Source organism: [Clostridium] aminophilum DSM 10710 (genome assembly GCF_000711825.1).
Classification (GTDB): domain Bacteria; phylum Bacillota; class Clostridia; order Lachnospirales; family Lachnospiraceae; genus Clostridium_R; species Clostridium_R aminophilum.
Genome location: NZ_JONJ01000013.1, coordinates 57,672 through 103,271 on the forward strand (window position 1 = coordinate 57,672; position 45,600 = coordinate 103,271).

Below are 45,600 nucleotides of genomic sequence, written 5' to 3' on the forward strand. Positions count from 1 at the left end.
GAAGGATGTCGGCACTCTTCAGTCGTACTGGGAGGCCAATATGGAGCTGATTGACATCATCCCGGAATTCAATCTCTACGAGGAATACTGGAAGATCTATACCAAGAGCGATATTGTCCCGCCGCAGTACATTGCGCCGGATGCACACGTGGAGCGCTCGATTATCGGTGAGGGCTGTGAGATTCACGGCGAGGTTCTGAATTCGGTCATCGGTGCCGGAGTCTATCTTGCGCCGGGATCCGTGGTTCGGGATTCCATCGTCATGAAGGGAAGCTCGATCGGAGAGGGAAGCGTTCTGGAGAAGGCGATCATCGCAGAGGATGTCGAGGTCGGAAAGAATGCCAAAGTCGGCGTCGGCGAGTTCGCGGCGAGCTCCTATGATAAGAGAGTATACAATTCGGATCTTGCGGTTATCGCGGAGAAGAGTGTGATCCCGGACGGCGTTTCCATCGGACGGAATACGGCGATTTCCGGAAGTACAGTACAGGCAGATTATCATAAGGGATCCCTCGAGAGCGGCGGATCGATCATAAAGGCAGGTGGCGGCAGATGAGAGCGATCGGAATTATTTTAGCGGGCGGAAACAGTAAGCGCATGCGGGAACTCTCGGATCGAAGAGCGATCGCGGCCATGCCGATGGCAGGAAACTACCGCAGCGTTGATTTCGCGCTGAGCAGCATGAGCAACTCACATATTCAGAGCGTGGCAGTCCTGATCCAGTACAATTCACGTTCTCTTCACGAGCATCTGAGTTCCTCCAAATGGTGGGATTTCGGCCGTAAACAGGGCGGAATGTTCGTGTTTACCCCGACGATTACGGCAGAGAGCAGTGAGTGGTACCGCGGAACGGCGGATGCACTGTATCAGAATCTGGATTTCCTGAAGAAGAGCCATGAGCCGTATGTCGTGATTGCAAGCGGCGACTGCATTTACAAGATGGACTTCAACAGGGTTCTGGAATACCACGTGGAAAAGAAAGCGGACATCACGGTTGTGTGCAAGGATATGGCACCGGAACAGGATATCACCCGCTACGGTATCGTGAAGGTCAATGAAAACGGCCGCATTATCGACTTTGAGCAGAAACCGATGGTGGCGACATCCAACACGATTTCCTGCGGAATCTATGTCATCCGCAGACGCCAGCTCATCGAACTGATCGAGCGCTGCGCAGCGGAGGACCGGTATGATTTTGTCACGGACATTCTCGTTCGTTACAAGAATCTGAAGCGGATCTTTGCTTACAAGATGGAAGAATACTGGAGCAATATGGCTTCCGTGACGGATTACTACCACACGAATATGGATTTTCTGAAGCCGGATGTCAGAAAGTATTTCTTCCGGGATTATCCGGAAGTGTACACGAAGGTGGAGGATCTTCCGCCGGCAAAGTACAATCCGGGAGCGGCCGTCCGGAACAGTCTGATTGCAAGCGGCTGCATCATCAACGGACAGGTTGAGAATTCGATTCTGTTCAAGAAAGTCTATGTCGGCAATAACTGTGTGATCCGCAATTCCATCATTCTGAATGACGTCTATATCGGCGACAACACGGTGATTGAGAATTGCATTGTGGAGAGCAAGGGAACCATCCGGGCAAACACGTCGCATATCGGCGATAAGGATGATCCGGAGGTTATCGTGGAGAAGAGTGAGCGATTCACACTGTAACATACGCGGTTCATTCGCCGGGGCCCGTGCCTGCATGAGGCTCCGGCGAGTGCTGCGATACCGCGTGAACGCGAAAAGCAGTTTCACGTGTTTTCAGGACAGACCAACACAGAACTGGAAAGGGGCGACAGAAATGCAGATCACTGATGTTCGTGTCCGGAAGATCGATAAAGAAGGGAAAATGAGGGCGATCGTTTCCATAACCTTTGATAATGAGTTTGTGGTTCATGATATCAAGGTGATTGAGGGCGATAAGGGCCTGTTTATTGCGATGCCGAGCCGCAAGGCGGCAGACGGGGAGTATCGTGATATCGCGCATCCGATTAATTCCGATACGCGGGATATGATCCAGAAGGTTGTGCTGGCAAAATATGAGGCAACTTCCATGGAAGATGCCCCGGATTTGGCGGCTGACAAGTGATTCTGTACAATATGTGTTTTTTTGGGCTCCGGCTGATGGACAAATCGGCCGGGGCGTTTTATTATGTCATAGGAAAGTGCTTCGCACTTCCCTATGACATAATAAACGCTCCGCGAGGATGCGCACGCCGCTGAGCGGAAGCGCATCTGCGAGAAACGGACAGGATGCCTGCGCCGCAGGCGTTTGATGCAGAGTTCGCAAGTGAAGCTGTGTGAACATAGACCGGTATCGCATGGAAGCGTAAAAGGATTGTTTTTTTAAAATGAAGGGGGAGAAAAATGAGCGCAACCGTTTTTTCGTTGCTTCCGCCTGTGGTGGCAATTGCTCTGGCATTATTCACCAAGGAAGTGTATATGTCCCTGACCATCGGTATTCTGGTCGGTGCGTTTTTATTTGTCGGAGCACAGCCCGTGATCGCGGTGCAGACAGTGCTCAACATTATGGGAGCGAAGATCGGCGGCAACGTCAATATTCTGGTATTCCTGGTATTTCTCGGAATTGTGGTAGCCCTGATTACCAAATCCGGTGCATCCAAGGCGTACGGTGACTGGGCGGCCAAGGCGATCCACACCAAACGCGGCGCGTTGTTTGCAACGATTTTCCTCGGCGTATTCATCTTTGTCGATGATTACTTCAACTGTCTGACGGTCGGAACGGTTATGCGGCCGGTGACCGACAAGTTTAAGATTACAAGAGCGAAGCTGGCATACATCATCGATGCCACCGCAGCGCCGGTCTGCATCATTGCCCCGGTATCCAGCTGGGCGGCGGCAGTTGGCTCTTCGCTTCCGGAAGACAGCGGAATTGATGGGTTCAACCTGTTTCTTCACACCATTCCGTTTAACCTTTATGCGATTCTGACGCTGCTCTTTATGATCTTTATTGTTGTCCGCAACGATGATTTTTCATCCATGAAGAAGTATGAGCAGCGCGTGGCGCAGTGCGGCAGTGAGGAGATCGTCGGCGGTGAGACAATGGATATCGCCGGAAGAGGAAAAGTCATTGATCTGATCGCGCCGATTCTTGTTCTGATTGTGTTCTGCGTGGCAGGAATGATGTACACGGGTGGAATTCTCGACGGTGTCGGTGTTGTAGAAGCTTTTGCGAACTGTGACGCATCGCTCAGCCTTGCGCTCGGCTCATTCTTTACACTGGTATTTATCTTTGTTTTTTATCTCTCCAGACGTGTCCTTCATTACAGTGAGTTTTGTGAGTCTCTGACCATCGGCGCAAAGTCCATGGTTCCGGCGATCATGATCCTCAGCCTTGCATGGACACTCTCCGGTATCTGCAGCGAGGATTACCTCAACATCGGCGGTTTTGTCAGCAGTCTTGTGCAGGGAAGCGCAATGGTAGGCGTTCTGATGCCGGCAGTCATGTTCGCTGTGGCAGCGGGACTGGCCTTTGCAACCGGCACCTCCTGGGGAACTTTCGGAATCCTGATTCCGATCGCTCTGGCGGTCATCGGAAGCGGTGACGTGGATACACTGACCATCACCACATCGGCGATTCTGGCCGGTGCGGTCTGCGGCGATCATGTGTCCCCGATCTCTGATACGACCATTCTGGCCTCTGCCGGAGCACAGTGTAACCACATTTACCATGTATCGACCCAGATTCCTTATGTGGCCTGTGTAGCATGCTGCTGTATTGCAGGTTATCTTGCGGACGGCATTACCGGTAACGGATATATCGGAACGGCACTGTCCATCGGACTTTTGATCGTTCTGGTTACGGTTCTCAACTGCAGACAGAAAGCGGAGAATAGAGCTCCGGAAAGTGCGGACGGAACGAGTACCCAAAACCCTTAAAACCCTTGAAAAACCTTGACAAATCGGGCTTTTCCCGCTATATATATTAGGTAGTGCGATACAGTTGTCGCGCAGGAGTTCGAAAATAGAAATCAGGAGGAAATTGATCTATGAATAAGGCAGAATTTGTTGCAGCTGTAGCTGAGAAGGCCGGAGTTTCCAAGAAGGAAGCGGAGAAGGCTGTTAAGGCTTTCACAGAGACAGTAGCTGAGGAGCTTGCTAAGGGCGAGAAGATCCAGCTTGTTGGTTTTGGTACCTTCGAGGTAGCTGAGAGAGCTGCAAGAGAGGGAAGAAATCCGAGAACCGGCGAAAACATGCCGATCGCTGCTTCCAAGTCCCCGAAGTTCAAGCCGGGTAAGGCTCTTAAGGACACTGTAAACGCATAATCTGCGATTCAGAGGATAATTCGAGGCCGGGTGATAAAAATCACCCGGCCTCTTTGCGCAGAGCACTTGGCGACGCATATTTCACTTGGCAGCTTGCTGCCTTAGTGAAATAGCGAGCTGAGGATGGTATTTTCGAGCCTAGTGCGAGCCATGCAGCGACCCTTAACGAGGCTGTTGCAGCCGAGTTTAGTGGAGCTGCGGCGCAGAGCACTTAGCGACGCATATTTCACTTGGCAGCTTTGCTGCCTTAGTGAAATAGCGAGCTGGGATGGTATTTTCGAGCTTAGGATGTTTTTCAGAATTCGAGCCGCGATATACGAGAGATATGTCTGCTCCGTATATCGCGGCTCCATCTGTTATATTGTCTGTTTAAGAAGAAATACCGAACGTCCGGGAGAATTACTGCCGGGCGATCTCGTTCAGCTTGTCGGCGATGGCACTGTAGCCGGAGAAGAAACTGCAGAGTACCGGTGTCTTAAAGCCCTTCAGCTCCGGAAGAAGAGTGCGCATGGATACCTGCGACATCACGATGGCATCGTACCCCATCTCATCCAGCTTGCGGAGATTCTCAAGGAGAATGCGGTTCTGCTCCTCCGGATGCCCCGCCACAAGAGCGTCCCATGCTTCATTCTGGACATAGAGCTTTGTGGTCGCGGTCTTTCCCTGCTCGCTGAGGAGACGCTCAATGATGCGGGCTACCGGACCCATGGACGTCTCTACCGTGCCGAAGATGGCAAAATTGGTTCCGTAGGTGATGGCCTCCCGGCACATCGGATCCTCGATCTTCATGACAGGGATGGATACTTCTTTGCGGTACTCGTCGGCCACTTCGCCGACAGTGGAACAGGAGTTGACGATCAGATCTGCTCCGGAGATCTCGGCAGCCTTCGCATAAAGCTTCATGCGGTCGTAGACTTCTCTGGTCGGGCCGCCGGCCGCTCTGACGTCCTTCAGGATGGTACTGTCGGTGATGAACTCCACCTGTACGCCCGGTACCTTCTCTTCCAGGAATTTGACGGTATCTTCCCGTTTGGCGAAACTTGTCTGCAGAATCGTAACGTGCGGTTTTTTCATACAAACCTCCCATATGAGATCACATGTTGTCTGATTTTGAATCGTAAATGCTCTGTCGGCAGTGTCCGGCTCACTTTGCTTTTCTTGCCACTAACTTTTCCGCCTCTGCCACGATGGAATCCGTATCCATATGGCAGACCTTGTAGAGAATCTCCGGGTCACCGGACTCACCGAAGCGATCCGGAATGCCGATGATCTTTACCGGAACCGGGCAGTTCTCTGCGGTTACGGATGCAACGGCAGCCCCGAGACCATTGATCACGTTGTGATCTTCTACGGTCAGAACAGCACCGGTCTCCGCAGCAGCGCGGATGATCGCCTCCTCATCCAGCGGCTTCAGCGTTGCCATATCAAGAACTCTGGCATTGATGCCTCTATTTTTCAGAATCTTTGCGGCTTCCGCGGCCTTGGCCAGAAGGATGCCGGAGGAGATGATGGTGAGATCGGTTCCGTAGTCGCGAACGGTATTGGCCTTGCCGAATTCGAACCGGTAGGTCGCTTCATCGTAGAAATCCGGAACGGGATTCCGGTGAAGGCGCACATAGAGAGGTCCCTTAAAATCCACAGCTGCGTGTGCCATTGCCTTTGCGGCAACACCGTCCGCCGGCTGGATGATCGTCATATTCGGGAAGGTGCGCAGGATACCCACATCTTCCACGGCTGCGTGGGTTGCGCCGTCTCCGCCGACCTGAAGACCGGTGTGAGTTCCGAGAATCGTGACATTCAGATTGGTATGACAGATAAAAGTTCTTACCTGCTCGCAGGCACGCATGGTGGCGAATACGGCGAAGGTCGAGAGGAATACCTTGTTGCCGCAGGTGGCAAGGCCGGCTGCGATGTCGACCATATCCTGTTCGGCGATGCCGACGGTAAATGCTCTCTCCGGGAACAGCTCCCCGAATTTTTCAAGGTTGCATGCTTTGGTATCCGCGTTCAGTACAACGAAGTCGTCTCTGGTCTTTCCGATCTCACAAAGCTCGTTTCCAAATATATGTCTGTCTGCCATCTTTCCCATTATACAACGCCTCCTTTGCTGATCTGAGCGAGAGCCTCCGCCATCTGAGCTTCATCCGGTGCCTTGCCGTGCCATGCGGAATCATCCTCCATGAAGGATACGCCGCGGCCTTTTACGGTACGCATCAGAATGACGGTGGGGTGGCGCATGGTCCTGGCGGTGTGAAGCGCTGTGAGAATATCTTTCATATTATGGCCGTTTACCTCTACGACATTCCAGCCGAAAGCCCGCCACTTGTCGCCGATCGGTTCGACGGTCATGATTTCGTTGACCCAGCCGTTGATCTGCACACCGTTGCAGTCCACGATGGCTACGAGGTTTTTCAGATCGTGGTGCGAGGCTGCCATGGCAGCTTCCCAGTTCAGGCCCTCCTGAAGCTCTCCGTCGCCCAGAAGAACATAGGTCATGTAATCCTGATGGTGGATTCGGCCGGAGAGTGCCATGCCGACACCGACGGCGAGACCATTTCCCAGAGAACCGGTACTGATATCGATTCCCGGGGTGTCATGCATATCCGGGTGTCCCTGCAGCATGGCACCGTATTCACGGAGATGGTCAAGCTCGGCCGGATCGAAGAAGCCGCGTCTGGCGAGAGCGGAGTAGAGCGCCGGACAGGAGTGCCCTTTGGAGAGAACAAAGCGGTCGCGGTCTGCCCATTGCGGGTTTTTCGGATCGATATTCATTACATGAAAATATAATGCGGTAATCATGTCGGAAGAGGAGAGGGAACCGCCCGGGTGTCCGGCTCCGGCCCTGCCGACCATGCGGATGATGTCCGTTCTGGTCTGAATTGCCTGTGCTTCCAGACGTTTTACATCTTCGTCTGTAAAGTAATTATGGTTCATATAGACCTCCTTGAAATGTTTGCTGACACAATTCATTCTGACCACAATATAGCACTGATTATATGTAGAAAACAGTAAATAGTGTGAATTTTCGTATGAAAAGTATTGATAGACCCATGAGGATTTCGAAATAGATAGTTAGGTTGTTTTAGTGTAAAATGTGAACAGCGAGAAATAAAAATTGTCGGATTTGCATAAAACAAAAACGCCTCGTGGCAGCATCTTGCGTCGAACTGTCAAGAGTATATTAGGAGGACAATGATGGCACGTAAATATTCACTCGCTTACTTAACTATTCCGGGAACCAACCCGATGGATCAGATCCGCATTGCAAAAGAGGCCGGATATGATTATGTCAGTCTTCGTACCATTCCGATGCATCTTCCCGGTGAACCGGAGTTCCTTCTGGATAAGGATCCGGAGCTTTTTGAGGCGACGAAGAAAGCTCTGAAAGAGTACGATATGCCTCTGATGGATATTGAGCTTGCCCGTGTTCGTCCGGACCTTGATATCGAAGAGTATGAGCCGGCTTTCGAGAAAGCGGCAGAGCTCGGCGGAACTGACGTACTCGGTAGCATTTGGACCAGAGACAAGGCATTCTATGTGGAGAAGGTCGGACGTATCTGTGAGATGGCGAAGAAGTACGGACTTAACTACAATGTGGAGTTTCTTCCCTGGGCAGGCGTGAGAAACCTTCAGGAGGACATTACATTAGTGGATACGGTGGGGGCCGATAACCTCTATGTAATGGTAGATACCCTTCATGCAGGCCGCGCGGGAGTCACTCCGGATGAACTGAAGAGAACACCGAAGAAATACTTCCATTTTATGCATCTTTGCGACGGACCGGCAGGACCGGACGGCGACGTTGTTCTGGACAATATCAAAGATGACCTGATGCTCTATACTGCCCGTGAGGCAAGATATTATGTGGGCGAGGGCGATATCAATATTGCCGGTTTGGTCGAAGCGCTTCCGGATCTTCCGCTCTCCATTGAACTTCCGAATCTGGAGGCCATCCGTAAGTACGGAGTGGAGGGACATGCAAAGAACTGCATTGACAAGGCAAAGGCATATTTTGCGGAACGCGGCATCGAGTAAAACCTTTGCAGCAGGTGCAGAGGGGCAGAAAGCTTCGCCCGGAGAATAATAGGTATGAATTATTCCAATGGGAAGTTATGGAAAAAAGAAGGTAAACTTAAAAGGGGCGAATTTTTAGGAGGAAGTTAAATGAATATCAATATTGATACAAAGTTTATTACACTTCTGGGTGATCCGCTGAAACAGTCTTTTGCTGCGAGAATGCAGAATGCGGGCTATGAGGCGGCAGGTCTTAACATGCAGTATTTTTATACTGTCGTGGACAACGAGCATCTGGGCGATGTGGTGAACGGTCTCCGGTACATGAACTTTGCCGGCTTTGCCGTAACAAAGCCGAATAAGGTAAAAGTTCTGGAGTATCTCGATGAACTCGACCCGCTTTGCCGGAAGATGGGGGCCTCGAATACCGTTGTTAAGACACCGGAAGGAAAGCTTGTCGGATACAATACGGACGGTATCGGTTTCTACACGAGCCTTGTGGAGGAAGGCAAGGTTGATGTGGAGAATTCCGTATTCTTCTGCTTCGGTGCAGGCGGTGCGGGACGCGCGATGTGCTCTGTTCTTGCATACAAGGGCGCGAAAAAGATCTATATCACGGACTATTATGATGAGGCTTCCGAGTCTCTCGTGAAAGATATCAATGAAAACTTTGCTCCGGTGGCAGAGCAGGTAAAAAAAGGTGATTTCTCCAAACTGGAAGAGAGTACGGTAATCCTGAACGCTTCCGGAATCGGAATGGGAAGTCATATCGGTGAGACCCCGATGCCGGAAGAATACATTAAGGAAGGAATGTTCTTCTTTGATGCATGCTATAACCCGGATAAGACACAGTTTCTCTTAAATGCGGAGAAGAAAGGCTGCAGGATCCTGAACGGACTGGGAATGTCCCTGTATCAGGGCGCAGCGCAGATCGAGTTGTGGACGGGCGGAAAAGCTCCGGTCGAGGCAATGAGAAAAGAACTTCTCGACATTATCGCAGGAAAGTAATTCACATAAGTGATTTTTGACAGCGACAGCCTGCTGCGAGAATGATCAGAAGAAGGGCAGCCGGTTGTCAGACAAAATGACAGGAGGTAGACATGGCATTTATAAAATGGTTGGACGATCACCTGGAGGAAGCATTCCTCGTGATCTGTCTGGTCCTGATTTCCGTGGTCATGATGGCGCAGGTTATCGTCAGAAAGATTCCGGGAATTCAGCCGCTGACATGGGCGGAGGAGTTCAGTAGATTTCTCTGGATCATGAGCGTATTTGTTTCACTGGCATACACCATCCGCAAGGAGAGTATGCTTCGCGTCGGCGTTGTGCTGGATCTCTTTCCGGCTATCATCCGCAAGGTCGTTGGTATCTGTGTTGATGTTGTTGTGATCGCCATGATGGGCATCTGTGCGGTGAATTCCATCGGCGTGTACAACAAGATTGTAGCCAGCGGTGAGTTATCTCCGGCGATGCAGTGGCCGATGGCAAGTGTTTATGTCTTCATGCTGCTCGGATTCTTTCTGGCAACAGCAAGAGGCGTACAGATGCTGATTATCCACATCCGGCATTTCGGTGATAAGGTTGCCACCACTCTGGAGCAGACGATGGAAGATGCAAAGAGTGAGGCGGCTGCAGGACAGCACGCAGAAGGAGGAAATGAATAATGGCTGCTATAATGGTATTTGCGGTATTTCTGGTAGCGATCTTCGTTTCCGTACCGATCGGTATGTCCATGGTACTCGGATCTGTAGCTCCTATCATGTTACTTGGTAAAGGCGGAACCATCGAGCAGGTTCTGAACAACTGCTTCTCGGGTGCGAACTCGACACCGATCCTCGCAGTTCCGCTGTTTATCCTTGGCGGTGTTATCATGGCCGAGGGTGGTATTTCCAGAAAACTCTTCAACTTTTTCTCTTATTTTGTAGGGAAACTTCCGGGCGGCGTTCCGTGTGCGGTTATTCTTACCTGTCTGTTCTACGGCGCGATCTCCGGTTCCGGTCCTGCTACTACTGCAGCGGTTGGTGCGATGTGCATCCCGTTCATGGTAAACCTTGGCTATGACAGAACCTGGTCTGCAGGTCTGATTGCCGTTGCCGGCGGTCTCGGCGTTATCATCCCGCCGTCTATCCCGTTCGTTCTGTATTCTCTGGCGACCGGCGTATCCACCGGTGATCTGTTCCTGGGCGGTGTATTCCCGGGTATCCTGATCGGTGGTTCCATGATGGTTTACGCGATTGCATACTGCCTGAAACACAATGAGAACCAGTCGGTTATCAACGAGAGAATGAATGAACTTCATGCGCAGGGTCTCGGCAAGATTTTCCGTGAGTCCTTCTGGGCACTGCTCTGCCCGATCATCGTTCTCGGCGGTATCTACACCGGTTTTGTCACTCCGACAGAGGCTGCGGTAGTTTCCGTATTCTATGCGCTGATCGTCTCCCTGTTCATTTACCGGTCCATCACTGTAAAGCAGCTGATCCCGTTCCTGTGCAATTCGGTTAAGACATACGGCGGTCTTGCATTCGTACTTGCATTCGCAACCGCTTTCGGCCGTGTACTTTCCCTGACAAAGGCGACCAAGGTTGTTCAGGACTTCATCATCGCAAACTTCACGACAAGCTTCAGCGTACTGACGGTCTGCATGGTATTCTTCCTGATTCTCGGAATGGTTATGGATACGGGTCCTGCAATCATTATTCTTGCACCGGTACTTCTTCCGGCGGTACAGGAGCTCGGTGTCGATCCGGTACACTTCGGTGTTATCCTGGTTTGCTGCCTGTCGATCGGACTTGCAACACCGCCGTTCGGACTTGACCTTTTCGTTGCGGGAAATCTGGCGGAAGAGCAGCCGATGGATGTTGCCAAGAAGGCAATTCCGTTCATGCTGGCATTCTTCATCGCGATGCTGCTGATTACCTACATTCCGGGTATCTCGACAACCCTCGTGAGCATTATGAAGAAATAATGATTCCGGTACATTTGCTTCTTTGAACAGTCCTCTGCAGGCTCTATTTGCAGCCTGCAGAGTCAGAAGACAGCAGAATGTACAAAACAAGAATAAAATATAAAAATAATTGATAATACTTATGCATTTTCTGATTTATGGTATACAATAGAAGATGCTTGGTATAGTGGCAATCAAAAACAAGAGGAGGAGAAAATTATGAAACTGAGAAAAGTAACAGCGCTCGCACTCACAGGTGCAATGGTAGCAGGTCTTGCAGCATGCGGCGGCGGTGGTTCTGCAGCGGCTACAACAAAGGCAGCAGAAGAGACAAAAGCGGCTGCAGAGTCTAAGGCTGCAGAGTCCAAGGCAGATGAAAAAGCTGCGGATGCGGATTACTCCAAGCTGGACAAGGTTGAGCTCATCGGTGCGGATTCCACCGGTAAGGGCGCAGCAGGTCAGATCTTCGGAGAGCTCGTTGCATCCAAGGTTGACAAGATCACCGGCGGACAGCTCACCATTGATTATCATCCGAACGGCGAGCTCGGCGGCGATGCTGATCTTCTTCGTCAGGAGCAGTCCGGCGATATCGATATCGTAGTTTGCCAGACCGCACCGACCGTATCCTTCATCCCGGAGATGGCGGTATTCGATCTTCCGATGGTATTCGCAAAGTACGACGGTGACAAGATCGACCAGGTACTGAACGGCCAGGATTCCAAGTTCAACGAGCAGCTCTCCGCAGCATATGAGACTGCAGGTTTCCACAAGCTCGGTATTCTTCAGAATGCGACCTATCGTCTTACCACCTCAAACAAAGAGGTTAAGACCAAGGCTGACTTCAAGGAGCTGAAGATCAGAACCATGGAGAATGCAAACCACATGGCATTCTGGACAGCAATCGGCGCAGCTCCGACTCCGCTGGCATGGGCAGAGGTTTACATCTCTCTTCAGAACGGAACCATCGATGCAGAGGAGAATGCAGCAGATACCTGCGTAGGTGCAAACTTCCAGGAAGTTCAGAAGTACCTTGCATGCACAAACCACATCCTCTATGCAAACCAGATCTCCATCAACAAGGACAAGTATGAGAGCCTTGACCCGGCTTACCAGGCAGCTCTTGATCAGGCTGTAAGCGAGGCGATTGCTGAGATGAGACCGCAGCTTGAGAAGATTGATAAGGATTCCAAGAAGACTCTTACCGACGGCGGCATGACTCTGATCGAGTATGACAACGCATTCTATGATGAGATCCTTGCTCTTGACGGCGTTAAGGACCTCTACAAGAAGATCGACGGCGATGTAAAGGGCCTTGGAACAACTCTTCAGGAGTCTCTTGCAAAGTAATTTGATCTGACATTCTGATACAGAATTTCCGGCGGGGCCGGCGCAGTGATGCGCCGGTCCCGCTCTTTTTGGTGCGGCTAACCCGCCGAAGCCCGCTTGCGGACTTTGTTTTGCGTTAAATCCGGTGTTTGCGCAGAATTCGAATACTGACGAATATGAAAAAAAATGACATAATAATGTATACATTGCATAATTCCGTAAAATGATAGATAATATTTAAGATATTTTAAGTGGAAGATAAATGGAGTGAAGAATTACGGAAACGCAGGAACCGGCATACTGTTATGCCGGGAAAACCAGACAGAAAATGTGGAAATGTGATCCGGAACCCGGGCAGTGACAGTAATAAAGGAGGACGCCATCAATGAATCTTCGTCAGCTGCAGTATTTTAAGACGATCGCGGAATTGGAGCATTATACCAGAGCTGCGGAACAGCTCTTTGTCAGTCAGTCCAATCTCAGTCATTCCATCAAGGAATTGGAAGATGAACTGAATGTTCAGCTCTTTGTCCGCAAAGGAAGAAATGTTCAGCTGACCAAATACGGGGAAATTTTCCTTCCGTATGTCTCCCAGGCGCTGGATCTTTTGGATAACGGTGTACAGTGTGTAAACAATTATGTCAATCCGGACACCGGTTCCGTGATTGTGTCCGGTTTTCCGTCCCTGTCCGAGTTTATTCCGGAAGTGGTGGTTCGCTATATTTCCGAGACCAATCGCGTCGGAGTTCATGTACAGTTTAATCAGGCGGCAGATTATGAGACATTAAAGAAACAGCTGAAGGCGGGAGATATTGATCTGGCGTTCTGTACCAAAATTGACGATGAGGCGATCGGATGCGCCCCCATCGGTGAGCACCAGCTAGTGCTTCTGGCTCCGGAAGACAGTCCCTATGATGAAGGGGAGGCGGTTGACCTCTCGGAACTGGACGGCCAGCCGTTTGTGGCGTTTAATCACAGCTGCGAGCTGAGATTTTTTACCGACAGTCTCTTTGAGAAACTGGATATTCATCCGAAAATCACCATGGAAACCGCTCAGGATGTCCTGATTTATGGTATGGTCGCCGCAAAACAGGGGCTTGCCATTGCGCCGAAGCCCATCGGAGGAACTCCGTACCGTCTGAAGGAGCTGAAGATAGCGAATGAGATACCGAACCGTAAGGTCTATGTGGCGTGGAACAAGGTGCGGTATATGCCGCCGGCCGCCGCGTATCTGAGAGATTTTATCCTGAAGAAAGGGATGATCTTTGACCAGTTCTTTGAGAGAAGGGATAAGAGACGTAGACAGAAGCTCGAAGAGTACTGAGCCGGATCACCGGATATTTCCGATGCGTTCCTTCCGGCGATGAAGGGGAGAGCGGGCAGAACAGATAACAGAAGAGAGCATTGAGGACAACAGAGCGTAAGAGAGAAGAACAGACAAAAACAGAGAAAACAGAACCGGGGTCCGGGGGCCGTGCGCCTTCGGCTCCCGGTTTTTCCATATTATAGAAAGGTGCTTTGCACTTCCTGTTTCCTGTGACATAAAACGCTCCGTGAGGGTGTGCACGCCGCTGAGCGGAGGATGTCTTCTTTCGGTGACCAGCGGAGGATTTTCAGGCAAAAACATGAATAATTCCAATGGTTGGATGAAAGCAAGATATTAGACTTTATGTTGTCAATAAGGTACTATTCAGATAGTTGATATGAACAAAAAACTGCCGATAAACAGTACGTATCCATCATAAATTCACAAAACCGAAAACAGTGCTGAATACAATTCAAACTGTGAATTGACGGATATGTACAAACAGGGGTTTTCTGTAAGACGGAACGTCTTCCGGATGATTGGGATGAAGAGCATCATTTTTCCTAATGCGCGGAAGTGTTTCTGAAAGCGAAATGAGCTGTTTAAGAGAAATGAAGGAGGAATCAAATGGCTAAGAAGCTTGTTTCTGATCTCATGGTTGACTATCTGGTTCGCCGTGGTGAGAAGTACGTATTTGGTCTCTGCGGACATACCGTAATCGGTATGCTCGACGCACTTTCCCGCAGAGAGAAGGACATCACTTATATTTCCAACCGTCACGAGTCTGTTGCATCCACCGCGGCAGATGGATACGCTCGTCTGACACATAAGGCATCCGTTGTTATGTGTCACCTTGGTCCGGGTCTCACAAACGTTCTGACCGGTGTTGCCAATGCTTCTTTTGATTCGATTCCGATGGTTGTCATCGCAGGCGATGTGCCGAGCTACTATTACGGCCGTGATCCGCATCAGGAAGTTAACATGCATGAGGACGGATCCCAGTACAAGATTCTTGAGCCGGTTGTAAAGAGAGCATGGAGAATCGATGATCCGGAAGCTCTTCCGTACATCATGGATAAGGCATTCCGTCTGGCGGAGTCCGGCAGACCGGGCCCGGTTCTCATCGATATGCCGATGGATATGTTCTCCCGCGAGGTTGAAGAAGAACTCTGGTCCAGGACCTACAAGGACAGCCAGTTCACCTACAGACCGGCGATCGATCCGACCGCAGCAAAGACCATTGCGGAGAAGCTGGTAAATGCGAAGGCTCCGGTTCTTCACGCAGGCGGCGGAATCCTTCTTTCTCAGGCGTCCGAAGAGCTTGCAGCTCTGGCCGAGTTTATGGATTTCCCGGTAAGCCGTACACTGGCAGGACAGGGATGTATCTCCGATCAGCATCCGCTGATGATCGGTCAGACCGGTTTCTGGGGACTGGAATTCACCCACAAGCTGACAAACAATGCGGATGTAATCCTTGGTCTTGGTACAAGATTTGCAGAGGCTGATTCCTCTTCCTGGTATCAGGGTGTAACCTTCAATCCGGATACCACGGAGTTTATGCAGGTTGACATCGATCCGTACCAGATCGGTAAGAACTATCCGGTATCGGTAGGCGCTGTCGGTGATCTCAAGATTGCGCTCACACAGATTCTGGATGAAATTAAGAAGATCTGCCCGGAGGGCAGAAAGAACCCGGCTCTTCGCGACGAGATTGCGAAGGCAAAGGCGGACTTCAAGAAGTCCAACGAGGCGATTTCCAACGACAGCAGATTCCCGATGACTCCGCAGAGAATTCTTCGCGATGTCAAGGAAGCTCTTCCGGAAGATGCGGTAATCTTCACCGATGTAGGCTGGAACAAGAACGGTGTTGCTCAGGAGTACGACATCACTATCCCGGGCACAATTCATCACTCATCCGGTCTGGCTACCATGGGCTTCGGTTCTTCCGCAGTTCTCGGCGGTAAGCTGGCTGCTCCGGATAAGATCTGCGTAACACTGACCGGTGACGGCGGCTTCGGCGTTAACCCGACCTGCCTTGCCACTGCGGTAGAGCAGGGCATCGCCTGCACATGGGTTGTTATGAACAACTCCGCATTCGGCACCATCGCAGGACTGGAAAATGGTTCCTACGGCACATTCTTTGGAACAAAGTTCAAGACACCGAGCGGCGAGAGCTATTCTCCGAGCTGGGCAGGCGTAGCGAAAGCTTACGGCGTAGATTCTGTCTGCGTACAGAGCGCAGAAGAGTTCCTTCCGGCAATGAAGAAGGCGATTGAGGCCAACAAGGCCGGCAAACCGTTCCTGGTAGAGGCTCCGATGGAGAACATTGTCGTTCCGACTCCGGGATGCTGGAACATCAACGATATCTACAAACCGAATGAGTTCGTTAAGGAAGGTAAACTTGTAGAGAAGAAGGATGGCCAGTGGGTTGCTCCGAGCCACTCCAAGTCCCACAAGGGCTGATTGACATCCGACATTCATCTAAAAGAGACGAATATCATAGCACGGGGCTGCGCGGGTATCCGCGCAGCCCTATCTAAGCTGGAAAGCGAGGTAATTATTATGGGAAGTGCAAGTGCAGCAAGAAAGAGACTGCGTAAGCTGCTCTGGGAGAGAAAGTATCTTGTGGCCCCGTGCGGATATGACGCACTGAGCGCGAAGGCGATTCAGGCAGCAGGTTTTGACATCATGGGAACAACCGGTTACGGAATGCACGGCGTAATCCTCGGCACACCGGACACCGGCCTTCTCGCGATCAACGAGGAAGTTACCATGCTGAAGAATATGTGCGCAGCGGTGGACATTCCGATTCTGGCAGACGCCGAGGGCGGATACGGAAATGCGCTGAATGTAATCCGGACCATTCGTGAGTATGAGAATGCGGGAGTTGCCGGTCTGTTTATCGAGGATCAGAAACAGCCGCCGAACTGCCCGTTCATCAAAAAGGCAGAGGTCATCTCCAAGGAGGAGATGATCGGCAAGATCCATGCGGCAGTGGATACCAGAACCGATGAGGACATGCTGATCATCGCCCGCACCGATGCGCCGTTCGAGGAAGGCGTTGAGCGATGCAATGCATATCTTGAGGCGGGAGCGGATATGGTCAAGATTCTTCCGAAGTCCAAGGAAGAGCTTCTCAAGGCGCCGAAGCTGATTAACGGCCCGATCCACCTGGGACTTTACGTCAACAAGGGAATCAATGACGGGATGACCGCGAAAGACTGCGGTGAACTCGGGTATAAGATCATGACCTATCCGGTCAGTTCCCTGTTTGCCCAGACCTATGCTCTTCAGCACTATTTCAAGTACCTGAAGGAAAATGAGACCGATGAGGGCTACGACGGCAACATGATCTCCTTCGATGAGTATCTGAAATTCATCGGAGTGGATGAGATCAAGGCAATGGGCGAGAAGTACGGTCTGAATGATTGAGAAGAGACAGGGGAGGAAGTTTGGAAGTCACCTTTCAAACTTTGATGGAGGCCCCGGTAGGGATCCGGAATCATCCGGTTTGTATCCGGGCCTGGAGGATAGAACATGAAGAATACAAGAATACAGCTCCGCAGGCTCCTCTCATCTAAGAAGTATGTTTTTGCGCCGGGTGCCTATGACTGTCTCAGCGCAAAAGTGATCGAGTCCACCGGATTTGAAGCCATTACCATGTCTCATACCGGCAAACACGGTGTGATTCTGGGACAGCCGGATACCGGACTGCTGGATATCAATGAGGTGACGACAAATCTGAAGAATGTCTGCAACGCGGTGAACATCCCGGTCATCGGGGATGCCGAGGGCGGATTCGGAAACGCCCTGAATGTGGTTCGTACCATCCGGCAGTTTGAACAGGCGGGCTGCGCCGGCGTCTTTCTGAAGGATCAGCAGCAGCCAACCACCTGTGCCTATGTGCGCAGTCCGGAAGTGATCACGGCCAGAGAGATGGTCGGCAAGATTCATGCTGCCCTGGATTCCCGTACCGATGAGGATATGATCCTCATCGCCCGCACCGATGCTCCTTACGAGGAGGCGCTGGAACGTGTGGAAATGTATCTGGAAGCCGGTGCGGATATGGTTAAGATCACGCCGAAGACGCATGAGCAGCTGATAGAGATTCCGAAAAAGGTCAACGGACAGCTTCATCTCGGCATGCTGCCCCATACCGGAATTGCGGATGGTTTAAATGCAAAGGATTTCGGTGAACTCGGCTACAAGATCGTCTCCTATCCGGTCAGCTGTCTTTTGGCGCATACCGCGGCGATCATGGATTATTTCCGTTATCTGAAAGAGCACGATACGGATGAGGGATTCCCGGGCAACTTTATCGAATTCAATGATTACCTCGACTTTATCGGAGTGGAGGATATCAAGAAAGCCAGTCTGAAGTATGGACTGGACAAAGTATGATCAATACGATAGTAAGGAGAAATATATGTTAAATTTACCGAGCAAAGTCCGTATCTGTGAAGTCGGTCTGCGTGACGGACTGCAGAATGAGCAGCAGATCATTTCCACGGAGGATAAGATTTCTCTGATGGAGGATCTGGTAGAAGCAGGATTCCCGGTCATCGAGGTCGGATCGTTCATGCATCCGAAGAGAATGCCCCAGATGGCGGATACGGATGAGGTGTTCAAGGCGATTGCCGCGAAGTATCCGAACGTGGAGCTTCGCGCTCTGATTCCGAATCTTCGCGGGGTACAGCGTGCGGTGGACTGCGGATGCAAGAAGGTCAAACTGAATGTATCTGCCAGCCGTATGCATAATCTGAAGAACCTGAACAGAACTCCGGAAGAGACCGTGTCGGGTTTTGCGGACTGCGTGGCAGCGGCAAAAGAGAACAATATTGAGATTTCCGGATCGATCTCCATGCCGTTCGGATCTCCGTGGGAAGGTGAGATTCCGCAGGACCAGATTGATGCGATCATCGATGCGTATATCGCAGTCGGTATCACGGAGATTTCTTTGAGCGATACCTCCGGTATGGGAACGCCGAAGATGGTCAATACCATGTGTGAGCATGTTCTGAAAAAGTATCCGCAGGTATCCTGGTGGCTCCATTTCCATAACACCAGAGGCACTGCCATAGCCAATATTTTTGCGGCAATGCAGGCCGGCATGACACAGTTCGATTCCTCCATCGGCGGACTTGGCGGCTGCCCGTTTGTTCCGAATGCGGCAGGCAACATTTCCACCGAGGATGTCCTGAACATGCTGAATGAGTGCGGTGTGGAGACCGGCATTGACATCCGGAAGGCGATCGCGGCATCCAGAAAGCTTCTGGAGATCCTGTCCAAGGGCGGCGACAGCTACATCCTGAAGGCGGGAACCAATGAGGACCTGATCGCGAACATGGCGGAGAAGGAAGCGTAATACGGCAAGGAAAGCCACGGAATGTGATGCGGCATTCATCCTTTTGACGGAAGGCGGGACTCGGAACGAGTCCGATCCATGAATTCTATAGCGGATGAGCGGGGAACCGGTATCGGGATCATTTATCAATGAATCCGATACCGGTTTTGCTCGTTTGCCGGCGGTAGAACCCCCGGAATCTGACGTGCGGAATGTCTGCTTGCGCATACATAAATCTCTATGATAAAATAAGCCGACGATAGAGAAAAATCTATGAATAATCTCGATGGATAACAGGATATCTATCGATTCCAATCAACATATACGCAGCATGACAGAGGTGGACCGGGAATGACATTATTACAGCTTCAGTATTTTCAGACTCTTGCGCATACGCTTCATTATACAAAGACCGCAGAGGAACTTCATATCTCTCAGCCGAGTCTCAGCTATGCCATCAGCGGGCTGGAAAGCGAGTTGGGAGTAAAACTGTTTGAGAAGAGGAATAAGAAGACGGAACTGACACTGTTCGGCCAGCAGTTTCTTCCCTATGTGGAGAATGCCCTGAGCTCTCTGGAGGACGGAAAGGTCGTGCTGGAAAAACTGAACAAGAATGCCAGTCAGATTGTCCATATGGGGTATTTTCAGAGTATCTCGTCCTCTCTGATTCCGGCGATTATGGAGAGATTTTACGAGAATCCGGAGAACCGGGAGATCCGGTTTGATTTTGTGGAGGAACCGGGTTTTGATATCTTCACCAAGATCCGGAAGGGAGAACTGGACCTTGGTTTCTGCCTTCACACGGCAGACTGGGCGGAATCGGTTCTCATTCACCGTCAGCCGCTGTATCTGGCCGTGCCGGCAGACCATCCGCTCGCCGGCAGAATGTCGGTGAGTCTGACGGATTTTGCGGATGAGTCGATCATTATGCTGGATCAGTCATCCATTCTCCGGCAGCAGTTGGACAGAAACTATGCGGAGATCAATAAAGTGCCGAACATTGTGTTTGAAGTACGGGAATGCAATGCGGCTCTCCAGTATGTCAATCTGAAGTTTGGCGTGTCCGTTCTGCCGACCGTCCATCTGGCAGAGAACGATAAGGTTGTGTTTATTCCGATTTCGGACGAGGACCGCGAGTATGTCAGAAGCATTTATCTGACCAGAGCAAAGGGCAAAATGCTCTCTGTGGCTGCGCAGAAGGTCTGGGATCACATTGCGACGAATTTTGCGCTGCCCAAGACAAGAGAGTGAGAGGAATCTTCCGGAGGTCCTGCTTCATTTCCGGAGAAATGGTCCGCAAAAGCGGTTCCGGCCATTTGCCGTGGCGCCTGTCATAAAACGCGCCTGCACGGGAACCGGGCGAGGTCGTTGTAACGAGCGGACAGGATGTACGAATCCGGGTGCAATTATGCAGAAATACATCGAGAAGTCCGGACAATGTGAAGGATATCGATGGATATATGTGCAAAATGACATAAATAAGGCCATTCAAACCCTGAAATAGAGAAACCTTTATTAAAATGATTAAAACTACTGATTTGATAATTGGTAATATCTGAATTATAGTTAAGACAACGCAAGATGCATTGACGCGACAGGCGCCAACAAGAAAGGATGGGATTTGAAATGGCACATGAAGTAACACCAGAGCAGATCGCAGCACTCGACGAGCAGGTAGCTCGCGCAAGAAAAGCAGCAGCGATTATCGCTACATATGATCAGAAGACTGTAGACAGACTTTGCCAGGCCGTTACTGCGGCAATCGCAAACGCTACCACATGGGCAGAGCTTTGCGACGAGGCTGTTGATGAGACAAGACTCGGCGATAAGGTTACAAAGAGAAATAAGAGAACAAAACTGAAACTGATCCTTCGTGAGTGTATGAGACAGAAATCTGTCGGCATGATCGAGTACGATCCGGTTAAGGGCATTTCCAAGTATGCGAAGCCGGTCGGCGTTATCGCTTCCCTGGTTCCGACAACCAACCCGTGCCTTACACCGGCAGGACAGGTAATCTACGCGATCAAGGCGAGAGACGTAATCATCTGCTCCCCGCATCCGCGTGCAAAGGTTGTAACAAACAAGTGCATCAATATCATCCGTGAGGCTCTCGTGAAGGAAGGCGCTCCGGCAGATATCATTCAGGGTATCGAGGAGCCGTCCATCAGCCTTACTCAGGAGCTGATGAAGAGATGTGACCTCGTTATCGCAACCGGCGGCCGTCCGATGGTTAAGTCCGCATACTCCTCCGGAGTTCCGGCTTACGGTTCAGGTGCCGGCAACGCAACGGTTATCTACGATGACACCTGCAATACTCCGGAGTTCCTGCACGAGGCTGCAGAGAACACCATGATCTCCAAGACTGCTGACTTCGGTTCCGGCTGCTCCTGCGACGGAAACCTTGTTATTGCCGACACCATCTATGATGGCGCTGTAAAGGCCCTTCAGGAGGTTGGCGGATACCTCATCACAAGCAAGGATGACGAAGAGAAGATCAAGAATGTTCTTTGGGATGAGACCGGTCATCGTCTTCCGGATACCGTTGCAATCTGCCCGCAGAAGATCGGTGAGCTTGCAGGCGTTGCGATTCCGGATGATGCGAAGTTCATCATGGTTACCGGCGGCGGTATGGATGACATCGGTGCAGATCACTTCTTCTCCAAGGAGAAGCTGACCACACTCGTTTCCCTCTTCAAATATGATGCATCGGATTTCCAGAACGCAATTGATATGGCGCTGAAGATTTTCTACACAGCAGGCGGTCTGGGCCACAGCTGCGGTATCTACTCCTGGAGTGATGAGCACATCGATGCTCTTGCAAAGGTTGCACCGGTTTCCCGTATGATGGTTCGTCAGCCGAACAACAAGGGTAACTCTGGTTCTCCGTTCAACGGTATGCCGCCGACATCTTCCATGTCCTGCGGTACATGGGGCGGAAACATCATCACAGAGAACATTACTCTGAAGCACTACATGAACATCACCTGGGTTGCACGCCCGATCATGAAGGACCTGCCGTCTTCTGAGGACCTTCTTGGTGAGTTCTACACACCGGACTTTGATGTAGAGAAGAAGTAATTTTCGAACAGGTTACTCCCCAGTCTAAATGACTGTACAGAGGCACTGTCAACGCGGTTTCCGCGCCGGCGGTGCCTCTTTTATTTTTGCGGCGGATCGGATACACTGTTTTATGACGGATCGATACGAATGCAGAAATGTTGCATTGCCGATAGAGAACAGGAGAAAGAAAATGAATCATCAGACATTTCAGGGCAGCGAGACCTATGTTGCCTCTCAGGAACTGCTGAGTGCAGTAAACATTTCCATGGCACTGGAGAAGCCGCTGCTGATCAAGGGCGAACCGGGCACCGGAAAGACGGAACTGGCGAAGTCCATCGCCGAAGCTTTCGGAGCGAAGCTTCTGATCTGGAGCATCAAGTCTACTACCAAGGCACAGGATGGCCTCTACGTCTATGATGTCGTTCAGAGACTCTATGATTCCCAGTTCGGAGGAAAAGCGGTGGATAACATCGAACAGTATGTGCATCTCGGACAGGTGGGCGCGGCCTTTGAGTCGGAGGAGAGATGTGTTCTCCTGATTGATGAGATCGACAAGGCGGATCTGGAGTTTCCGAACGATCTTCTCTGGGAACTGGATCAGATGGAATTCACAATTCCGCAGACCGGAAAGACGATCCGGGCAAAGCACCGTCCGATTATTATTATCACGTCCAATGCGGAAAAAGAGCTTCCGGACGCCTTTCTCAGAAGATGCATTTTCCATTATATCTCTTTCCCAGATGAGGAACTGATGCGCCGCATCATCTCCGTGCACTATCCGAAGCTGGAGCAGGATCTCATCGATCAGACCATCGCGGCATTCTATTGGGTCAGAAGTCTGCCGTCCGTGCAGAAAAAACCGAGCACCTCGGAACTGATCGACTGGATCCGGGCCCTGACCTACAGCGGCATTCCATATCCGGATATCATGCGGAAGATTCCGTTTGCCGGGGTTCTTCTGAAAAAGAATGAGGATCTGGACGCTCTGGAAGCGGCGAAGGCAAGACGTGACCGCGGATATTGATCCCGGAGAAGAGAGGTGCCATGTTTACGGAATTTTTCTTTTATCTCAGAGCCCATGGGCTGAAGGTTTCCCTGAATGAGTGGATGATGCTCTGCGAGGCGCTGGACAAGGGACTTGCCGGGGCGACATTTACCGGCTTCTATCAGCTCTGCCGGGCCGTGCTGGTGAAGAGTGAGGCGGATTACGATAAATTTGACCGGATCTTTGTGGACTATTTTGAAGCCATCGCAAAGGCCGGTGATCGGATTCCGCAGAGCCTTCAGGACTGGCTGGATCATCCGGGCTGGAAGCCGGACAACTGGGATCCGGAGAGCGCCGAGTTTGCGGAGAACCTGACTCCGGAGGAGATCGAGGATATGCTGAGGGTGCGGATGCAGGAGCAGGATTCCGAGCACAACGGTGGAAACTACTGGATCGGAACCGGCGGTATGTCTGCATTCGGCAACGACGGCAATACCCCGCAGGGAATCCGTGTGGGCGGCACCGGCCATTATCACCGGGCTCTGCGGGTGGCCGGGGAGCGGCGGTTCCGCGACTTTACCCGGGACAGAGCGCTGGATCTGCGTCAGTTTCAGGTGGCGTTCCGGTATCTCCGCCAGTATTCCAGCCGGACCGATGAACAGAAGACCGTCCTGAATGCGGAGAAGACGGCGCAGGCTACCGGCGAGAACGGCGGCGTCCTGGATCTCGTCTACGAGCGGCCGCGCAGAAATCAGGTCAAAGTGGTAATGATGATGGACTCCGGCGGCAGCATGGAGTATTACAGCCGGCTCTGCTCCACCCTGTTTCAGGCGGTCAGCAAGTCGAACCGCTTCAAGGACCTGAAGATATACTATTTTCACAACTGCATTTATAAATACCTCTATACGAGGCCGCAGTGCAGAGACGATTCCGCGGTGCTGACCGAGCAGGTGCTTCGCACGCTGGACCGGGACTACAAGCTGATCATCGTTGGCGACGCGGAGATGGCGCCCTATGAACTGATGACCGCACGCTACCCCAAGGCGGCCGGAAGGCGCGGGATTGACTGGATGCGCGATGTACGGGATCATTTCTCCCATTCGGTATGGCTGAACCCGGGAGAGGGCGGAAACTACTGGGATATCCCGGAGAGTTATACGACATTGAAGCGGGAATTCGATATGTATTATCTGACGGTGGATAATCTTGTGAAGGCGATGAAGAAGCTGATCGCGGCCAGATGAATGTCCGGATGCGGGTCCGGATGAGAGCCCGGATACATGTCCGGATGCGTGCACGTGGAGGGCACTGCATACCGAAAAGGACATTTTGCATCCTTGCGGCGGATCTGTGCTGCCGGACAACGGCTCCGGACCATGGTTCCGGACAGTGGTTTTGGCCATCGTGGGCCGGCGGTTGTGTGTGCCCGTCCGTTCGGGTATAATGTGCAGTGCAGAATATGAACCGCAAATCGGGCAGACGGTTTGAAACAGATTAGACTTTGCCGGGCGGTTCCGAGCGACTTGCGGGCATGTCTGCCTGAGTCTGGAGGTTGAAAGATGAGATTGGATAAATATTTAAAGGTTTCCCGTCTGATTAAGCGCCGTACCGTGGCCAACGAGGCCTGCGACGCCGGACGTGTTATGGTCAATGATAAAGTGCAGAGAGCATCCTATGATGTCAGGATCGGGGATGTCATCGAGATTGCGTTCGGAACAAAAGCCGTGAAGGTAGAGGTTCTGGAGGTTCAGGAGACGGTTCGAAAGGAAAATGCGAAGGAGATGTTCCGGTATCTGTGATGAGCCGGGAAAAAGCGGAAGACAGAGTCTTTTTTGCCCATAAAGCTCTTTATGAAAAGTGCCGGAAACCTCTCCCGAAACCGCGCGGATTGAAAGAAATTTGTACAGTTCTGCAAGTTGAAAAGGGAAGGCAGATACGCTATTATTAAAATGTGCGATCCACACAGGCGGTTCCGGTTCGGAACCGTGTGATCGATCTGTCCGGGAAAGCGGTTTTCCGGCAGAATCCGAATGCGGGGATGCAGAGTAAGGGGGGATGTTCTTTGTCGAGGAAAAAGACCGGCAGAAGAAGAGAAGCGCTGAACAACAGGGCTGCTCTGATTGCGATCACAGGCGTTGTGTTCAGCCTTGCCGTGGCCGTCGAAGTGAAGGGTACGCAGCTTCGCGCGACCGAGAGAGATCTTCTTGCACAGGAACAGACACTTACGATGCAGCTCAATGACGAGAAAAATCGGGCACAGGACCTCGAGGAGGAGAGGGTATACGTCCAGACCAAGGAGTATATCGAGAAAGTGGCAAAGGAGAAACTCGGATTGGTGAACCCGGGAGAGACACTGCTCAAACCTTCCGAAAAGAAATAAAACAACAACCCTCTGGCGCTGCGCGTCAGGGGGTTCTATCATTATTACGTGCGAACGGGTCAAAGATGGGAGAATAATGCCAGAAAAGGAGATTCATCCGCTGGAGAAGCGGGTATATGACCGGATTCGGGAACAGAACATGCTCCTGCCGGGAGACGGCGTGATCATCGGGCTGTCGGCGGGACCGGATTCCGCCTGTCTGCTTTCGGTGCTCTGTGCGCTGAGCGGACGGCTGAATATCGAGGTGCGGGCGGTGCATGTCCACCACGGTCTTCGCGGCGAAGAAGCGGACCGGGACGCGGCGGCCGCGCTCAGGCTTGCCGGTTCCTTCGGCGTCCGGTGCGGGATTGTGCGGATCGATGCGGCAAAAGAGGCGGAAAAAAACGGAACTACCGTGGAAGAGGCGGGGCGGAACGCAAGATACCGCATTTTCCGTGAGGAGAAGGAGCGCTGGGAAGCGGAGCGGGGAATCCCGGATAGAGGAAACGGGATGACCGCCGGCGGTTTCGACTTGGAGAAAGGGCCGGAGAGACCTGTCGGAAGAATCCGCATCGCCACAGCGCATCATGCCGATGACAGCAGCGAGACGGTGCTGATGAATCTTTTTCGCGGAACCGGACTCCGTGGGCTGACCGGAATTCCGGCGATGACCGGAGAGATCGTCCGGCCGCTGATCGGAGAATACCGGGAGGATATCCTTGCATATCTGAAGGATAAGGCTGTCCCGTGGGTGACGGATTCCACCAATCTGAATACGGAGATCACCCGGAACTATATCCGACACGAGATTCTGCCGGGAGTGCGGAAGAATGTCAATGCGAGGGCGGCAGAACATATCCTGCAGGCGGCGGAGGATATCGCGCAGGCGGATGCGTATTTCCGGGAACTGGCAGGACAGTACTGCGGCCGTCTTCTTGCCGGGAAGAATCCGGCTCCATTGGGGGCGGATCCGGGGGCATTGCCGGGATCGGCACCGGAGTTAGCTGTTGGAACCATTTCGGGATCGGCACCGGAGGAAGCCGCTGGAACCATATCGGGCGAAGCGCCGGGAAACGGCTTCGACAGGAAAATGTTCCGGATCCGTTGCTCCGATCTTCCGAAAACGCCGGAAATACTCCGGGGGTATCTTGTCCGGGAGATTCTTCGGCGTATCGGATGTCCGGCGAAGGATATCGGGCGGACTCACATTAAGAGCATTCTGGATATTCTGGACGGCGGAACCGGCCGGAGCGTGAATCTTCCGTACGGGGTGCGCGTCGAGCGTGAGTATGAGGATGCTGTGTTTTATATTGCGGGACCGGGACAGGAACCGCAGAGTAAAATGGATCCGGAGACGATGAAAGAAGGTTCCGGGGAGAAACGGACGCCGGATGAGGCGCTGGAGGCCTGCTTCCGGACCGAGATCATTTCGGCAGAGGAAGCGGCGAAAAATCCCGATACGACATATACGAAATGCTTTGACTATGATAAAATACAAGGTAATCTGTCATTTCGTTACCGGACAGAGGGTGACCGCATCCGGCTGTCGGAGCAGATGTCAAAATCGCTTCACCGCCTGATGATTGATGAAAAAGTTCCGCGGCAGGAACGAAGCCGGATTCCGATCGTAACCGACGGAGCCGGAGTTTTGTGGGCCGTGGGATATCGGACGGGCTGGAATGCCCGTGTGACGGAACAAACAGAAACGATATTACGAATAACATACAATGGAGGAAAAGACGGTGGCTGACAAGATCAGAGTACTGCTTACAGAGGAAGAGGTTGACCAGAAGATCCGTGAGATCGCGGAGGAGATTAATAAGGCTTATGAGGGCCAGTCGGTGAAGCTGATATGCATTCTCAAGGGAGGCGTCTTCTTTACCTGCGAACTTGCGAAGCATCTGACGATTCCGGTTTCCATGGACTTTATGTCGGTTTCCAGCTACGGCTCCGGCACAACGTCCAGCGGCGTTGTAAAGATCATCAAGGATCTGGATGAGCCGATCGAGGGTGAAAACATTCTGATCTGTGAGGATATCATTGATACCGGCCGCACACTGGCTTATCTGATCGAGGTGCTGAAGCAGAGACATCCGAACAGCATTCACCTCTGCACGCTTCTGAACAAGCCGGAGCGCAGAGTAAAGAAGCAGGTTCATGTCGATTATACCTGCTTCACGATCCCGGATCAGTTTGTCGTAGGTTTCGGCCTGGACTACGATCAGAAATATCGCAATCTTCCGTATATCGGAGTGGTAGAACTTTAATTCAGCCGTGAAAAGCGGACATCATTTGGGGAGACTTGAACGGTGGCTGCAAGGCAGTGAATGCGATCTCTCCGGATAAGCGGGAATCTCTGCGTTTATCCGGTGCAGTGCTGCCGAGCAGATGCACAGATGGGAGGGGAACGTGAGACAGAGACAGACACTTGGAGGAAGCGTAGGCCTCCTGATTCTTGTGATGATGCTGTTCATGCTGTTCAGCATGAGAATGCAGAAAAATTCACAGGTCACAGAGATTAACTATCCGCAGTTTGAACAGTATGTGGATGACGGAAAGGTAAGTTCTGCCGTGATCCGTCCGAACCGGGAGACGCCGACCGGTGATGTCGAGTTTGAGATGAACGACGGCAGCCGCGGAAGCTTCAGCACGCTGGATGTGGCGGAGGCGGAAAAACTGTTGCGGGAAAAGAACATCAGCTATTACACGGCATCCATCCGTCAGGATAACTACATGATGACGGTGATTCTGCCGGTTCTCCTTTCGGCGGGAATTCTGATCGCGTTTTTTGCGTTTATGAATGCCCGCAATTCCGGCGGCGCGAACGCGAAAATGATGAATTTCGGCCGCAGCCGCGCCAAAATGACCCGGACGAGCAATGTGAATTTCACCAATGTGGCCGGTCTGGAAGAGGAGAAGGAAGAGCTGGAGGAGATTGTTGATTTCCTGCGGGATCCGCAGAAGTACACACGACTGGGTGCGAGAATTCCGAAGGGCGTGATTCTGGTGGGCCCTCCGGGAACCGGTAAGACGCTGCTCGCGAGAGCGGTTGCCGGGGAGGCGGGTGTTCCGTTCTTCAGCATTTCCGGATCGGATTTCGTGGAAATGTTTGTCGGCGTCGGCGCGTCCAGAGTGCGAGATCTCTTTGATGACGCGAAGAAAAATGCGCCGTGTATCGTCTTTATCGATGAGATCGATGCGGTTGCGAGACAGAGAGGTACCGGTCTCGGCGGCGGACACGACGAGAGAGAGCAGACGCTCAACCAGCTTCTGGTCGAGATGGACGGATTCGGCGTCAATGAGGGAATCATCGTTATGGCGGCGACAAACCGCGTGGATATTCTGGATCCGGCGATCCTTCGTCCGGGCCGTTTTGACCGCCGTGTAGCGGTGGGCAAGCCGGATGTTCGCGGAAGAGAAGAGATTCTCGGCGTGCACGTCAAAGGAAAACCGCTGGGTGACGATGTTGACCTTCACCGTGTCGCGCAGACGACGTCCGGATTTACCGGAGCGGATCTGGAAAACCTCATGAATGAGGCGGCGATCAATGCGGCAAAGGCCGAGCGCAGATATATCACACAGCAGGATATTGACCGGTCCTTTATCAAGACCAGCATCGGTGAGGAGAAGCGGAGCAAGGTCGTGAGCGAGCGGGATAAAAAGATCACCGCGTATCACGAGTCCGGCCATGCGATTCTCTTCCATATTCTGCCGAATGTGGGCCCGGTTCATACCGTGTCCATCATTCCGACGGGGCTTGGCGCGGGCGGATACACCATGCCGCTTCCGGCAGCCGATGAGAGCTATCTGACCAGAACAAAGATGCTGGAGGAGATCATGGTATCTCTCGGAGGAAGAATTGCGGAAGACATCATTTTCCATGATGTGACAACCGGCGCAAGCCAGGATATCCGCCGTGCGACCGCAATCGCGCGCTCGATGGTTACCGAGTACGGAATGTCGGACAAGATCGGCATGATCAACTACTCAAATGATTCCGGACAGGTTTTCATCGGAAAGGATCTGGCGCATCAGCGGAGTTTCGGTGAGGATGTTCAGCAGTCGATCGATGTCGAGGTCAAGCGGATTATCGACAGCTGTTATACAAAGGCGAAGGAGATTATTCTGGAGCACGAGGACGTGCTTCACAAGAGCGCAGAGCTTCTTCTGGAGAAGGAGAAGATCGGACAGGATGAGTTCGAGGCGCTTTTTGAAAAGACGCAGGAAGCGTAAGCAATGATTTCCATGGGATGACTGTTTTTGCGGAAGGCAGCAGGCTTTCCGGCGGCGTGCGGAAATGCAGAATGGAGCGTTCTTTATGAATGGGATTTATTCTGAAATGACCGATACCGAGGCATTATTTTGTGATGAGACGGAAGGATTCCGCACCCCGTTTTCCGCGGAGCCGGGCGATGAGATCACACTCTGGTTCCGGACTGCGGCAGACGGGGCGGATATCGTTCTTCTTCGCAGCGCGACCAAACCGTCGGTTGCTTCTGATTCCGACGGCGACGTGGCATTGTGTTTTATGAAGCGTGCCGTGAGAAGCGGACGATTTGACTATTGGCAGGCACATCTTCGCCTGCCTGAGAAAAAACTCTACTATTCTTTTGAAGTCCGGCGCGGGCGGGAAGCCTGTCTTTACGGAAAGACGGGTGTGGAACCCGGCTGCGCTTTGGACAATCTTATGACATGGCATCCGTTTTCCATGATTCCGGGATTTCGCGTTCCGGAATGGAGCCGCGGCGCGGTCATGTATCAGATTTTTGTCGACCGTTTCCGGAACGGAGATCCATCCAATGATGTGATCAGCGGCGAGTATATTTATCTGGGCGAACGGGTTCGTCATGTCGAGTGGGACAGTCTTCCGGAGAACCTCGACGTCGGACGGTTCTACGGGGGAGACCTCGAGGGCGTGCGGCAGGAACTGGATCATCTGAAGGATCTCGGCGTCGAAGCCATTTATCTGAATCCGATTTTTGTATCACCATCCAATCACAAATACGACTGTCAGGATTATTTCCATGTCGATCCCCATCTGACGCTGATTCCAAAGGACGTCGGAAAACTTGTGCAGCAGGGGGAGCCGGACAACCGGAAGGCGGAGCGGTATATCAACCGCACGGCGGATCCCGTCAACCTTGGAATGAGCGATTGGGTATTCGCGAATTTTGTCAATGACGCGCATGACATGGGAATCCGGGTGATCATCGACGGTGTCTTCAATCATTGCGGTTCCTTCCACCGGTGGATGGACCGGGAGAATATCTACGGCCATCAGGGAGGATATCCGATCGGCGCGTTCAGCACCAGGGAGAGTCCGTACAGCCATTATTTCCGCTTTTCGACGAATGAGTGGCCGGACAATGATTCCTATGAGGGCTGGTGGGGCGTTGAGACGCTGCCGAAGCTCAATTACGAGGAAGCGCCGAATCTGGTCCGTGCCGTGATGGATATCGGACAGAAATGGGTGTCTCCGCCGTACGGAGCAGACGGATGGCGGCTGGACGTCGCGGCGGATCTCGGTCACAGTGAAGAATACAATCATGAATTCTGGAAACTGTTCCGGAAGCGTGTGAAGGAGGCGAATCCGGATGCGGTGATTCTGGCGGAGCATTACGGAGACCCTTCTTCGTGGCTTGGAGGAGATCAGTGGGATTCGGTCATGAACTACGATGCGTTTATGGAGCCGGTTTCCTGGTTCCTGACCGGGATGGAAAAACACAGCGACCGTTCGGAGCCCTGTCTGTTCGGAAACGGACCGGAATTTTTCCGCACCATGCGGGAAAATATGAGCCGTTTTTCGCAGCAGTCTCTGGAATGTGCCATGAATCAGCTGGACAATCATGACCATTCCCGGTTTATGACCAGGACGAACCGGACGGTGGGGCGCCTTGGGACAAACGGCGCGGATGCAGCGTCTATGGGAACAAATCGCGGTATTTTCCGGCAGGGAATCGTGATGCTGATGACATGGCCCGGCGCGCCGACCTACTACTACGGTGATGAGATCGCGCTCTGCGGATGGACGGATCCGGACAGCAGGAGAAGTTATCCGTGGGAGCATCAGGATCTGGAAATGATCGAGTTCTGCTGTTGTGCGGCCAGGATGCGGCGGGAGCTTCCGGCGCTTCGAAGAGGGTCTGTGATTGAGCTTTCCGCCGGTGACGGGTTCATTGTCTACGGCCGGATGGGCCGGGGAGCAGATTCGAACCGGGTGGTGATCTGTATCAATACTTCGCACGAAGAGGCGATTGTCCATGTCCCGGTCTGGAAAATGGATGTCCGCGATGAAGAGGTCATGCGGCGTTATATGCTGACTACGGAGAAGAGTTATAATGTCGGCGTTCTGGAATTTCCGATTCGAAACGGAATGTTCCGTGTTGCGCTTCCGCCGGTATCATCATCGGTGTTTGCGGTCGGCGAGCGGACGAGAGGCACATACGACGACGCGGAGCCGGGAGATCCCTCCTGGGCGATGTGAAAATAGCTAAACATAACCTTGAATTATATTTAATATTCGAAAATTGTGATTCCATTGGATTGCCTTGAATCTCAGATAACATACAATTATAATGTGTCCAAACACTATAAATAAGACGAAACACGCTTCAGGAGTTCCGCCTCGTTATCACGGCAGTCGCCGGGACCGGACCGACCGTATGGAAGAGATAGGAGTGATCTTATGGAAAAGAAAAACATTGACTGGGAAAATCTTTCCTTTGGCTATATGCCGACGGATTACCGTTATGTATCGAAATTTAAAGACGGTAAGTGGGACGACGGTGCGCTGATTACCGATCCGAATGTGGTCATGAGTGAGTGTGCCGGTGTGCTTCAGTATTCTCAGAGCTGTTTTGAAGGGCTGAAGGCATACACCACGGAGAAGGGCCAGATCGTGATTTTCCGTCCGGATCTGAATGCGAGCCGTATGGCAGATTCCGCGGCAAGACTGGAGATGCCGGTATTCCCGGAGGATCGCTTTATCGATGCGGTAGTAAAGACGGTCAAGGCCAATGCGGCATGGGTTCCGCCGTTCGGAACAGGCGCAACATTCTATATCCGCCCGTATATGTTCGGATGGTCCCCGGTTATCGGGGTAAAGCCGGCGGATGAGTATCAGTTCCGCGTATTCGGAACACCGGTCGGACCGTATTTCAAAGGCGGTGTGAAGCCGATCGTGGTAAGAATCAGTGATTATGACCGCGCGGCTCCGCGCGGAACCGGACATGTCAAAGCAGGTCTGAACTATGCGATGAGTCTTCACGCGATCGTGGAAGCGCATGATCAGGGCTTTGCGGAGAACATTTATCTGGATCCGGCAACCAGAACGAAGATTGAGGAGACCGGCGGTGCGAATATCCTGTTCGTAAAGGGCAACAAGCTTGTGACACCGAAATCCCAGAGCATTCTTCCGTCCATCACGAGAAGATCTCTCCTGTATGTGGCGGAGCATTATCTCGGCATGGAGGTTGAGGAGAGAGAGGTTCTGCTCAGCGAGGTCGGTGATTTTGAGGAGATCGGTCTTTGTGGAACGGCTGCGGTTATCGCACCGATCGGCAAGATCAATGATCATGGCAAGGAGATCTGTGTTCCGTCCGGCATGGATGAGATGGGACCGAAGCTGAAGAAGCTTCGCGACACGCTGACGGATATTCAGGCGTGCAATATCGAGGCACCGGAAGGCTGGATCCAGGTGATCGAGTAAGTCGCGTAATTTACGGGGCCTGCGCAGGACTGCGCGGGCTCTTTTTCTTTGCGTTGTAGGGCGGCCGGCGGCTTCCGCAGCCGACCTGGCGCTTCCGGTCCTTCCGCGGCGGATCCATTCGGCACGCTCCCGCTCCGTGCGTTTGCAACCGATAGGAATGGCGGTTGGGGAGCATCGCACGGCTCCTGTCCCGCAACGGGCCTCATCGTAAATTTCCGGGAGGTGTGGTACACTAAAGGAAAATACGATTGAAACGGTGCGGAGAAGAATATGGCAGATGACGGAAAAATGACGAAGATTCAGACGGCAGGGAAGGCTGCATCAAGACTCACGGATGAGGAGTATTTCATGCGGGAGGCGATCCGGCAGGCGCGGCGTGCGAAGCGGATCGGAGATGTGCCGATCGGCTGCGTGATCGTCCATGACGGGACAATCATCGGAAGAGGATATAACCGCCGGGTGGCGGACGGAAACGTGCTTGCCCATGCGGAGATCATCGCGATGCGGAAGGCCTGTCGGGAGATGGGAGACTGGCGGCTGGAGAATTGTACGATGTATGTGACACTGGAGCCGTGTCCGATGTGCGCCGGGGCCATCGTTCAGGCCCGGATTCCGAAGGTCGTGATCGGAGCCATGAATCCGAAAGCGGGCTGCGCGGGATCGGTCATGAATCTCCTGGATGAACCGGGATTTAACCATCAGTGCGAGGTGGAGACCGGGATTCGAGGAGAGGAATGTTCGATGCTTTTGAAAGAGTTTTTCCGGGAACTGCGGACGAAGCCGAAGAAGGATTGACTCAGCAAAAAACAACAGTAATCGGGGGAGTAACAGCCTATGGGGCGTGTAAGTCCGGAGTGTTTATCAATATTCATATTGAGACGATAACGTAATATAAAAGCTATCTAATAGAAGAGAATTTTTTTATAAAACCGGTTCCAAAAGTGTGATATATTTAGAAGAAAAGAAAACTATGAAACATTTTGCGGACAGCATGGCTGACCGAAAATGCATAATCAGAAATGGAGGATAAACAGATGATCAGTTGGAAAAAAGTTGCTTGTTTTGCAGGCGGAGTTCTGTTCGGCACAGCAGGTGTCAGTATTTTGAAGAGTAATGACCTGAAAAAGGCTTACACTCACTGCACTGCGGCTGTTCTGAGATGCAAGGATACGGTCATGAAGACCGGAACCACAATCCGCGAGAATTGTGACGATATCTATGCAGATGCGCTGGATATCAATGAAAAGCGCGCAAAAGAGGCTGAGGCAAAGGCAATCATCGACGCAAAGGAAAAGATTGCGCAGGCGCAGGCTCATCTGGAGGAACTGGAAGCGGCAAAGAAGGCGGATGAAGCAGACGAGGCGGACGCGCAGGCCTGATGAGAAGAGCCGGATCTGAAGGAGGATTGAGAAAGAATGAAATGCAGAATTTTACATGAATCCTCCGGCCGTATGCGTGTCCATATTGAACAGTTCCGCATGACACTGCAGCAGGCCGACCTGATTGAGTATGCGATCCGGAGCCTGGACTGCGTGGAGAATGTGCGGGTATATGAGCGGACCGGCAATGCGATCATTGCATATCGGCGCGGGAACCGCCATGCGGTTGTACAGGCGCTCTCGGAACTCAATTATGAGGATGAGAAATTCCATGCTCTCGTTCCGGAACACAGCGGAAGAGAGATGCGCAACAAATACGAGGAAAAGCTGCTTCTCAGCGTGCTGAGCAAGGGCTTTCGCACCCTGTTTTTTCCGAACGTTCTGAATACGGCGATCACCGTAGTGGCGTCAATTCCTTATTTTGTGAAGGGCGTGCGGTCTCTTCTTCACGGCAGGATCGAGGTTTCGGTGCTGGATGCGGCTGCCATCGGTGCCTCCCTTCTTCGGGGAGACCCCGCAACGGCGGGAAGTGTCATTTTCCTGCAGAATATCGGTGACACTCTGGAGGAATGGACCCGCGAAAAATCCGTAGATGACTTGGCGGAAATGATGAGTCTACACGCGGACCGGGTATGGATCAAATGTCCGGACGGTGAGGAAGTATTGATGGATACCGGCGATGTGCAGGCCGGTGATCTGGTCGTTGTCCGGACATCCAATGTCATTCCGCTGGACGGAATCGTTGTCTCCGGAGAGGCAAGCGTCAATCAGGCTTCGATGACCGGAGAGGCGGCGCCTGTCTTTAAGTCGGAGGGTGCGACGGTCTTCGCCGGAACAGTGGTCAGTGAGGGCGAGCTGGTATACCGTGTTACAAAACGGGCAGGCAAGGGAAAATACGATCAGATTGTGAAAATGATCGAGGAGTCCGAAAAACTGAAGAGCAATACGGTTACCGCGGCATATCACCTGGCGGATCAGCTGGTGACGGGAGCCTTTATCGGTATGGGACTGACCTATCTGCTGACGCGGAACATTACCCGGGCGATGTCATTTCTGATGGTTGACTTCTCCTGCGCATTGAAGCTGTCCATGCCGTTGGCTGTGATGTCCGCGATGCGGGATGCCGGAAAATATGAGATTTCCGTCAAGGGCGGAAAATTTCTGGAGGCGGTTTCGGAAGCGGAAACGATCGTCTTCGATAAGACGGGAACACTGACCTATGCGACGCCGAAGGTGGCGGACATTGTCACGTTTGACGGCTGGTCCGAGACCGAGGCGCTTCGCCTGGCAGCCTGCATGGAGGAACATTTCCCACATTCGATCGCCAATGCCGTTGTCAGGGAAGCGGCGGACCGGAAGATCAGCCATGAGGAGTACCATACAAAAGTAGAATATATCGTGGCGCATGGAATTGCGACGACGATTGACGGGAAACGGGCAGTGATCGGAAGTCACCATTTTGTGATGGAAGATGAAAAGATCCGCGTAAGCGACTCGGAACGGGAAAAGTACCATGCGATCCCGGCGAATTACTCCCCGCTGTATCTGGCGGTTGACGGACGGCTTGCGGCGGTTCTCTGTATTTTGGATCCGATCCGTGAGGAGGCTGCCGGCGTGATCGAACAGCTTCACCGGATGGGGCTGAAGAAAATCTGCATGATGACCGGGGATAACCGATCGACTGCACAGGAAGTTGCAAAGAGACTCTGCCTGGATGAGTTCCATGCGGAGGTTCTGCCGGAGGATAAGGCGGAATTTGTCCGCTCGGAACATGCCTGCGGACGAAAGGTGATCATGGTCGGCGACGGTATCAATGATACACCGGCGCTTTCGGAGGCGGACGTCGGTCTTGCGGTTTCAAATGGTGCGCCGATCGCACAGGAAGTTGCGGATATCGTGATCTCGAACGGATCGCTTCAGGAAATCGTTCGGATGCGTCAGATCGCCGAAGCGCTGATGAGGCGGATTCATGGAAATTACCGGAACATCATGGGCTTTAACAGCGTGCTGATCGCTCTCGGCGCGATGGGTATCCTCATGCCGTCCACAGCGTCGCTGCTGCATAATCTGTCAACGATCGGAATCGGTCTTCACAGCATGACGCCTCTGATCAGGGAGGAAGAATGAATTATTTCAAATGGCATAAATGGAGTGCGGTTTTGATGATGATCTCCGGGGCAGTCTGCCTCTGGACCGGTCACAAGATGGTATCGAAGCCAAAACGTAACGACGGAGAATAAAGAATCGAAAAAAGGTGCTGCCGCGATGAGCGACAGCACCTTTAACATATTATGCCGGCAACCGGAATCGAACCGGTACGAAGTTTTACCCTCGCGGGATTTTAAGTCCCGTGCGTCTGCCAGTTCCGCCATGCCGGCAAGATCCGCGCGAACGCGAAATGGGCGATGGTGGATTCGAACCACCGAAGCAATCTGCAGCAGATTTACAGTCTGTCCCCTTTGGCCACTCGGGAAATCGCCCATATAACGCTAAGATGTTATCATAAAACACTTTGAAAAGCAAGTATCTTTTGACGGAAAAGTCATGGAAAACGAGAGAAATCTTGACAAAATCAGGGCCCTCCTGTATACTTACAGGGCAAATTGAGCAATCAGTTGAGCAAGGAAAGACTTCGTCATAACCTTTCCGCACAGCCGGGGAGTCAGCGGTGCCCTGTACCTGCAATCCGCTATAGCAGGGGTGATATCCCGCCCAGGGCTCAGGCAGCGGAGCTGCCCCTTGTAAGTGGCGTTGAAGTTTGGGTCTTGCGCAACAGATCCCCGTGAACCGTGTCAGGGCAGGAATGCAGCAGCACTAAGCGGGTCCTTCTGTGTGCCGCAGGGAAGCCTGGACCGAGTTAACTGCGAGGGTAACGTCCGCCGTTTGTGTTCAAAGCGGGATGTGCGGATTTTATATGAATATTTGGAGCGGTCGGTGCCGGTGCACCGGCCGCTCTTTTCCGTTTCACAGGAAAGTGCTCCGCATTTCCTGTGAAATGAAAACGCTCCAAGAGAATGCGCACGCCGCTGAAGCGGTAGCTGTCCCCTTCCGGTGACCAGCGGCGGCGCGCAAAGTCCGTGGTGCTCCCCCCCTCCTCAGGATCAAGAGGATGGGGGAGCCGAGGTTCACTTGTGTACTTTGTTCTTAAAACGCGATTGGTAAAACCATGCATTCCCGAGTATAATAATGAAGTGATTGTCGGAAAATTTGCGGACGATTCGTTCATTACAATAGAGACGCCCGGAATGGCCGTTCCATACGGGGGAAAGGACGGTGGCTCATGAAACGGTACGGAGTATTAACCAGCGGAGGTGATTGTCAAAGCCTGAATGCAGCTCTTCGGGGCACCGCAAAGGCACTGTTCCGCCTGGGAACGGATGTGGAGATCATCGGTTTCCGGAACGGTTTCCGCGGGCTGATCCATGGGGACTATGAGATCATGAGACCGGAGGATTTTTCCGGTCTTCTCACCCGCGGAGGTACGATTCTCGGGACGTCGAGAACGCCGTTTAAGCAGATCCGGGATCCGGAGAAAGACGGACTGGACAAGATCCGGGCGATGAAGGATACCTACCGGGATCTTGGACTGGAATGCCTGATCGTTCTGGGTGGTAACGGCAGTCAGAAGACCAGCAATCTTCTCTCACAGGAGGGGCTGCAGGTGATTGCGGTACCGAAGACGATCGACAACGATCTCTGGGGAAGCGATATCACGTTCGGCTTTCACAGCGCAGTGGAGGTCGCAACGAATGCCATCGACTGCATTCACACGACGGCTGCATCGCACGGCCGTGTGTTCATTGTGGAATTGATGGGCCACAAGGTCGGCTGGCTGACGCTCTATGCGGGCCTTGCCGGCGGAGCGGATGTGATCCTTCTCCCGGAGATTCCGTATGACATCGACAGCATCGTCCGGGCGATCCGCGCGAGAGAAGCGCAGCGGAAACATTTTACCATCATCGCGATGGCGGAAGGCGCGATTTCAAAAGAGATGGCGGTTCTGCCGAAGAAGGAGCAGAAAGAACTCCGAAAGAAAATGAAGAAGAAATATCCGTCGCCGGCCTATGAGATCGGTGCGGCCATCGAGGAGAAGACCGGACAGGAAGTCCGGGTGACGGTGCCCGGCCACATGCAGCGCGGCGGACATCCGACGGCCTACGATCGTGTGATCGCGACAAGGCTCGGAAGTGAGGCGGCCGCCATGGCGGTTCGGGGAGAGTTCGGCCGTATGGCGGCCATCACCGGCGGAAAGTTTGTGTCGGTTCCTCTCGGCGATGTTGCGGGAAAACTCAAGACGGTGGACCCGGAGAGCGAGATCATCCACGAGGCAAGGGCCGTCGGGATTTCCTTCGGAAATGAACCGTGAACGAAGAAGAGATAAGAATACATCAGATCAAAGAGCAGAGTAAGAGGTGAATCAGGTGGCTTACACCGCTTTATACAGAAAATGGCGCCCGTCGACGTTTGATGAAGTCCGGGGGCAGGAACACATTGTCAGAACACTGAAGAATCAGATTATCACAGACCGGATCGGTCATGCCTATCTGTTCTGCGGAACAAGAGGAACCGGTAAGACCAGTATCGCGAAGATTTTCGCGAAGACCGTCAACTGCGAGCATCCGAAAGACGGGAACCCCTGCGGAGAGTGCGCAATGTGCCGCGCAATCGCGGAAGGCGCGTCGCTGAATGTGATCGAGATCGATGCAGCGAGTAACAACGGCGTCGACGATGTCCGTGAGATCCGGAATCAGGTGCAGTATCCGCCGACCGACGGGAAATACAAGGTGTTCATCATCGATGAGGTGCATATGCTTTCGGCCGGAGCGTTCAACGCGCTCCTGAAGACGCTGGAAGAGCCGCCGGAATATGTCATTTTCATTCTCGCGACGACGGAGGTCAACAAGATTCCGATTACGATACTCTCACGATGCCAGCGCTATGACTTCCGCCGTATCTCCATAGACACGATCGCGGGACATTTGCGGGAGCTGGCGGACGCGGAGGGCATCGATGCCGACGACAAAGCGCTTCGCTATGTCGCCCGGGTTGCCGACGGATCCATGCGAGACTCCCTGAGTCTTCTGGACCAGTGCGCGGCGTTCCATTTCGATGAGAAACTGACCTATGACAATGTGCTTGATGTTCTCGGCGCGGTCGACACGGGCGTATTCACACGGCTGTTTGACGCGGTTGTCCGAAGCGATACGGCGGAATGCCTCCGCACGGTCAGCGAGATGGTGGCAGAAGGCCGGGAACTGACCCAGATGGTGACGGATTTTCTCTGGTACATGAGAAATGTCCTCATCATCCGGAATGCGTCCGAGGACGACAGACTGGAAGACATGGTGGAAATGTCGGAGGACAACGCCAAGGTCCTTCGCGAGCAGGCGCAGCACGTGGACGAGGAGACCCTGATGCGGTATATCCGCGTCCTCTCGGAACTCTCCGGTCAGATGAAATTTGCGACGCAGAAGCGCGTTCTGGTGGAGATTGCGCTGATCCGGCTGACCAGACCGGCGATGGAGAATAACCTTGACTCGGTTCTGCAGCGCCTTGCGGAACTGGAAAAGAAAATGAGCGAGATTCCGTCGGGGGCGGATCTCGCGGCGGCAGCCGCTGCTGCGGCACAGCAGGGCGGCACGGCAGGACCGGCAGCGGGAATCGCCGCCGCATCATCCGCGCCGAAAGAACCCAAAAAAGTGACACTGCCGCAGGCGGAATATGAGGAATTGAAGCTGATCCGGGAAGAGTGGCCGATGGTCGTCGGCAAAGCCAGCGGATCGATTCGTTCCGCCCTGCGCGACAGTTTCGTCAATCCGATTTCGCCCGGACGGATGGAGATCATCGTTCCGGATCAGATGAATGCCAAAATGCTGGAGCGGCTTGATGCATTTCAGCAGATCAGCGATATCATCGCGGAGGATTATCAGCGGGAGATCCGGTTTACGGCCCGCGGCGACGGAAGTGTCAAACAGGAAGACACGGTCTACGTCAGCAGTGAGGATCTTCAGGCGGCAATCAATTTCCCGATCACGGAAGAGGACTGAGCATCCGCATCGCACGGAGGATCGCGGAGCTTGCGGCCGATGATTTCACCCCGCGGGGGACTGAGCATCCGCATTGCACGGAGGATCGCGCCGGCCGCGCGGATGCGGCGGGTTTATCGTAAGATTTATATAAGATGCGAAGAATGACAGATTGCGCTATAATTGAAAAGATATGATTGGAAATAATCAAAACTGACAGAGTACGGAGACATTGTTCGAAACATAAAGAAAAGACCCGGAGACGGGCGAGGAGGAAATGCATGGCAAAACGCGGAGGATTCCCGGGCGGAATGCCGGGTAACATGGCGAATATCATGAAGCAGGCGCAGAGAATGCAGCGTCAGATGGAAGAAAAACAGAAAGAGCTGGAAGTGCGTGAGTATTCCGCATCCACCGGCGGCGGTGCCGTTACGGTTACAGTCAGCGGAAAGAAGGAGATGCTTTCTGTCAAGATCTCTCCGGAAGCTTGTGATCCGGATGACGTGGAGATGCTCGAGGATCTGATTCTGACGGCAGCCAATGAGGCGATGAAGAAGGCCGAGGACGACAGCCAGGCGCTCATGAACAGCGTGACCGGCGGTCTTGGCGGTCTCGGAGGCGGACTGGGATTCTGATGGATTATTACAGTTCACAGATCAGCAGCCTGATCGAAGAATTTTCCAAGCTTCCGGGAATCGGCAGCAAATCGGCGCAGAGACTGGCGTTTCATGTCATCAATATGCCGGTGGAGCAGGCGGAGAAGCTTTCGCGGGCGATCGTGGATGCCCGCCATAATGTCCGCTACTGCAAAGAGTGCCAGACGCTGACGGATCAGGAGATCTGTCCGATCTGCGGAAACCCGAAACGGGATCACAACACGATTATGGTTGTGGAAAATACCCGCGACCTGGCGGCATACGAAAAAACCGGAAAGTATCAGGGCGTGTATCATGTTCTGCATGGCGCGATTTCTCCGATGCTTGGCATCGGACCGAATGACATTCGCCTGAAAGAGCTGATGCTCCGTCTTCAGAAAGAGGATGTGGGCGAGGTCATTATCGCGACAAACTCAAGCCTTGAAGGCGAGACAACCGCGATGTATATCAGCAAGCTGATCAAACCGACGGGAATCCGGGTTACAAGGATTGCCAGCGGAGTGCCGGTTGGCGGAGACCTGGAGTACACCGATGAGGTGACGCTTCTCCGGGCGCTGGAAGGAAGAACAGAAATATAAGGGAAAACGGCGGAGATAGATACCATGGATAAGTTTGAATTTAAGGTAAAAATCGAGCAAATCAAAAAACTTGTTAATAAGAGTGATTACGAGACGGCCATGAAGATTGCGGACGCAATCGACTGGAGACGTGTCAAGAGCACCGGACTTCTTACACTGGCATCTTCCATTTACGAGAAGAACCGTGAGTATTCCGATGCAAAAGATATTCTTCTGATTGCCTATGAGAGAGCTCCGATCGGAAGAACACTTTTGACCAAACTGACAGATCTTGCTCTCCGCGAGGGAAATGTCCGCGAAGCCGAGGCATATTACAAGGAATATTGTGAGCAGGTGGATGATAATGACAGCGTGCAGCATCTTCTGCGCTTCCTGATTCTGGAGGCAAAGGGCGCATCGGTGGAGCAGCAGATCAACTCTCTGGAGATGTACTGCAATGATGAACTGGATGACAAGTGGCTGTATCATCTGGCAGAGCTTTATCGGGAAGCCGGACGCGAAGATGACTGTGTCAGAGCCTGCGACAAGATTATGCTGATGTTCGGCATCGGAAAATATGTCGATAAGGCGATGGCACTGAAGCAGGAATTTGCTCCGCTGAACAGCTATCAGAAGGATCTGGCGGAGAACCGTCAGAAGTATGAGAGAAAACTGCAGGAAGTGGAAGAAAAGTTCCGCGATGTGGATCTCGGCCGAAATGCAGACGCTGATGATGACCGCCGTGAGCCTGCCCGGGAAGAGGACGAAGAGCCGGAGAGCCGCAGGGAGGAAAGCCGCCGCGAGGCAGCCGATGAAAGCCTGGAGGCAAGTCTCCATGAGGCCAGAGCGGAGGAAGAGCTGGCAAGAGAAGTATGCAAAATGCAGCCGTATGAGAATACAGAGGCGGAAGAGGATGATCAGACCCGCGTTCTTCAGCGAGTGAGTGATCTCCACCAGGCTTCTCAGGAAAATGCCGGGAAGGAAGACTGCATTTCCGGAACCGGAATGGAACATGAAGCGGCAGCTCAGGAAGCTGAACAGCCGGAAGAGACCATGCCGGAACTGGAGGACTGGGATCTCGAAGAGGAAGAACAGGAAGAGGCTCCATTTGAAAACCGGATTATGCTGGCAGCCGACGATGAAGAAGCCGGCCTGAAGGCGGCTTTGGGGCTTCTCAAGGAATTCCATGAAGTTCTGGGCGTAAAGCGCTCTGCGGCAAAGATCAGCGGAGACCGGTTGGCAAAGCGAGGCGTGTTCTCTGTTGCCGGAAAGCTGGAGGGAAAAGATCTGATCATCGAGCGCGCAGCCGATCTGGATGAGGAGACACTGGAAGATCTGAACGATTTTGTGGCACAGGCAGGTGAGGAAATGTCCGTCATCCTGATCGATGACGAGGAGAATCTGTCTGCTTTCCGCGCAGAGTTCCCGGCTGCGACCGAAATGTACGGCGGTGACGGCGAGCGGCCGGAGATTGTGGAAGATCTGGAAGACCTCGAAGAGGATGAGGAACTTCCGGAGGTGGAAGAAGACCTCCCGGACGAGCGGGAAACCGAAGACGATGAGGCGGAAGAAGAGGACTCAGAAGATGCGGAAGAAAACGCGGAAGATGAGGCCGAGGCAGAAGAGCCGGAAGATTCGGACGAAGAATCCAAGGACGACGGTGACGAAGCGGATGAAGATGAGAACGCAGATGATCCGGATGAGGATGAAAGAGAAGCGTACGAGTCTGACCGGGAAAAAACGGAGGACGGCGATCGTTCAGAGGCTGCTGATGTCGAGAACGATGAGATGGATGTAGAGGATTTCGTTCAGTACGCGTGCCGATACGCTGCGGATATTGACTGCAGCATTGACGGAAAGAGCAAGCTTGCTCTGTATGAGCGGGCGGAAATGATGGAAGAGGATGGTGTTCCGCTGACCCGCGAGAGCGCGGCGGATCTGATCGAACATGCGGCGGACAAAGCCGAGAAAAAGCATCTCTTTGCAAAACGCTATGACAAGAACGGGCTTCTCATCCTCCGGGAAAAACATTTCTTCGATTGAGAAACCATCGGATAGGATGTATATATGGAAATAATCACTGCATACGTTCAGGAGCAGTGGCTTACCGTCGCGGTGGGGGTCTTCCTCGCCGCGATGGTGTTATATGGCCATCATCGGGGATTTCTCCGGATGATCGTCACGGCGGGCGCATTGATCCTGACACTGACTGCGGCACATGTCGCGACACCTTATATGTGTAACTGGCTGAGAACGAATACCGGCGTGTACAGCGCGTTTCAGGATTATACCCTGAAGGTGATCGGCTTCGGAGATGAAGAGGCGGAACACGGGGAACCTGATGACGATACGGGCAGAGACGGCGCCGGAGAGTCTGCCGAGGGTGATGAGAGTGCAGAAGGATCCGCAGGAAGAGAGGGCGGAGCGGATAACGGCACTTCCCGCAGGGCGGGCGTGAATGATCCGTCTGCAGAGAGAACGGTCATCGAGGCAATGCCGCTTCCGGAACATCTGAAAAAGGCCCTGATAGAGAATAACAACGGACAGGTGTATAAGATTCTGGGAGTGGATCGCTTTGCGGACTATGTGGCCGGATACCTGACCAACAGTATCCTGAATATTCTGGTCTACCTGGGCCTCTTTGTTCTTGTGACCGTTGCGATCCGGCTGATTTTCTGGTTCACGAGCATTTTCTCACGGATTCCGGTCATCTCTGGGATCAACCGGACACTGGGTGCGGTCGTCGGAGGCATGATTGGCATCCTGTGCGTGTGGATCTTTATGCTGTTTGTCATGGCATTTTCAACAACGGAACTGGGAAGCGTTCTCTCGGCACAGATTGATCGCAGTGAGATTCTGACATGGATCGGAGAGCACAATCTTCTGATCTCCATGGCGGTGCGGGTGATGAAAAATCTCATTCACTGAGAGAAAACTTAACTCCCATACCCCGTGTGTGTCCAATTCCAAACACAAACCGGTAGTATTTGATAAATTGTATATGATATTAACACAATATCAAAAAATAAGACTGTAAAATCATTTTCGAAGGAGCGCTGCGGCGCTCCTCTTTTTGCGAAAATGGCGGGAATACAGGGTTTTTCTGCTTTTGATCCATCAAACAGAAATTGTTTTAAAAAAATATAAAATTCGCTTGACGAATCCATTTCAGGGTGATAAGATAGGCTCCGTTGCGAATGAAACGCAGCGCCGATCCGGACCAGGAGCGATTCTCATATCAGCGGGGACGGAACGAAAACAAATAACAGAATAAAGAAGTTCTTGACAAGGCGGTTAAGATTTGATATGATGGTTAAGTCGCTCGCCTGACGGGAACGACAGGAACATTGAAAACTGAACAGTATATAAAACCCTGAAAATTCCAAGAACAAAGGCCGATAAGGTAGAGGCCTTAAGTTCGAGAGATTTTCAAGAACAAAACCTTAAACAGTAATAACGGTTAAGAATAAGCCAAGCTTAAGTCTAAACCGGATCAAACTTTTAACGAGAGAGTTCGATCCTGGCTCAGGATGAACGCTGGCGGCGTGCCTAACACATGCAAGTCGAACGGAAATTGCAGAAGGAAGTTTTCGGATGGAATTTTGTAATTTTAGTGGCGGACGGGTGAGTAACACGTGGGTAACCTG

General features: G+C 52.5%; 38 protein-coding genes, 2 tRNA genes, 1 rRNA gene and 1 other RNA gene (1 of these 42 cut by a window edge). 37 read left to right on the forward strand and 5 right to left on the reverse strand.

What is annotated here, in order from left to right; all coding sequences use genetic code 11:
* The 5 genes from BR86_RS0110320 to BR86_RS0110340 all read left to right on the forward strand — a co-directional run.
* Positions 1-553, forward strand: the end of a protein-coding gene (locus tag BR86_RS0110320) for a glucose-1-phosphate adenylyltransferase (protein WP_031473658.1). The gene continues 722 nt to the left of window position 1, outside the view; 553 of the gene's 1,275 nt are visible here — the last part of the coding sequence; the start codon falls outside the window, past its left edge; it ends in the stop codon at positions 551-553.
* Positions 550-1,671, forward strand: coding sequence for a glucose-1-phosphate adenylyltransferase subunit GlgD (gene glgD, locus BR86_RS0110325; RefSeq protein ID WP_031473660.1), 1,122 nt, complete (start codon positions 550-552; stop codon positions 1,669-1,671). The genes BR86_RS0110320 and glgD overlap by 4 nt, the downstream gene beginning before the upstream one ends.
* A 133-nt stretch (positions 1,672-1,804) precedes the next feature.
* Complete coding sequence (gene spoVG / locus BR86_RS0110330; protein ID WP_031473662.1) at positions 1,805-2,092, forward strand: septation regulator SpoVG; 288 nt, start codon at positions 1,805-1,807, stop codon at positions 2,090-2,092.
* Between the two features lie 278 nt (positions 2,093-2,370).
* Positions 2,371-3,903 (forward strand): Na+/H+ antiporter NhaC family protein, encoded by a 1,533-nt coding sequence (locus tag BR86_RS0110335; protein WP_031473664.1) that lies wholly within the window; start codon positions 2,371-2,373, stop codon positions 3,901-3,903.
* A gap of 110 nt (positions 3,904-4,013) precedes the next feature.
* Positions 4,014-4,289, forward strand: a complete 276-nt coding sequence (locus BR86_RS0110340; protein WP_031473666.1) for an HU family DNA-binding protein — start codon at positions 4,014-4,016, stop codon at positions 4,287-4,289.
* Between the two features lie 399 nt (positions 4,290-4,688).
* Here BR86_RS0110340 and BR86_RS0110345 read toward each other — a convergent pair whose 3' ends face one another.
* The 3 genes from BR86_RS0110345 to BR86_RS0110355 form a co-directional block, all read right to left on the reverse strand.
* A complete protein-coding gene (locus BR86_RS0110345; protein WP_031473668.1) occupies positions 4,689-5,363 on the reverse strand; it encodes an aspartate/glutamate racemase family protein in 675 nt (224 codons plus the stop codon).
* Between the two features lie 70 nt (positions 5,364-5,433).
* Positions 5,434-6,378, reverse strand: a complete 945-nt coding sequence (locus BR86_RS0110350) for a transketolase family protein (protein WP_031473670.1) — start codon at positions 6,376-6,378, stop codon at positions 5,434-5,436.
* Complete coding sequence (locus tag BR86_RS0110355; protein WP_031473672.1) at positions 6,378-7,223, reverse strand: transketolase; 846 nt, start codon at positions 7,221-7,223, stop codon at positions 6,378-6,380. The genes BR86_RS0110350 and BR86_RS0110355 overlap by 1 nt, the downstream gene beginning before the upstream one ends.
* 261 nt (positions 7,224-7,484) lie before the next feature.
* On the opposite strand from BR86_RS0110355, the gene BR86_RS0110360 reads away from it, so the two are divergent.
* The 24 genes from BR86_RS0110360 to BR86_RS0110490 all read left to right on the forward strand — a co-directional run bounded on the left by BR86_RS0110360 (position 7,485) and on the right by BR86_RS0110490 (position 36,841).
* Positions 7,485-8,324: a sugar phosphate isomerase/epimerase family protein gene (locus tag BR86_RS0110360; RefSeq protein ID WP_031473674.1), complete on the forward strand. Its 840-nt coding sequence runs from the start codon at positions 7,485-7,487 to the stop codon at positions 8,322-8,324.
* A 129-nt stretch (positions 8,325-8,453) separates the two neighbouring features.
* Complete coding sequence (locus BR86_RS0110365) at positions 8,454-9,311, forward strand: shikimate dehydrogenase family protein (protein ID WP_031473676.1); 858 nt, start codon at positions 8,454-8,456, stop codon at positions 9,309-9,311.
* A gap of 92 nt (positions 9,312-9,403) precedes the next feature.
* On the forward strand, positions 9,404-9,967 hold the full coding sequence (locus tag BR86_RS0110370) for a TRAP transporter small permease (RefSeq protein WP_031473678.1): 564 nt from the start codon (positions 9,404-9,406) through the stop codon (positions 9,965-9,967).
* Positions 9,967-11,268, forward strand: a complete 1,302-nt coding sequence (locus BR86_RS0110375; protein ID WP_031473680.1) for a TRAP transporter large permease — start codon at positions 9,967-9,969, stop codon at positions 11,266-11,268. Before BR86_RS0110370 ends, BR86_RS0110375 begins: the two co-directional genes overlap by 1 nt.
* Before the next feature lie 198 nt (positions 11,269-11,466).
* Positions 11,467-12,594, forward strand: a complete 1,128-nt coding sequence (locus BR86_RS0110380; protein WP_031473682.1) for a TRAP transporter substrate-binding protein — start codon at positions 11,467-11,469, stop codon at positions 12,592-12,594.
* A 364-nt stretch (positions 12,595-12,958) separates the two neighbouring features.
* Complete coding sequence (locus BR86_RS0110390) at positions 12,959-13,897, forward strand: LysR family transcriptional regulator (protein ID WP_031473684.1); 939 nt, start codon at positions 12,959-12,961, stop codon at positions 13,895-13,897.
* A 609-nt stretch (positions 13,898-14,506) separates the two neighbouring features.
* A complete protein-coding gene (locus BR86_RS0110395) occupies positions 14,507-16,342 on the forward strand; it encodes a thiamine pyrophosphate-binding protein (RefSeq protein WP_031473686.1) in 1,836 nt (611 codons plus the stop codon).
* Between the two features lie 99 nt (positions 16,343-16,441).
* Positions 16,442-17,311: an isocitrate lyase/PEP mutase family protein gene (locus BR86_RS0110400; protein WP_031473688.1), complete on the forward strand. Its 870-nt coding sequence runs from the start codon at positions 16,442-16,444 to the stop codon at positions 17,309-17,311.
* 105 nt (positions 17,312-17,416) lie between these two features.
* A complete protein-coding gene (locus BR86_RS0110405; protein WP_031473690.1) occupies positions 17,417-18,280 on the forward strand; it encodes an isocitrate lyase/PEP mutase family protein in 864 nt (287 codons plus the stop codon).
* Positions 18,281-18,305: 25 nt separating this feature from the next.
* Positions 18,306-19,244, forward strand: a complete 939-nt coding sequence (locus BR86_RS0110410) for a hydroxymethylglutaryl-CoA lyase (RefSeq protein WP_031473692.1) — start codon at positions 18,306-18,308, stop codon at positions 19,242-19,244.
* A gap of 330 nt (positions 19,245-19,574) precedes the next feature.
* Complete coding sequence (locus BR86_RS0110415; RefSeq protein WP_031473694.1) at positions 19,575-20,474, forward strand: LysR family transcriptional regulator; 900 nt, start codon at positions 19,575-19,577, stop codon at positions 20,472-20,474.
* A gap of 375 nt (positions 20,475-20,849) precedes the next feature.
* A complete protein-coding gene (locus BR86_RS0110420) occupies positions 20,850-22,301 on the forward strand; it encodes an aldehyde dehydrogenase family protein (RefSeq protein ID WP_031473695.1) in 1,452 nt (483 codons plus the stop codon).
* Between the two features lie 172 nt (positions 22,302-22,473).
* Positions 22,474-23,307: an AAA family ATPase gene (locus BR86_RS0110425; RefSeq protein ID WP_031473696.1), complete on the forward strand. Its 834-nt coding sequence runs from the start codon at positions 22,474-22,476 to the stop codon at positions 23,305-23,307.
* A 20-nt stretch (positions 23,308-23,327) separates the two neighbouring features.
* Positions 23,328-24,512, forward strand: coding sequence for a VWA domain-containing protein (locus tag BR86_RS0110430; RefSeq protein ID WP_031473698.1), 1,185 nt, complete (start codon positions 23,328-23,330; stop codon positions 24,510-24,512).
* 315 nt (positions 24,513-24,827) lie between these two features.
* The gene (locus BR86_RS0110435) at positions 24,828-25,067 is read left to right on the forward strand and encodes an RNA-binding S4 domain-containing protein (RefSeq protein WP_031473700.1); all 240 of its coding nucleotides are present in this window, start codon (positions 24,828-24,830) and stop codon (positions 25,065-25,067) included.
* Between the two features lie 263 nt (positions 25,068-25,330).
* Positions 25,331-25,648 carry a septum formation initiator family protein gene (locus tag BR86_RS0110445; protein WP_242841599.1) on the forward strand — a complete coding sequence of 106 codons (318 nt, stop codon included), beginning with the start codon at positions 25,331-25,333 and terminating at the stop codon, positions 25,646-25,648.
* A gap of 76 nt (positions 25,649-25,724) precedes the next feature.
* Positions 25,725-27,377: a tRNA lysidine(34) synthetase TilS gene (gene tilS, locus BR86_RS0110450; protein ID WP_051684740.1), complete on the forward strand. Its 1,653-nt coding sequence runs from the start codon at positions 25,725-25,727 to the stop codon at positions 27,375-27,377.
* Positions 27,370-27,894 carry a hypoxanthine phosphoribosyltransferase gene (gene hpt / locus BR86_RS0110455; RefSeq protein WP_031473706.1) on the forward strand — a complete coding sequence of 175 codons (525 nt, stop codon included), beginning with the start codon at positions 27,370-27,372 and terminating at the stop codon, positions 27,892-27,894. Before tilS ends, hpt begins: the two co-directional genes overlap by 8 nt.
* A gap of 142 nt (positions 27,895-28,036) precedes the next feature.
* Positions 28,037-29,860 carry an ATP-dependent zinc metalloprotease FtsH gene (gene ftsH / locus BR86_RS0110460; protein ID WP_031473708.1) on the forward strand — a complete coding sequence of 608 codons (1,824 nt, stop codon included), beginning with the start codon at positions 28,037-28,039 and terminating at the stop codon, positions 29,858-29,860.
* Positions 29,861-29,945: 85 nt separating this feature from the next.
* Complete coding sequence (locus BR86_RS0110465; RefSeq protein WP_075034482.1) at positions 29,946-32,111, forward strand: glycoside hydrolase family 13 protein; 2,166 nt, start codon at positions 29,946-29,948, stop codon at positions 32,109-32,111.
* Between the two features lie 201 nt (positions 32,112-32,312).
* Complete coding sequence (locus BR86_RS0110470) at positions 32,313-33,335, forward strand: branched-chain amino acid aminotransferase (RefSeq protein ID WP_031473712.1); 1,023 nt, start codon at positions 32,313-32,315, stop codon at positions 33,333-33,335.
* A gap of 288 nt (positions 33,336-33,623) precedes the next feature.
* Entirely contained in the window at positions 33,624-34,130 is a 507-nt protein-coding gene (gene tadA / locus BR86_RS0110480) for a tRNA adenosine(34) deaminase TadA (protein ID WP_051684743.1), read from the forward strand.
* 239 nt (positions 34,131-34,369) lie between these two features.
* Positions 34,370-34,714, forward strand: coding sequence for a DUF6110 family protein (locus tag BR86_RS0110485; protein WP_031473716.1), 345 nt, complete (start codon positions 34,370-34,372; stop codon positions 34,712-34,714).
* A gap of 36 nt (positions 34,715-34,750) precedes the next feature.
* A complete protein-coding gene (locus tag BR86_RS0110490; protein ID WP_031473718.1) occupies positions 34,751-36,841 on the forward strand; it encodes a heavy metal translocating P-type ATPase in 2,091 nt (696 codons plus the stop codon).
* A gap of 165 nt (positions 36,842-37,006) precedes the next feature.
* Here the strand turns inward: BR86_RS0110490 and BR86_RS0110500 are convergent.
* Together BR86_RS0110500 and BR86_RS0110505 are read right to left on the reverse strand one after the other, a co-directional pair.
* A tRNA-Leu gene (locus BR86_RS0110500) sits at positions 37,007-37,092 on the reverse strand.
* Positions 37,093-37,113: 21 nt separating this feature from the next.
* Positions 37,114-37,195: transfer RNA gene (locus BR86_RS0110505), tRNA-Tyr, on the reverse strand.
* Between the two features lie 165 nt (positions 37,196-37,360).
* Between BR86_RS0110505 and ffs the strand changes: the two genes are divergently transcribed.
* The 8 genes from ffs to BR86_RS0110540 all read left to right on the forward strand — a co-directional run.
* An RNA gene (gene ffs / locus BR86_RS15725) (signal recognition particle sRNA large type) lies at positions 37,361-37,621 on the forward strand.
* Positions 37,622-37,994: 373 nt separating this feature from the next.
* Positions 37,995-39,080 (forward strand): 6-phosphofructokinase, encoded by a 1,086-nt coding sequence (locus tag BR86_RS0110510; protein ID WP_031473720.1) that lies wholly within the window; start codon positions 37,995-37,997, stop codon positions 39,078-39,080.
* A gap of 55 nt (positions 39,081-39,135) precedes the next feature.
* Positions 39,136-40,761 (forward strand): DNA polymerase III subunit gamma/tau, encoded by a 1,626-nt coding sequence (gene dnaX, locus BR86_RS0110515; RefSeq protein ID WP_031473722.1) that lies wholly within the window; start codon positions 39,136-39,138, stop codon positions 40,759-40,761.
* A gap of 260 nt (positions 40,762-41,021) precedes the next feature.
* A complete protein-coding gene (locus BR86_RS0110520) occupies positions 41,022-41,375 on the forward strand; it encodes a YbaB/EbfC family nucleoid-associated protein (RefSeq protein ID WP_031473724.1) in 354 nt (117 codons plus the stop codon).
* Complete coding sequence (gene recR / locus BR86_RS0110525; protein ID WP_031473726.1) at positions 41,375-41,974, forward strand: recombination mediator RecR; 600 nt, start codon at positions 41,375-41,377, stop codon at positions 41,972-41,974. Before BR86_RS0110520 ends, recR begins: the two co-directional genes overlap by 1 nt.
* A 24-nt stretch (positions 41,975-41,998) precedes the next feature.
* A complete protein-coding gene (locus BR86_RS0110530) occupies positions 41,999-43,996 on the forward strand; it encodes a hypothetical protein (protein ID WP_031473728.1) in 1,998 nt (665 codons plus the stop codon).
* Between the two features lie 24 nt (positions 43,997-44,020).
* Positions 44,021-44,881, forward strand: a complete 861-nt coding sequence (locus BR86_RS0110535; RefSeq protein ID WP_031473730.1) for a CvpA family protein — start codon at positions 44,021-44,023, stop codon at positions 44,879-44,881.
* Between the two features lie 574 nt (positions 44,882-45,455).
* Positions 45,456-45,600: ribosomal RNA gene (locus BR86_RS0110540) — 16S ribosomal RNA — on the forward strand; the annotation flags it as partial.

Coding starts and splice junctions, on each gene's coding strand:
- recR (WP_031473726.1), top strand. CDS start 41,375: ATGGATTATTACAGTTCACAGATCAGCAGCCTGATCGAAGAATTTTCC.
- BR86_RS0110425 (WP_031473696.1), top strand. CDS start 22,474: ATGAATCATCAGACATTTCAGGGCAGCGAGACCTATGTTGCCTCTCAG.
- BR86_RS0110410 (WP_031473692.1), top strand. CDS start 18,306: ATGTTAAATTTACCGAGCAAAGTCCGTATCTGTGAAGTCGGTCTGCGT.
- tilS (WP_051684740.1), top strand. CDS start 25,725: ATGCCAGAAAAGGAGATTCATCCGCTGGAGAAGCGGGTATATGACCGG.
- BR86_RS0110395 (WP_031473686.1), top strand. CDS start 14,507: ATGGCTAAGAAGCTTGTTTCTGATCTCATGGTTGACTATCTGGTTCGC.
- spoVG (WP_031473662.1), top strand. CDS start 1,805: ATGCAGATCACTGATGTTCGTGTCCGGAAGATCGATAAAGAAGGGAAA.
- BR86_RS0110390 (WP_031473684.1), top strand. CDS start 12,959: ATGAATCTTCGTCAGCTGCAGTATTTTAAGACGATCGCGGAATTGGAG.
- BR86_RS0110535 (WP_031473730.1), top strand. CDS start 44,021: ATGGAAATAATCACTGCATACGTTCAGGAGCAGTGGCTTACCGTCGCG.
- BR86_RS0110490 (WP_031473718.1), top strand. CDS start 34,751: ATGAAATGCAGAATTTTACATGAATCCTCCGGCCGTATGCGTGTCCAT.
- BR86_RS0110370 (WP_031473678.1), top strand. CDS start 9,404: ATGGCATTTATAAAATGGTTGGACGATCACCTGGAGGAAGCATTCCTC.
- BR86_RS0110420 (WP_031473695.1), top strand. CDS start 20,850: ATGGCACATGAAGTAACACCAGAGCAGATCGCAGCACTCGACGAGCAG.
- BR86_RS0110360 (WP_031473674.1), top strand. CDS start 7,485: ATGGCACGTAAATATTCACTCGCTTACTTAACTATTCCGGGAACCAAC.
- BR86_RS0110510 (WP_031473720.1), top strand. CDS start 37,995: ATGAAACGGTACGGAGTATTAACCAGCGGAGGTGATTGTCAAAGCCTG.
- BR86_RS0110530 (WP_031473728.1), top strand. CDS start 41,999: ATGGATAAGTTTGAATTTAAGGTAAAAATCGAGCAAATCAAAAAACTT.
- BR86_RS0110435 (WP_031473700.1), top strand. CDS start 24,828: ATGAGATTGGATAAATATTTAAAGGTTTCCCGTCTGATTAAGCGCCGT.
- BR86_RS0110355 (WP_031473672.1), bottom strand. CDS start 7,223: ATGAACCATAATTACTTTACAGACGAAGATGTAAAACGTCTGGAAGCA.
- BR86_RS0110520 (WP_031473724.1), top strand. CDS start 41,022: ATGGCAAAACGCGGAGGATTCCCGGGCGGAATGCCGGGTAACATGGCG.
- BR86_RS0110350 (WP_031473670.1), bottom strand. CDS start 6,378: ATGGGAAAGATGGCAGACAGACATATATTTGGAAACGAGCTTTGTGAG.
- BR86_RS0110465 (WP_075034482.1), top strand. CDS start 29,946: ATGAATGGGATTTATTCTGAAATGACCGATACCGAGGCATTATTTTGT.
- BR86_RS0110400 (WP_031473688.1), top strand. CDS start 16,442: ATGGGAAGTGCAAGTGCAGCAAGAAAGAGACTGCGTAAGCTGCTCTGG.
- BR86_RS0110415 (WP_031473694.1), top strand. CDS start 19,575: ATGACATTATTACAGCTTCAGTATTTTCAGACTCTTGCGCATACGCTT.
- tadA (WP_051684743.1), top strand. CDS start 33,624: ATGACGAAGATTCAGACGGCAGGGAAGGCTGCATCAAGACTCACGGAT.
- BR86_RS0110380 (WP_031473682.1), top strand. CDS start 11,467: ATGAAACTGAGAAAAGTAACAGCGCTCGCACTCACAGGTGCAATGGTA.
- BR86_RS0110430 (WP_031473698.1), top strand. CDS start 23,328: ATGTTTACGGAATTTTTCTTTTATCTCAGAGCCCATGGGCTGAAGGTT.
- BR86_RS0110365 (WP_031473676.1), top strand. CDS start 8,454: ATGAATATCAATATTGATACAAAGTTTATTACACTTCTGGGTGATCCG.
- BR86_RS0110405 (WP_031473690.1), top strand. CDS start 17,417: ATGAAGAATACAAGAATACAGCTCCGCAGGCTCCTCTCATCTAAGAAG.
- glgD (WP_031473660.1), top strand. CDS start 550: ATGAGAGCGATCGGAATTATTTTAGCGGGCGGAAACAGTAAGCGCATG.
- BR86_RS0110485 (WP_031473716.1), top strand. CDS start 34,370: ATGATCAGTTGGAAAAAAGTTGCTTGTTTTGCAGGCGGAGTTCTGTTC.
- BR86_RS0110470 (WP_031473712.1), top strand. CDS start 32,313: ATGGAAAAGAAAAACATTGACTGGGAAAATCTTTCCTTTGGCTATATG.
- BR86_RS0110375 (WP_031473680.1), top strand. CDS start 9,967: ATGGCTGCTATAATGGTATTTGCGGTATTTCTGGTAGCGATCTTCGTT.
- BR86_RS0110335 (WP_031473664.1), top strand. CDS start 2,371: ATGAGCGCAACCGTTTTTTCGTTGCTTCCGCCTGTGGTGGCAATTGCT.
- BR86_RS0110345 (WP_031473668.1), bottom strand. CDS start 5,363: ATGAAAAAACCGCACGTTACGATTCTGCAGACAAGTTTCGCCAAACGG.
- BR86_RS0110340 (WP_031473666.1), top strand. CDS start 4,014: ATGAATAAGGCAGAATTTGTTGCAGCTGTAGCTGAGAAGGCCGGAGTT.